Genomic DNA, 55,488 nt, shown 5'->3' with positions numbered 1-55,488 from the left:
GGAGCCGACGTGCATGATGGCGGTCGGCAGCCCCATGAGCATGTCGCGGAGGACGCTCCCGCCGACCGCGGCGCACACGCCGATGAAGACCGCGGGTACTTCGGGAATGCCGAAGGCGAGGGCCTTGCTCGTTCCGAAGGCGCCGAACATGCCGATCACCACGGCGTCGAGCACGACGATCGCGGTGTTGAGTCGCGTGAAGAGTCCGGCCAGGAGCATGCCGAGCAGCGCGGCACCCGCGGCCGTGACCAGGTACCACTGGTTCTGCAGCGTCGCGGGAGTCTGCCCGAGCAGGATGTCGCGGATGAGACCGCCACCCATGCCGATCATGATCCCGATGATCGCGACGCCCAGCCAGTCGAGCCGACGCTGTCCTTGGAACCCGGCGGCGAACATCGCGCCCTGCACTCCGCCGAGGCCGACGCCGAGGAGGTCCGCCCACAGCGGAATGGTGAAGAGCGGTTCGGTCACGCGTCCATTGTCGCGCACGGAGGATAATCGAAGGGTGCCCACCTACCGAGACGAAGCGGTGATCCTGCGCACCCACAAACTGGGGGAGGCGGATCGCATCGTCACGATGCTGTCCCGGCGGCACGGGAAGGTGCGCGCGGTCGCGAAGGGTGTGCGTCGCACCTCGTCGAAGTTCGGCTCCCGCCTCGAGCCGTTCATGGTCGCGGATGTGCAGCTCTACGAAGGCCGCTCGCTCGACATCGTGCAGCAGGCCGAGTCGCTCGGGGCTTATGGCACGGACATCGCCGCCCATTACGACCGGTTCACCGCCGCGAACGCCATGGTCGAGACGGCGGATCGGCTCAGCGACGCCGAGGCCACCCCGGAGCAGTACCTCCTGCTCGTCGGCGGGCTGCGGGCGCTGTCCCGCGGCGAGCACGCCCCGCGCAGCATCCTCGACTCGTACCTGCTGCGGGTCATGTCCCTCTCCGGGTGGGCGCCGTCCCTCGAGGACTGCGCGCGCTGTGGAGCCCCGGGGCCGCACTCCGTCTTCGTCGCGCAGCTCGGCGGCCTGGTCTGCCGTGCCGACGCGCCCGCCGGGAGCCCCCGGATCGCCGAGAAGACCCTGACGCTGCTGCGCGCGCTGATCCGCGGGGACTGGGACCTCATCGACGCCGCCCCGCACGCCGACACGGCGGCTGCATCCGGCCTCGTCGCGGCGTATGCCCAGTGGCACCTGGAGCGCGGCATCCGCTCGCTCGCGCACGTCTCGTCCACCCCCGGAGAAGGAGCACGGTGAGCCCGAAGCCCTACACGCACAAGGACGCGGTGCCCTACCGGCCGATCGACTGGACGGGCGTGTATCCGCCCGCGTTCCCCGCCGTCCCGGAGCACGTCGCCATCGTCATGGACGGCAACGGCCGCTGGGCGAACCGCCGGGGGCTCAACCGCATCGAGGGGCACAAGGCAGGGGAGGAGGTGCTGCTGGACGTCGTCGCCGGCGCGATCCAGGCCGGCGTGAAGCACCTCTCCGTCTATGCGTTCTCCACCGAGAACTGGGCTCGTTCGCCGGAGGAGGTCCGCTTCCTCATGGGCTACAACCGCGATGTGCTGCACCGCCGTCGCGATCAGCTCAACGAGTGGGGCGTGCAGGTCCGGTGGGCCGGGCGCAAGCCGCGCCTGTGGGGCAGCGTCATCAAGGAGCTGCAGTATGCCGAGCAGCTCACCCGCGACAACGACGTGCTCACCCTCACCATGTGCGTCAACTACGGCGGACGGATCGAGCTCGTCGACGCGATGCGGGCGATCGCGGCCGATGTCGCGGCCGGGCGGGTGAAGCCGAACGCGATCAGCGAGAAGATGATCCGCCGGCACCTGTACGTGCCGGACATGCCGGACGTGGACCTGTTCCTGCGCAGCTCGGGGGAGCAGCGCACCTCGAACTTCCTGCTGTGGCAGTCGGCCTACGCCGAGATGGTGTTCCTCGACACGCTGTGGCCGGACTTCTCCCGCGAGGAGCTCTGGCGTGCGATCGGGGTCTACCTCTCCCGCGACCGTCGCTTCGGCGGCGCGGTGGACACCCCGACGTCGGCCTGAGCCCGCAGCCAGCGCTCCGTCTCGCGCGGATGCGTCAGCCGCACGATCGTGAGATGCGGGAAGCGCTCCTGCACCTGGGGGAAGCGCTCGGTCCATTTGTGGAGCGTCGCGGTCTGCCACGCCAGGATGCTCTCCTCCGGCGTGCTCCCCAGCATCCGCCAGATCGGCTTCTCGACGTTCCCGTTCCACATCCGGGTGCGGAGGATGCTGCGGCTGAGGGTGCGTCGGAGCAGACGCGACCGCACCACGCGGTACGGGTAGTCGAGCCAGACCGCGAGCTGCGCCCTCGGAGTCAGGATCTCGTCGGTGCCCTTGCTCGTGTACTGCCACTCGGTCACCCAGCGCTCGTCCGCCGCGAAGGCGCGCACGTCGTCGAGGAACTCCGCCCGCGGGGTCCACTCCGGACCGTGGAACAGGCCGTCGATCTCCACGTGCCGCAGCTCCCAGAGCGCGGCGAGTCGCCGGGAGAGTGTCGTCTTCCCCGAGCCGGTGACACCGGCGACGAGCACGCGCTCGGGCCGGAAGGGAAGCGGATCATCGGCGGAGAGCATCCGAGGATTCTACTGACGGAATACGTCGGACGCGCGGGCGGTTGACCATCGTGTGACTGAACCCATTTCCATCGACATCTGGTCCGACATCGCCTGCCCCTGGTGCTACATCGGCAAGCGCAACCTCGAGAAGGGTCTCGAAGCCGTCGCGGCCGATGAGGATGCTCCGCAGGTCACCGTCACCTTCCACTCGTTCGAGCTCTCGCCCGACACCCCCGTCGACTTCGACGGCGACGAGATCGACTTCCTCTCCGGTCACAAGGGCATGCCGCGCACGCAGGTCGAGCAGATGCTGGCCAACGTCACGAACGTCGCCGCGAACGCGGGCCTGCAGTACCGGTTCGACCTGCTGCAGCACACGAACACCGTGAAGGCGCACGAGCTGCTGCACTTCGCGAAGGCCGAGGGGCGCCAGCACGAGATGGAGGAGCGGCTCATGTCCGCGTACTTCACCGAGGGCAAGCATGTGGGGCGCATCGACGACCTCGTGGCCCTCGCGGCCGAGGTCGGCCTCGATGCCGATCGCGCCCGCGCCGCGCTCGAGAGCGAGCAGTACCTCGCCGATGTCCGCCAGGACCAGGCGCAGGCTCGCGCGTACGGGATCCAGGGCGTGCCGTTCTTCGTGGTCGACGGTCAGTACGGCATCAGCGGCGCGCAGCCGCCTGCGGCGTTCGAGAACGTCATCCGCGACCTCTGGGCGCAGCGGAGCGCTGCCGTCGAGGCCTGACCCGCTCCGGCAGGCGACGGCGGGGACCCCGGGTCGGGGGTCCCCGCCGTTTCGCCGCCTGGCCTCAGATGCGCTGCTGGCGGGGGCCGAGGGGCAGCGGCTTCATCGGCTGATCGTTCGCGGTCAGGTCGATGCCCAGGTCCCTGGCGTAGACGACCCTTGTGGTGATCGCGACGTCCTCGCCGGTCTCCTTCAGCTCGAAGACCCGGCCCCCACGCATGCGGTTGCGCTCGGCGCCGGAGAGGCCGTACGCGCCGAAGCCGGTTCCCGGGGCGTATCCGAGCATCACGCCGTAGTAGTCGCCGACGTAGTCGTTGATGTGATCGTGTCCGACGAACACGCCCTTCACGTCGCCGCGCTCGAGGATCGCGTTGAACATCCCCGAGTTGAACGGACCGGGGCATTCGTCCTCGTTGCGCTCCCCGACGATGCCGTGACGGGCCTTGCCGCGCGCGGCGTCGGCCGCCGTGCGGGTGTCGACGCCACCCCACCACATGAAGCGGTGCTCCCACAGCGCGATGTGCAGGAACATGAGCCCGGGGACCTTGCGGCCGCGGCGCTGCTCCAGACGCTGTGACTGCTCGCGGTACCACGCCACCTGGTCCATGCGCAGCCAATCCCACGCGGGGTAGCCGGCGAAGTCCTGGCCGTCGATGGCATCCGGCGCGTATCGGCCCGAGTCCATCAGCCAGAGCGCGAACGCCTCCCGGTTCTTCTTCGCAGCGGAGCCGATCGTGACGATCGTGTTGCTCGTGCCCGTCACGCCGCGGGTGTTCTCGGCGTTCACGTTGTACTCGTACGAGCGGTAGATCTTCAGCATCCCCGCTTCATCGACACCGGACTGCGGCAGCGAGTCCTCGTCGTGGTTGCCATAGGTCACCGCCCATGGGATGCGGCGGGACTCCATCGGCATGACGACGTTGTTGATCGCCTGCTTCACGGCCAGCCGCGTCTCGCACCCGCCGGTGATCACGTCGCCGTTGATGACCACGAAGTCCGGCTTCTCCTGGTCGAGCACCTTCTCCATCAGCTCGACGGTGCGGCGGTCGGTGAGCTCGTCGTCCTGCGTGTCGTTGAACTGCACGACCTTGAAGGTGCCGTCGGCGCGGAACCGCAGGTTCCGCCGCTGTCCGGTGCCGGGCGAGGCGGGAACCGTCGCCGCTGCGGCGGGCGCGGTGCCGAGGGGGAGGGTGGTGCCGAGTGCACCGAGTGCTCCCGCGGTGAGGACGGTTCGCCGGCTGATCGGCAGTCGGTCGGGCATGCGTGGTCTCCTTCGTCTTCGGGCGGATATCGCCGCGGCGAGACTAGGGACATCAGATGTCGACGGGGAGGCCGGAAGGTGAACGCGGCCCGTCTCCGTGGCGCCGCGGGAGCGGTGCCCACGTGACGTGGAGGTGAACGACCGGACTCAGCGGGGGAGAGCGGCCTCGATCGCCTCGACGATCTCCGGCGCATCGGGCTTCTGCTTGGGACGGAAGCGCAGCACGTCGCCGTCCGGCAGCACGAGGAACTTCTCGAAGTTCCACTCGACGCGGCCGGCCTTGCCACCCGCGTCCGGCGTCTCCTTGAGTGCCTTGTAGAGCTCCGCGGCGTTCTTGCCGTTGACCTTGACCTTGTCGTTCACCGGGAAGGAGACGCCGTAGGTCGTGGAGCAGAACTCGAGGATCTCGTCGACCGAACCGGGCTCCTGACCGAAGAACTGGTTGCAGGGGAACCCCACCACCGTGAAGCCGCGGTCGCCGAATCGGCGCTGCAGCTCCTCCAGCTGCTCGTACTGCGGGGTGAGGCCGCACTTGGAGGCCACGTTCACCACGAGCACCACATCGGCACCCAGATCGTCCAGAGTCTTCTCCTGCCCCTGGGCGTCGGTGAAGGGGATGGAACGGAGCGCGGAATCGGTCATATGCACAGCTTAGGTCGCCGCATCCCCACCGGCTCCGGGTCTGGGAGAATGGACACGCCATGACTGTCGCCACCGCCCCCGCCCGCCCGCTCCGCATCGGCCCGATCGACCTCGACGTGCCGGTCGTCCTCGCGCCGATGGCCGGGATCACGAACACGGCGTTCCGGCGCCTGTGCCGGGAGTACGGGGCCGGCCTGTACGTCAGCGAGATGATCACGTCGCGCGCCCTCGTCGAGCGCAACGAGACCACCATGCGGCTGATCCGGCACCACGAGTCGGAGACGCCGCGCTCGATCCAGCTCTACGGCGTCGACCCGAAGACCATCGCCGAGGCCGTCCGCATCATCGTCGCGGAAGACCACGCCGACCACATCGACCTCAACTTCGGCTGCCCGGTCCCCAAGGTGACCAGGAAGGGCGGCGGGGCGGCCCTGCCGTGGAAGTCGAAGCTCTTCGCGGACATCGTCGATCAGGCGGTGAAGGCCGCCGGCGACATCCCGCTCACGGTGAAGATGCGCAAGGGCATCGACCGCGACCACCTCACCTTCCTCGACGCCGGCCGCGCCGCAGAGGATGCCGGGGCCGCAGCCGTCGCCCTGCACGCGCGCACCGCGAGCGAGTTCTACTCCGGACACGCCGACTGGAGTGCGATCGGCGAGCTCAAGCAGGCGGTGACCAGCATCCCCGTGCTCGGCAACGGCGACATCTGGTCGGCCGAGGACGCCGTGCGGATGATGGCGGAGACCGACTGCGACGGCGTGGTCGTCGGCCGCGGATGCCTCGGACGGCCGTGGCTGTTCGGGCAGCTCGCCCTCGCCTTCGGCGGAGAGGGCAAGACGGTCGATGCGACCCTCGGCTTCGTCGCCGACGCCTTCCGCCGGCACGCGGAGCTGCTCGTCGAGTTCTTCGAGGACGAGGACCGCGGCTGCCGCGACATCCGCAAGCACGTCTCCTGGTACTTCAAGGGCTACCCGGTCGGCGGCGACATCCGGACGGGGCTGGCGACTGCGTCGAGCCTGCAGGAGATCGACGACCTCCTCGGACGGCTCGACCGTGCGGCACCGTACCCTGGTGCGGACGCCGAAGGGCAGCGCGGACGCGCGGGGCACCCGAAGAGGACCGCTCTTCCGGAGAAGTGGCTGGAGTCGCGCGAGCTCGCCTCGTCGGCCTCGGAGATGATGCGTGGAGCGGAGATCGAGAACAGTGGCGGATGACCCCCGGGTCGGCGCACGCGCCGACGGCTATGACGCGCGCGACGCGGAGCGCTTCTTCGCGGAGACCCATCGCTCGGAGCGGGACGATTTCGCCCGCGACCGTGCCCGGGTGCTGCACTCGGCCGCGCTGCGACGGCTCGCCGCGAAGACCCAGGTGCTCAGCCCCGCCAGCACGGCCGACTTCGCCCGCAACCGCCTGACGCACTCGCTCGAGGTCGCCCAGGTCGGCCGGGAGCTCGCCGCCGCCCTCGGGGTCTCGGCGGATGTGGTCGACACCGCGTGCCTGAGCCACGACCTCGGTCACCCGCCGTTCGGTCACAACGGCGAGCGGGCGCTGAACGAATGGGCTGAGGCCATCGGCGGCTTCGAGGGCAACGCCCAATCGCTGCGCATCCTCACGCGTCTGGAGGCGAAGGTGCTCGACGGGGGCGGCTCCTCCGTCGGTCTGAACCTCACGCGGGCGACGCTCGACGCGACCTGCAAGTACCCGTGGACGGTCGACAGTCCCGTCCCCGACCCGGGGGGCCGGCTCAAGTTCGGCGTGTACCCGGAGGACGAGGCCGTGTTCCGCTGGATGCGCGACGGAGCGCCGGGGCGGCTGCGCTGCATCGAGGCCGAGATCATGGACCTCTCCGACGACATCGCCTATTCGGTGCACGACTTCGAGGACGCGATCGTCAACGGCTACGTCGACGTCGCGCAGCTCGCCGATCCCGCTGCCCACGAGGCCCTGCTCAGCCGGATCCAGCAGTGGGTCGGTTACGACTTCACGCGTGATGAGCTCGCCGATGCGCTCTACCGGCTCGCCTCGCAGCCGATGTGGCTGGCGTCCTTCGACCGCTCCCGACAGGATCTCGCGCGGCTCAAGAACCTCACCAGCGACCTCATCGGCCGGTTCGCGCGGGCGGCGGTCTCCGCCACGCGCGAGGCGTTCGGAGGCACGCGGCTGGTCCGCTACAACGCCCATGTCATCGTGCCGCGCGTCGTCGAGGTCGAGATCGCGGTGCTCAAGGGGATCATGGGTCAGGCGATCGTCACGATCGACGCCAGGAAGGGCGTCTACAAGGAGCAGCGGCGGGTCCTCAAGCGGCTGGCCGACGCCCTGTGGTCCACCGACACCCTGTGGTCTGCCGGCGCCGACGTGCTGGAGCCGGCGTTCGCTGCCGACTTCGTCGCGGCGGAGAGCGATGCGGAGCGGGCGCGGGTGGTCGTCGATCAGATCGCGAGCCTGACCGATCAGAGCGCGATCGATTGGCACAACCGGCTGGTCGGGGAGATCGACCCGGCGGAGGTCGGCATCTGGACGCCGCGTCATGCGCGCCCCGGCGCGCGCACGCCCGTCGAGAGGCGGCCCGTCGCAGAAGGCGCGCGCTGATGCCCCGCATCCGCCAGGCCGACGTCGACGAGGTCAAGGCCCGCACCAACATCGCCGACATCGTGGGGGAGCGGGTCGCGCTCAAGTCCGCGGGGGTCGGTTCCCTCAAGGGCCTGTGCCCGTTCCACGACGAGAAGAGTCCCAGCTTCCACGTCCGCCAGCAGGTCGGCTACTACCACTGCTTCGGATGCGGGGAGTCGGGCGACGTCTACTCCTTCCTCCGAGCGATGGATCACGTCAGCTTCACGGAGGCGGTCGAGCGGCTCGCGGGCCGCATCGGCTACACGCTCCACTATGAGGACGGGGGCGCGGCGCCGGAGACGAGCGGCCGCAGCCGGCTCTACGCGGCGAACACGGCCGCCGCGGAGTTCTTCCGCTCCCAGCTGCTGTCGCCCGATGCCGAGGCCGCCCGCCGATTCCTCGGGGAGCGCGGTTTCGACGCGGGCGCGGCGGCGCACTTCGGCGTCGGCTTCGCCCCGCGGGGCTGGGACGGCATGCTCAAGGCGCTGACCTCCCAGGGATTCACGCGGGAGGAGCTGAGCACCGCGGGCCTCGTCTCGACGGGACAGCGCGGCGTGTACGACCGGTTCCGGGGGCGCCTGGTCTGGCCGATCCGGGATGTGTCGGGGCAGACGATCGGCTTCGGCGCCCGCAAGCTCTTCGACGACGATCAGGGCCCCAAGTACCTCAACACCCCCGAGACACCGATCTACAAGAAGGCCCAGGTCCTCTACGGGCTCGACCTCGCCAAGCGCGACATCGCGCGCGGCGACCCCCGTCGGGTCGTCGTCGTCGAGGGGTACACCGACGTGATGGCCTGTCACCTCGCGGGCTTGACGACCGCGGTCGCGACCTGTGGGACGGCGTTCGGCGCCGAGCACATCAAGGTGCTCCGGCGGGTGATGGGCGATGACAACGCGTCCGGTGAGGTCGTGTTCACGTTCGACGGCGACGAGGCGGGACAGAAGGCCGCACTGCGGGCGTTCACGGAAGACGACAAGTTCAACGCCCAGACCTTCGTCGCGGTCGCGCCCGACGGCCTCGATCCGTGCGACCTCCGGCTGCAGCGCGGCGACGCGGCGGTGCGCGGCCTCATGGACGCGAAGCAGCCCATGTTCGAGTTCGCGATCGACCGCAAGCTCGCCGGCTTCGATCTCGCCACCGTCGAGGGCAGGGTCGGTGCTCTCCGTGCCGCGGCCCCCATCGTCGCGGAGATCCGCGACCGGCTGCTGCGCCCCGGGTACGAGCGGGTGCTGGCGCGCCGGCTCGGCATGGACCCGACCGAGGTGCACGGGGAGGTGGAGCGTGCCGCCCGTGGGGCGCAGTCCGCCGCGCCCCAGACGCGCCGAGAGAGCACGCCGCGGGTCGACCCGTCCACGGGCGCTCCCGTGGTCGCTGCGGTCACACTGGCCAGCCTGCCCCGCTCACCCGACGTCGCCGTGGAGCGCGACGCGCTCATGGGGGCTCTGCAGTACGGACACCAGGTCGATGCGGCGCTGCTGACCCGGGCTCTCGCCGAGCCGTTCCGCACACCCGGCCTCGACGCGGTGCGCGAGGCGGTCGCGGCCGCGCCCGACCGCAGCCGCCCCGGATGGGTGACGGACGCGGTGAACAGTGTGCGCGAGCCCTACCGCTCCCTCGCCGGCGAGCTGTTGATGACGCCGTTCCCGGCACGGGATGAGGCCGGAGCGGTGGCCTCCGCGACCGATCTCGCGCGACGCCTGGTGCTGCGGCAGCTCGAGCACGAGAAGCAGGAGCTGCTGGGCGCGGTCCAGCGCGTCCCTGCGGACTCCGACGGCGGGCGCGCGCTGCGGGTGCGGCTGCGGGACATCGACGTGGAGCGCCAACGCTTCTTCGCCGAGTCGTAACCGGAACGGTCCCGGACGAGACGGCAGGATGGACATATGCCCCGCACGCCCGAATCCTCGAACGCGATCGAGTGCTCCGATCTGGTCATCGACCGGATCGGTCACGGCGCGCCCAATCGCGCGGTCGACGGCGTGACGTTCTCGCTCGCTCCCGGGGGGCTGATCTGCGTCGCGGGACCGACCGGCTCGGGCAAGTCGACCCTCGTCGCCGCGCTCGCGGGCTCGACCGATCCCTCGGTGCGCGTCGTCGGCGGCCGGGCACAGGTCTGCGGCATCGACATCCGCCGCCCAGGCCGCAAGCACCGCATCCTCACCTACCGCACGGGCTTCGTGCCCCAGGGCGCCGGGGCGGACCTGCCGCCGCAGCTGACGGTCAACGAGGTCATCGCCGAGCCGATCCTCATCCGGGAGAAGCGCGTCAACACCCGCGCGCTCTCGATCCGCGTGGCGACGCTCCTCGATGAGCTCCACCTGCCGCTCGGGACCGCGGCGAAGTTCCCGTACGAGCTGAGCGCGGGGATGCGGCAGCGCGTCGCGATCGCCCGCTCGTTCGTGCTGGAGCCGCGCGTGCTCATCGCCGACGAGATCCTCGCGAACCTCGATCTGGAGGTGCGGCCGGTGGTCTTCGACGCCATCACCCGGCGTCGCAAGGAGGAGGGGATGGCCGCGCTCCTGGTCACCAACGACGCGGACTTCATCCGGGAACTCAACGCCGAGACGCTCATGCTGCGTGGGGGCCATGTCGTCGCGCGCGGCGTCGGGAAGGACCTGCTGTGGGTGCCCAATGCGGAGTCGGATTCACGCCGCTGAGCGCGACACGCCCGACGGCCGCGGAAGGTGCCCCGGTGTCACGAACCGCGTCCGGAGTTTGCTAAGCTTGACGAGTTGCCCGCACAGCGGCGCACATTCCTCGGTAGCTCAATTGGCAGAGCAGCCGGCTGTTAACCGGCAGGTTCTTGGTTCGAGTCCAAGCCGGGGAGCCAACGAGAGAAGCCCCCTCCACGGAGGGGGCTTCTCTCGTATCCGGACCGCACGATCGCGCCGGACGCAGAGGAAGAGCCCCTCCACGCGGAGGGGCTCTTCTCTGCGGGGAGCGTCGTTCAGCCGACGCCCTCCATGGCGCTCGTCTCGGTGTTGCCGATCCGGGCGATCACATCAGGCCGGCGACGGGCGAGGTAGGCGTACCGGGTCAGCGCAAGGGCGACCGTCACGAGGAATACGTACGGGATCACGTTGTACGGGAAGGCCGGGACGGGCCACACGTTCGCGAAGAACACGTACGCCATCGTCACGACGGCGACCGTCGCGCAGACCTTCACGAGACCGTTCCGCATCTTCGCCCGCTGGGTGTAGACCACGCACGCGATGGCGACGAGGGCGTAGGCGACCATGTAGCCGTAGGTGCCCCAGGTGTTGACCCAGACGAGGATGTCGCCCGTCGCGGCTCCCGCGGCCAGCAGCACGATGTCGACCGTGATCGCCGCAGCACCGGCGAGGATGAGTACCCGGTGCGGCGTGAGGTGCTGCTCGTGCGTGCGGCCGAAGCGCTCGGCGACGACGCCTTCCTTGCCCATCACGTAGACGATGCGGCCGATCACGTTGAGCGGGGCGACGACCACGGCGAAGAACGACGCGGACACGCCGAAGGTGAGCACGGCCGCGAACCAGCCCGGCATGCCGATGAGGGCGGACATGCTCTCCAGCGGGCTCGCGGCGGTGGCGAGGTCGTCGCCGAGCACCGCGATCTGCGTGTAGGCGGCGAAGACGTAGAGCACGCCGACACCGAGGGCGCTCCACATGATCGCGCGGGGGATCGCCTTGTACGGCTCCTTGGCCTCGCGCCCCAGGGCGTCCGCGGAGGAGAAGCCCACGAAGCCCAGGATGCCGAGCACCATGCCGGACGCGATGCCCTGGAACGAGGAGCCGGTCGCGAGCACCTGCGCGGGGTCCCAGGCGGAGGGCCCCGCCCACGCGAGCGCTGCGATGAGCAGCACGAGGATGATGCCGACGGAGAGCAGCTCGAGGACGAGCGAGACCCGGGCGGAGAGCCGGATGCCGCGGATCGTGAAGAGGGTCGCCAGGCCACCGAGCAGGATCGCCAGGCCGACATCCCACCCCAGGCCCTGCGCGGGCAGGCCCAGCATGCTCAGGAACTGGCCCATGTAGCTGACCGAGCCGCTGAGGGAGGCGGCCGCGATGCCGAAGCAGCCGATCAGCAGCGTCACGCCGGCGAGGAAGGCGCCGAACGGCCCGAGACCCTTGGAGACGTAGGTGTAGAGCGAGCCGGCGGAGGCGTGCTTGCGGGCGAACACCACCACGCAGTACCCGACGCACAGGATCACGATCGTGGCCAGGGCGAAGGCGTAGATGGTGCCGTTCCCGGCGCCGAGGAAGATGGCGGCGGCCGTGAAGGCGATGACGGCGCTGGGGGCGATGTTGGCGATGGCCTGGGCGGCGAGCTCGGGTCCGCTCATGACGCCGGTGCGGAGGCCGGCATCCTGCGGGGCGCCGGGCGGGGCGACGACGGTGTCAGACATGGTTCTCCTGGATTCGGGTTTCAGGGATGGGCCGCGCGCGGCGGTCAGGGGATGAGGAGGGTGCGGAGGGCCGAGCCGCCGTCGAGGTCGTCCAGCGCGGCGGCGGCCTCGGACAGCGGTCGGCGGCCCGAGATCAGGGGGTCGATCTTCAGCTGCCCGTCCATGTAGCGGTCCACGAGTGCGGGGACGTCGATCGACGGTCGCACCGAGCCGTAGTTCGAGCCGAGGATGCGCTGGTCGGCCTCGGCGAGGACGAGCGGCTCGAACGAGGCACGCGCCCCTGTGGGCGGCAGGCCGACGATCACGGCGGCGCCGCCGAGTCCGAGCATCTGGATGGACTGCTCGGTCGTGGATGTGCGTCCGATCGCGTCGAAGGCGTAGTCGACGCCGTCCGGGATGAGCTCGCGCAGCTGTGCCACGGCGTCGCCCTGAGAGGCGTCGATGCGGTCCGTGGCGCCGAACTGCAGCGCCATCTGCGTCTTCTCCGGGCGCACGTCGATCGCGACGATACGCTCGGCGCCGGCGAGACGGGCTCCCTGGACGACGTTGAGGCCGACGCCGCCGCAGCCTATGACGGCGACGGTCGACCCCGGCTCGACGGCGGCGGTGTTGAGAACGGCGCCGACACCGGTCGCGACGGCGCAGCCGACGACGGCGATGACGTCGAGGGGCGCGTCGTCGCGGACCTTCACGGCTCCGGACGCGGGGACGACGACCTCTTCCGCGAACGACGAGACACCGAGGTAGTGGTGCAGCTGCTCGCCGTCGAGGCTCAGCCGGGAGGTGCCGTCGAAGAGGACGCCCAGCGGCGCGACCACGGTCGCGACCTTCTGGCACCGCGCCTCGTGGCCGGCGCGGCAGTACCGGCACTCGCCGCACGGCGGCACCCAGCTCAGCACCACGTGGTCGCCGACAGCGAGGGTGGTGACGCCTTCGCCGAGCTCGGTGACGACCCCGGAGCCCTCATGGCCCATGACCAGGGGAGCGGCCGCATCCCACTCGCCGCGCTTGACGTGCAGGTCGGAGTGGCAGACGCCGGCAGCGGCGATGCGCACGCGCACCTCACCGGCGCGGGGCGGGGCGAGGTCGACGTCGACGAACTCGATGGGCGACTGGGGGTCGCGGAAGACAACAGCTTTCATGACATCCTTCGGGAAGTGGGGATGCGCACGATGCTAGGAGAGAGCGGAAGGCCTCGGCATCCGACAGAAGCGTGAAGAGAACGGCTGCTCTTCGACAATCTGTATGATCGGAGGGTGGCTCGTGACGTCGCCTCGGTGGCCCGATATCTCCGCGCGGAGCTGCTGCCCGGCGCCGTTCCCGGTGCGCGGCCCGTCAACGCGGTCGTACCCCTCGACGACTTCGGTCCACCGGTGGATCCGCTCCATGCGACGCTCGTCGTGGCCGAAGAGACCGCGCTCTTCGGCGTCGCCGGCGACCGGCGCGCCGCGCTGGGGGAGGCCGTGGCGGTCACGAGCGACGACAGCCCCCGTCTTCGCGAAGCGGTGCGGGACGCGGGGATCACGGCCATCGTCGGGGTGCCGATGCCGCCGTCGCTGCTGGTCCCGACGCTGACCTCGCTCCTCGCGGTCGATCAGGCGGCGGAGGCTCGCGCCATCACCTCGGCGATGCGGGTGCTCACACTGGCGGCGCGACGCAGCGGCATCACCGGCGTCATCGCCGAGCTCGCGCACCGCATCGACGGGTGGGCGGTGCTGCTGGACCGGCATGGTGAGGTCATCACGACGGCGGGTGCCGGAAGCCTGCACATCGACGACGCGATCGCGGTCGCCGTCGGCAGGCCGGTGCGGGTGCGGCATCGCGCCCTCCAGGTGCACCCGGTCGGTCCCGGTCAGGACATCAGCGCGCAGCTCGTGACCGCTCCGCGTAACGGCAGCTCCGGCCGCGCTCGGGAACTGAGCTCGCAGGCCGCGGCGCTGCTCGATCTGCTCATGCGCACGAGGGACAGCAGTCAGCTGGAGCGCCTCGGCCGCTCGATGATGTTCGAGACCGTGCGCGAGGGAGGGGAGGAGGCCACTCGTCTGCTCCGCCGCTGGGGCGTGCACGAGCGCGTGCTGGTGGGGTTCGCCCTCGCCTCCCGTACCAGCGGTGTCGACGTCGAGCATCTGCTCGGCCTCTGGCTCGACGAGCTGGGCGCGGAGCACGTCTTCACGTCGCAGCGGGGAATCGTCCAGGGCGTCGTGCGCGAGGACCATGCCGACCAGATCGCGCATCGCGCCAGGGCGTTCGCCTCGACCCTCTATCTCGGTCTCGGCCGATCGGCGGGCACCGATGCTCTCGCGCGCAGCATCGACGAGGCGCGGCACGCCTGCGAAGCCGCGCGCACCGGGGGCGAACGCGTGGTCCGCTACGAGGCCATCCCGACGGTGTCGTTCGTGCTCGGGGCGCTGGACAGCGATCAGACCGGCCGCCTCGCCCGACTGCTCGATCCGCTGCGCGCCGCCGAGAGGCCGGCCGAGCTGCTGGACACCCTCCGGGTGTTCCTCGCGACGAACGGAGCCTGGAGCGAGAGTGCGGCGCGACTCCGCATCCACCGGCAGACGCTGACGACCCGCATCAGACGGATCGAGGATCTGATCGGACTCTCCCTGAGCGATCCGGATGACCGCGTCGCGGCGTGGCTCGCGCTGCGCGCCTCCGACGACTGACCCACGACCCGGACGACGAAGGGCCCCGCCTGATGGCGGAGCCCTTCGTGGAGATGCCGTCGGATCAGCGTGCGGCGCCCTTGAGCGATCCCTCGACCTGGCCGGCCGGGTCGATGATGATGCACTGGATCACGCGGTCGTTGGCCTGCTCCCACGAGTCCTTGCTGGGGGTGAGCGTGGTCACGTCCAGGGCGGACTCCTGGTAGGAGACGCCGACGAAGGAGGTGTACGCGTCGCCGATGCAGCCCTCGGAGGCGGCGCTGATGGCGTCCTCCGAGTAGTCGCCGTCGTCCATCTTGATCTCGTAGAAGACCTCTTCGTCGTGGGGCTCGGAGCACGGCACGACGTTCGCGTCGGTGAGCATTCCGGAGCCGGTCTCGAGCATGCAGTCGCCGAGCTTCACCGAGAAGACGTCGATGTTCGCGCTCTCGGTGACCTGGCCGGTCTCCTCGTCGCGGTCGGCGTCGGCGCGACCGCCGCCGAGGATGCTGTTGATCGCGCTGCAACCGGTGAGGGCGAGCGAGACGGCGACGGCCGAACCGGTGAGCACGAGTGCGCGACGGGTGCGCGACTTCATCATGGATTTCCCCTTCAGAGCGTGACGCGGGGCATGCTGAATATCCCCGCCGCGAACACGCTATAGTGCCCGGAGTCTATGACGCAACTTGAAGGATGCTGTGCGTGGGCTGAATGCGATCAGCCCTCGAGGTCGTCGACGCCGGGGAGCCAGCTGGCACCCGGTCGCCCCCAGCCGCGCTTGCGGGCGATCTTCTGCGTGGTCTTCCAGTCGGAGTCCGAGAGGCGGTCGATGTAGAGCACGCCGTCGAGGTGGTCGAACTCGTGCTGCATGATGCGGGCGCGCCAGCCGTCCACCTCGAGCGTGACGGGGCCACCGTCCAGGTCCGTCGCCGTCACGCGCACGCGGTCGGACCGGCGCAACGGGAACCGCTCGCCGGGGAACGACAGGCAGCCCTCGGACTCGAGCTCGGGGTCGGGAGCGCCCGGTTCCGTCGGCGTCATCCACAGTTCCGGATTGATGAGCACACCGCGCCACGGCTGGTCGTCGTCGTCGACGTAGGAGTACGTGTAGATCCGCAGCGGCACCCCGACCTGCGGAGCGGCGAGGCCGACGCCGGGCGCGGCGTCCATGGTCTCGAACATGTCCGCGACGAGGGTGCGGATCTCGTCGGTGATGGCCTCGACGGGGGAGGCGGGGGAGTGCAGGACGGGATCGCCCATGATGCGAATCGGAAGGACAGCCACGTCACAACCCTAGTCGGCGGCACTCTCCGGGTAGGGTCGTACTGTGAGCGCAGGGGTGTGGATGGGGACGGTCGAGGACGTCGGCGACCAGCTGGTCGGAGCGTTCCAGAACCCCGGCCTGCTCCTGGGCATCCCGCTGGCCCTCGCCGGCGCGGTGTTCATGTCGCTCGGCGCGCAGTACCAGCACCGGGGCGTGGAGAAGGTCGAGCGGCTCAGCGGCTCCGACGGTGCCGCCGGCCTCAGCTTCGATCAGCTCAAGCGCCTGTTCACCCGCCCGTCCTGGGTGGTCGGCACGCTCATGCTGGGCCTCGCGATCGTCTGCCAGCTCGCCGCCCTCGTCAAGGCGCCCCTCATCGTGGTGCAGCCGCTCGGCGCCATCGCGCTGGTCATCACGACGCTGCTCAATGCCCGCATCTCAGGCCACGCCCCCACGCGGCAGTCCCTCACCGCGATCATCGCCTGTGTCGGCGGCATCTTCCTGTTCGTGTTCTTCGCCGCGATCTACGCCACGGAGAAGGAGGTCACGGACCGAGAGCTGTTCGTCATCCTCGCGATCCTGCTCGTCGTGATCATCGTGCTCGGGGCGTGCTGGCTCATCCTCCGGCACCGGATGCGGGCGCTGTTCTACATCATCGGCGCCGGCATCCTCTACGGTTTCGTCGCCACGCTCGCGAAGGTCATCATCAAGCGGATCGAGGCGGGCCAGTTCGAGTGGATCACCGCGGTCTGCCTGCTCGCGCTGCTCTCGGCGGGCGCGGTGGGTGCGTACTTCGTGCAGACCGCCTACAGCTCCGGTCCCCCTGACCTCGTCATCGCGGGCCTGACGGTCGTCGACCCCATGGTGGCCGTGCTCATCGGCATGCTCGTGCTCGGCGAGGCCGCGGCGGCGCCGTGGTGGGTCTTCATCATCTTCGGAGTCGCCGGCGGCATCGCCGTCTGGGGTGTCGTCGGGCTCGCCCGGTTCCATCCGCAGGTCCTCAGCGAGAGCCAGGACCTCGGCATCACCAGGGGGAGTGATCCCGTGGCCCCGCCTGCGGCGCCGTCATCGGGCGCGCCGGAGCAGCCGGACCCGCGCGAGACGCGCGACCCCGACGCTCAGTAGGCCTGGTCGATGAGGTCGGGCGAGACTTCGGATGCCGCCGCCTCGTCGACGAAGAACACCGTCCGCTTGCGCCCCTTCGCCCCGGCTGCCGGAACGCTCGTGTAACTGGCGCCGGCGAGAGCGAGGCCCAGCGCGGAGGCCTTGTCGGCACCGGTCAGGACCAGCCACACGCGCTTGGAGGCATTCAGCACAGGGCGGGTGAGGGTCACCCGCTCGGGCGGAGGCTTGGGGGAGTCCCGCACCGGGAGCGCAGCGGCGTCGGTCACGGTGACCTCCTCGCGGTCCGGGAAGAGCGAGGCGATGTGACCGTCGGGACCGACTCCGAGGAAGCACACCGCGAACGACGGCCACGGGTGCTCCTCGGTGCCGAAACGGGCGAGCTCGGCGGCATACGCGGCGGCGGCTTGATCGAGGTCGAGTCCGCTGTCGGAGCCGGCGACCTCGTGCACGTTCTCCGCCGGGACGTCGATGTGGTCGAGCAGCGCCTCTCGGGACTGGAGCGCGTTCCGGTCCGCGTCGTCCCGAGGGACGTACCGCTCGTCGCCCCACCAGAAGTGGACGAGGGACCAGTCGATCTCGGCGGCTCGCGGATTTTCCCGTACAGCGCGCAGCACGGCGCCGCCCATCGACCCGCCCGTCAGGGCGATGTGAGCCAGCCGGCCGTTCCGCGTGCGCGCGCGGACGCGGGTGAGGAAGCGATCGGCGACCCGGAGGGCGAGGGTGGTCGGGGTGGATTCGACCACGACCCGCTTCTCTGCGGACGATCCCGGCATCGAGGTCACTCTCCTGTCTCGGGCGGACCGAGTTTCTCCCAGCCCTCCGTGATCACTCGACCGTACAGGACGTCGGGGTCGAGCCGGCGCAGCTCCTCGGCAAGGCACTCGCGCAGCGTGCGCCGCGGCAGGTGGAGGTCGTGATCGGGCTGGTCGGGCTGGGTGAGCACGGCCACACCCGGCGACGGCCGCTCGAGCAGGATGTCGCCGGACTCGCGCGTGAGGCGCACCGACTTGATACCCTCCTGCCAGTGCTCCGGGTCCTCGTACGACCACCGGACCGGGACGTCGAGTGCCATCTGCAGCCAGGCGGCGAGCAGCGCCGTGGACGGCGAGGCGCTCGCCCCGCGGACCTCGACGGCGGTGATGGTCTCGTACGGCGGCTGGTCCAGCACCGCGGCCAGCTGCTCACGCCAGTGCGTCAGGCGCGTCCAGGCCAGGTCGGTGTCGCCCGGGGCATGCGTGCGCCCGAGGAGCGCGAGCCGGTCGCGGACGTCGGGGGACGTCGCGGCGTCGGTGATCCGGCGCTGGGCGATCCGGCCGAGAGGCGACGTCGCCGGAGCGGTGGGAGCCTCATCCGGCCACCATGCCACCACCGGCGCGTCGGGGAGGAGCAGACCGGTGAGGAGGCTCTCCTCGTTGCTCGCGGCGTCGCCGTGCGCATGCAGCACGACGACCTCGCTCGCACCGGCGTCGCCGCCCACACGGATCTGCGCGTCCAGTCGGGACTCGCCGTCGCCGGTGGTCAGCACGATCACGCGCATCGGGTGCTCGCGCGACGCATCGTTCGCGGCATCGATGGCGGCCTCAGCGACCCCCTTGCGGGCCGAGATGACGAGGGTGAGGACGCGGCCGAGGGCGACGGCGCCGCCCTCCTCGCGCACCTTGACGAGCTGCTTCGCGACCTGGCTGACGGTCGTGTCGGGAAGGTCGATGATCACGGGCGTCTCCAGACTCGTCCGTCGCGGGCCAGCAGGTCGTCGGCCGAGGCCGGTCCCCACGAGCCGGGCGCGTACTGCTCTACCGGGCCGCCCTGGGCGGCCCAGTACTTCTCCACCGGGTCGAGGATCTTCCAGGAGAGCTCGACCTCCTCGTGCCGCGGGAAGAGCGGCGGGTCGCCCAGGAGGACGTCGAGGATCAGACGCTCGTACGCCTCCGGGCTCGCCTCCGTGAACGCGTGGCCGTAGCCGAAGTCCATCGTCACGTCGCGGACGTTCGTCCCGTTGCCCGGCACCTTCGAGCCGAAGCGGATCGTGACGCCTTCGTCGGGCTGCACGCGGATCACGAGCGCATTCTGACCGAGCTCCGAGGCGTTGCCGCGGCCGAACAGGTGCTGCGGTGCGCGGTTGAACACCACCGCGATCTCGGTCACGCGTCGGCCCAGGCGCTTGCCCGTCCGCAGATAGAACGGCACGCCGGCCCAGCGCCGGGTGTCGATCTCCAGCTTGATCGCCGCGTAGGTCTCGGTCGTCGACTCGGGGTCCATCCCGTCCTCGTCGAGGAAGCCGGTGACCTTCTCACCGCCCTGCCAGCCGCCGGCGTACTGCCCGCGCGCGGTGGCGAGGGACAGATCCTCCGGCACGTGCACCGCCGCGAGGACCTTCTCCTTCTCTGCTCGCAGATGCTCGGCGGAGAGGCTGATGGGCTCCTCCATCGCCGTGAGCGCGAGGAGCTGGAGCAGGTGGTTCTGGATGACGTCGCGTGCGGCGCCGATCCCGTCGTAGTACCCCGCGCGACCGCCGACGCCGATGTCCTCGGCCATCGTGATCTGCACGTGGTCGACGTAGTTGCGGTTCCAGATCGGCTCGTACAGCTCGTTGGCGAAGCGCAGCGCGAGGATGTTCTGCACCGTCTCCTTGCCGAGGTAGTGGTCGATGCGGAAGATCGAGTCCGCAGGGAACGCGACCTCGAGGGCGGCGTTGAGAGCGCGGGCCGATTCGAGGTCGTGCCCGAACGGCTTCTCGATGACGACGCGCCGCCAGCGCTCGTCGTCGTCCGCGTCCTCGCCCACGAGGCCCGAGTCCTTGAGCTGCTTCGCGACGAGCGGGAAGTCCTTCGGCGGGATCGAGAGGTAGTAGGCATGGTTGCCCATGGTCCCGCGCTCCACGTCGAGCTTCTCGACGGTCTCCCGCAGCTTGCGGAAGGAGTCAGGGTTGTCGAACTCGCCGGAGACGAACCGGATGCCCTGGAGCAGCTGCGTCCAGGTCTCCTCGCGGAACGGCGTGCGGGCATGCTGCTTCACCGCGTCGTAGACGACCTGGGCGAAGTCCTGGTCCTCCCAGTCGCGGCGGGCGAAGCCCACGAGCGCGAAGCCGGGCGGCAGCAGCCCTCGGTTCGCGAGATCGTAGACCGCCGGCATGAGCTTCTTGCGGGACAGATCACCGGTCACGCCGAAGATCACGAGGGCGCTGGGCCCTGCGATCCTGTTGAGACGACGATCGTCGGGGTCGCGCAGCGGGTTGTGCCCGCGCGAGATGGGTACAGACATCGGTGGGGGCTCTCCTGCGATTACTTCTGTGCGGCTTCGAAGAGGGCGAGCACGTCGTCCGAGGACTCGGTGATCGTCAGCGAGACGACGGGCCGTCCGTGCTCCGCGAGCACACCCGCGTCGCCGGCCGCCTGCGCCTGGATGAGCTGCCCGAACGTGAACGGGCGGTCGGGGATCTCGAGATCCACGTCCGTGCGCTCCAGGATCTGCAGGAACACGCCCTGGGCGGGGCCGCCCTTGTGGTACTGGCCCGTGGAGTGCAGGAAGCGCGGTCCCCAGCCGAACGTGGTCGGGCGCCCCGAGTCGGCGGCGACGAGTTCGCGCAGACCCTGGAGCTGCGGCACCTCGAGGCGGTTGACGTACGCCTGGATGGACACGTAGCCGTCGGCGGGGAGCTGCGCCCAGAGAGCGTCCAGCACGCCTTCGACGGTTCCCGACGCGGCGAGGGCGGGGTCGGAGACCCGGACCTCGACACCGTTCTCGACGAACGCGGGAGCCGTCGGCTCCGGGCGCGCGTCGAGCAGACCTCGGGCGGCGACCTTGGCGGACTCGACGTCGGGCTGGTCGAACGGGTTGATCCCGAGGAGGTGCCCGGCGATCGCCGTGGCGTACTCCCAGACGATGAACTGCGCGCCGAGCGTGCCGCTGACGAGGATCTCGCCCTCGTGCCGTTCGTGCAGGTGGAACTCGTTGGCGTCGTCGACGAGACGCACGATCTGGAGGTCGGCGGGGACCGGGTCCAGCTCCGGCGAGACCGGGAGCAGGACGACCGGGAGGATGCCCGTGCCCTCCTTGCCCGTGGACTCGGCGATCAGCTGCTCGATCCAGTCCGGCAGCCCCTTGATGTGCGTGCCGTCGGTGATCAGACCCAGCTTGTCGCGGCGGGGGCTCGTGGCGGCGATCGCGGCTCCGAGACGGAGTGCGGGGTTGTCGGCGGAGTCCACGGCCACCTCGAGCAGCGAGGCCTCGGCCTCGTCCAGGAGCTCGTCGATGTCGACGCCGGCGAGTCCCGAGGGGACGAGACCGAAGGCGGTCAGCGCCGAGTAGCGGCCCCCCACGTTCGGGTCGGCGTTGAAGACCCGGTAGCCGGCCTCGCGTGCCGAGGTGTCGAGCGGGGAGCCGGGGTCCGTGACCACGACGATCCGCTCGGTGGGATCGATGCCGAGGTCGCGGAAGGCGGCCTCGAAGGTCCGGCGCTGCGAGTCGGTCTCGACCGTGGAGCCCGACTTCGACGACACGACGAGGACCGTCTCGGCGAGACCCTCGTCGAGGGCGGCGAGCACCTGACCCGGGGCGGTGGAGTCGAGGATGGTGAGCGGGACGCCGGAGGTCTGCGCGATGACCTCGGGGGCGAGCGAGGAGCCGCCCATCCCGGCGAGGACCACGCGGGTGACGCCCTTCGACGCGAGCTCCTCGCGCAGCGCGACGATCTCGGCGACGAGCGGGCGGGAGACCGAGACGGCCTCGACCCAGCCGAGGCGGACCGACGCCTCGGCCTCGGCGGCCGGGCCCCAGAGCGTGGCGTCGCCACCGGTGATGCGGGAGGCGACGAGGTCGTGGACCAGGGCCGGCACGGTCTCCTCGATGGCGACGCGCGCCGCGCCCGATGCGTGGATGGCGAAGGTCATCGCTGTGCCTCCAGAGCCTCGGTGACCTGCGCGAGCAGATCGTGCCAGGAGTCGATGAACTTCGCGACCCCCTCCTCCTCGAGCACCTCGGTGACGGCGTCGAAGTCGACGCCCACCTCGGCGAGCCCGGCGAAGACCTCGCGGGCCTCCTCGTAGCCGCCGGTGATGGTATCTCCCGTGACGACGGCGTGGTCGAACGTCGCCTCGAGGGTCTTCTCCGGCATCGTGTTGACGACGCCGTCTGCGACCAGTTCGGTCACGTACAGCGTGTCGGGGAGGTTCGGGTCCTTGACGCCGGTCGAGGCCCACAGTGGACGCTGGAGGTTCGCACCGAGCGCGAGGAGGTCCTGTGCGCGCTTCTCGGCGAACTTCTGCTCGAACAGCTCGTAGGCGAGGCGCGCGTTCGCGAGACCGGCCTTGCTCTTGAGCGCCTCCGCCTCGGGGGAGCCGATCGCCGACAGACGCTTGTCCGTCTCGGTGTCGACGCGCGAGACGAAGAACGAGGCGACCGAATGGATGCTGGACAGGTCGAAGTCACCGCTGTGCGCGCGCTCCAGTCCCGTCAGGTAGGCGTCGATGACCTCGGCGTAGCGCTCCAGGCTGAAGATGAGCGTGACATTGACGCTGATGCCGTTCGCGATCGCCTCGGTGATCGCGGGGAGCCCCGCCTTCGTGGCCGGGATCTTGACCAGGAGGTTGGGGCGGTCGACGGTCTTCCACAGCTCCTTGGCCTGCGCCACGGTGCCGTCGGTGTCGTGGGCGAGGTCGGGGGAGACCTCGATCGAGACGCGACCGTCGACGTGGCCGGACTCCTCCCACACCGGGCGGAAGACGTCGAGCGCGGCACGGACGTCCTGGGTCGTCGCGGCGAACACGGCGTCCTCGGCGGAGGCTCCGGACGCGGCGAGCTCGGTGACCTGCGCGTCGTAGGACGTGTCGTTCTTGTCCGTGATCGCGTTCGCGAAGATGGTCGGGTTCGTGGTGACGCCCACGACGTTGCGCGACGCGATCAGCTCGGCGAGGTTGCCGGAGGAGATGCGGGTGCGCGAGAGGTCGTCGAGCCAGATGCTGACGCCGGCGGCGGCGAGCTGGGCGGTGGGGGTGCTCATGCGTTCTCCTTGATGGTCTCGCGGGCGGCCGCGACGACGGCCTCGGTGGTGATGCCGAACTTCTCGAAGAGGGTCTTGTAGTCGGCGGAGGCGCCGAAGTGGTCGATGCCGACCGAGCGACCGCGGTCGCCGACGATGCCGCGCCAGGTGAGCACGGAACCGGCCTCGACCGACACGCGTGCGGTGACGGACGACGGCAGCACGCTCTCGCGGTAGGCGTCATCCTGCTCCGCGAACCACTCCAGCGACGGGGCGGAGACGACGCGGACGTTCACGCCTTCGCCGGCCAGCACCTCGCGGGCGTTCACCGCGAGCTGCACCTCGGAGCCGGTGGCCACGATGATGACGTCCGGCGTGCCGCCGGGCGCCTCGGCGAGCACATAGGCGCCCTTGACGGCCTGGGCGGCGGAGGCGAACGTGTCGCCAGAGGCCTCGCCCTCGCCGCGCGGGAACACCGGGATGTTCTGGCGGGTCAGCGCGATGCCGGCCGGTCCCTCGTGGCGCCGGAGGATCTCGAGCCACACGGCGGCGGTCTCGTTGGCGTCCGCCGGACGGACGACGGCCAGGTTCGGGATGGCGCGCAGCGTCGCGAGCTGCTCGATCGGCTGGTGCGTCGGACCGTCCTCGCCGAGGGCGACCGAGTCGTGCGTCCAGACGAAGATGCTCGGCACGTTCATCAGCGCGGCCAGGCGCACGGACGGGCGCATGTAGTCGCTGAAGATGAGGAAGGTGCCGCCGAAGGCGCGCGTCGGGCCGTGCAGCACGATGCCGTTGACGATCGCCCCCATCGCGTGCTCACGGATGCCGAAGTGCAGCACCCGGCCGTAGGGGGTGCCCGACCACTCGTGCGTCGACCACTCGGCGGGGATGAACGACGGCGCGTCCTTGATCGTGGTGAGGTTCGACTCGGCGAGGTCGGCGGAGCCGCCCCAGAGCTCGGGGAGCTGCGCGGCCAGCGCGTTGATGACCTGGCCGGACGCGGCGCGGGTGGAGACGTCCTTGCCGGCCTCGAAGACCGGGAGGGCCTCCGCGATGTCGGCGGGGAGCTCGTGCGCCTCGACGCGGTCCAGCAGGGCCTTGCGCTCGGGGTTGGCGGCGGCCCAGGCGTCGAACGACTCCTGCCAGGCGGCGCGGGCCTCGGCGGCGCGCTCCGCGAGGCCGCGGGTGCGCTCCAGCACGTCGTCCGCGACGACGAAGGTCTGCTCCGGGTCGAACCCGAGGACCTTCTTGGTGGCGGCGAGCTCGTCGGCGCCGAGCGCCGAGCCGTGGATCTTGCCGCTGTTCTGCTTGCCGGGTGCCGGCCAGCCGATGATGGTCTTGAGGATGATGAGCGACGGCTTGTCGGTCTCGCCCTTGGCGGCCTCGATCGCGGCGTGGAGCTCGGCGACGTCCTCGACGTATTCGCCGGTCTTCTTCCAGTCCACGGTCTGCACGTGCCAGCCGTAGGCCTCGTAGCGGGCGGCCACGTCCTCGGTGAAGGCGACGTTGGTGTCGTCCTCGATCGAGATCTGGTTGGAGTCGTAGATCGCGATGAGGTTGCCGAGCTGCTGGTGACCGGCGAGCGAGGAGGCCTCGCTGGTGACGCCCTCCTGCAGGTCGCCGTCGCCTGCGATCACGTAGACGAAGTGGTCGAACGGGCTCGCGCCCGCCGCGGCCTCCGGGTCGAAGAGGCCGCGCTCGTAGCGGGCGGCGTAGGCGAAGCCCACCGCGGAGGCGAGGCCCTGGCCCAGCGGACCCGTGGTGATCTCGACGCCCTTGGTGTGGCCGTACTCGGGATGGCCGGGCGTCTTCGAACCCCACGTGCGGAGCGCCTTGAGGTCGTCGAGCTCGAGGCCGAACCCACCGAGGTAGAGCTGCACATACTGCGTCAGCGACGAGTGGCCGACCGAGAGGATGAAGCGGTCGCGGCCGAGCCAGTCGGTGTCGGTCGGGTCATGCCGCAGCACACGCTGGTACAGCAGATAGGCGGCGGGGGCCAGACTCATCGCCGTGCCGGGATGACCGTTGCCGACCTTTTCGACCGCATCGGCCGCCAGGATCCGGGCGGTGTCCACCGCGCGTCGATCGATCTCGTCCCACTGCAATTCCGACACGTTCATGCCCTTTCCGACAGTTTCGAGGGCGCCGGTATTCCCTGGCGCATCCGCAACTTCCCTGGCGCATCCCGCATCGTCCGGGGACGGGCGGGTTTGTGCGCAGCACCGGGCGCGCGAGTGCTCTCAGCATAGCGGTGACGGTCCCGGCGGCCGGGGGCCGGAAGGCGCGGAAGGCGTCACGGCGTGTCATACACTGGAGAGGTTGTCCGGTAACGCGCGCGGAGGAGGCGATCGAGATCTCGACGATGTCTGATCAGACCGTACGGAAGTCGTCCATCGGTCGCACGGTGAGCGCCTACGTCACTCTGACGAAGCCCCGAGTCCTCGAACTCCTCCTCGTCTCGACCGTTCCGGTCATGTTCCTCGCGCAGGGTGGGCTGCCCGATCTCTGGCTGGTCCTCGCGACCGTCATCGGCGGGTCCATGAGCGCCGGTTCCGCCGGCGCGTTCAACATGTACCTCGATCGCGACATCGACGCGCACATGCACCGTACGGAGAACCGCCCGCTCGTGACCGGCGAGGTCAGCCCGCGCGGTGCCCTGATCTTCTCGTGGACGCTCGCGATCGTGTCGACCGTGTGGCTCTGGTTCACCACGAACTGGCTCACGGCGGTCCTGTCGGCCTCCGCGATCTTCTTCTACGTCGTGATCTACACGATGATCCTCAAGCGCCGTACCGAGCAGAACATCATCTGGGGCGGCATCGCGGGCTGCTTCCCGGTCCTTATCGGCTGGTCCGCCGTCACCGGATCGCTCGACTGGCCCGCCTTCATCCTGTTCCTGCTCGTCTTCCTCTGGACGCCGCCGCACTACTGGCCGCTGTCGATGAAGTACAAGGACGACTACGACGACGTCGACGTGCCCATGCTCGGCGTCACCCGTAACGCGTCGCAGGTCGGCCTGCAGGTCATCCTGTACGCGTGGGCCACGGTCGCCTGCTCGCTGCTGCTCGTGCCGATCGCCGGCATGGGCCTCGTCTACACCGTCTCCGCCCTGGTGTTCGGCGGCTGGTTCATCTACGAATCGCACCGCCTGTACAACCAGGCGGTGCGGGGGACCGAGGCGCGGCCGATGCGGGTCTTCCACGCCTCGATCACTTACCTGACGCTGCTGTTCGTCGCCGTGGCGATCGACCCGCTGCTGCCCTTCTGACCCTCGTCGGCCTGGGGCTCCGCGGACGCCGGCTCGACCTGCGGCTCTGCGAACTCTGCGGCGGCGGTCGGGAGAGCGGGCTCCTCGCGCGGGTCTGAGACCGTCTCGGCCGTCTCGTCCTGGATGATCGACGCCTCCTGCTCGACGATCGGCGCGGCGGTGACGGGGGTGGCGACCAGCGTGCGCGCGGCGACGAGGCCGAGCGACAGGAGCAGGCCCACCAGGCCCGCGCCGAGGACGACGGCGCCGACGACGACGAGCGACTGACCGACGTACACCTCGACACCGGTGGCGGTGCCGTCCATCAGGGTCGTGGTCATCGTGCCGACCTGTCCGGCGATCATCCAGCCGCCGACTCCGACCGCGGCGAGGGAGACGACGATGAGGAGCCAGAACCCGGCGCTGCGGGTGAGTGTCTTGTTCATGTCGACCACGATGGTCGATGCGGTGATGAGCGCCCGGTGCGCGCGCTATGGATCGTCTGTGCGGCAGGTCAGTCGGCAGGGGCGGGTACGACGGACGCGGTGCGCTTGAGGTGCAGCACGACGACGGTGTAAGTCGCGGCGGAGAGCGATGCCAGGACCATGTGGATGCCCACGAGCACGGGCGGAAGCCCTTCTCGCGCCTGCCAGACGCCGACGGCGACCTGCACGAGGATCGCGATGACGAGCACGAGCAGCCACCGGCGGGGCTCGAGACGAAGGACCCAGGCCGCCACCGTCAGGAAGAGCACGAGCGCGGCGAGGATGTAACCCGGCCAGGAGTGGACGTGGGCGAGGACCGTGGCGTCGAAGCCGCGGCGCAGCACGTCGGCGTCGCCGGAGTGCGGGCCCGATCCGGTCGTCAGCACGCCGAACAGGATGGTCACGGCCAGGGCGAGGCCGGTGATGTGCGTCACGATCGCGAACCAGGTGGGGACGGCCCGTTCGCGCGGTCCTTCCGGAGTCGCCAGCCGCACGAGGAACGCGGCGGTGATGCAGACGAGCAGGAGCGACGACGTGTAGTGGAACCCGACGATGAAGGGGTTCAGGCCCGTGAGCACGGTGATGCCGCCGACCAAGGCCTGCGCGACGACGCCGATCAGCACGAGCCAGGCGAGGAGGACGAGGTCCCGCCGGGCGGGCGTCGTGCGGACCGAGTGGACCGCGGCCGCGATCACCGCGATCAGGAGCACGGCGGAGGCGACGGGGAACGCCGGGAAGTCGGTGAGCGAGACCAGGGCGAAGGCGACCGCCGCCCCGACGAGACCGCCGACAGCGAACCACAGGGCGTTGATGAGCGCCCGGCGGCCGCTGATGGTGTGCAGGACGAGCAGGACGACGGCGATCGCGATGATCCCGACGACGCCGGTCATCAGCCGGTTGCCGAACTCGATCATCCCGTGGATGCCCTGCACCTCGACGATCGGGACGAGCGACTCGGGTGTGCACAGCGGCCACTCGGTGCAGCCGAGGCCGGAGCCCGTCAGACGCACCGCACCGCCGGTGCCGATGATGATCGTCTCGCTGAGGAACGACAGCCAGGCGAAGACGGTGAGCGCGCGACCCCATACGGCGGAGCGGGGGGAGGGGGTCGCCCGCGTCGTCGAAGCGGTGGGGATGGTCGTCTCGGGCATAAGTCCTCCGGCCCGTCGAAGACGTGGCGCACGGCCCGTCCGTCAGGCGGAACCTGTAGAATCGGATTGTTGCGATGAGCGCTGACAGCGCTGAAGCATCGTCAACAGTTTAGGCGCGATGGAAGCGCCCGTGATGAGGGCCCACCAACGGCACCCGCTCCCGCAGACTCGACGGGGATCAGGTGTGTCGGGGCGGATGACACCGTTTGGGACCTGTGAGGAGAGTGTTGCATGTCGGATGTGCTGATCGACCGCCCGGAGCTCGATGGTCTGGGGGTGTACGAATTCGGCTGGCACGATGAGGATGCCGCGGGTGCCGTCGCCAAACGCGGGATCTCCGAAGAGGTCGTCCGCGGGATCTCGGCCCTCAAGAACGAGCCGGAGTGGATGCTGAAGACCCGCCTCAAGGGCTATCAGCTCTTCGGCCGCAAGCCGATGCCGACGTGGGGCGCCGACCTCAGCGACATCGACTTCGACAACATCAAGTACTTCGTCCGCTCCACCGAGAAGCAGGCGCAGAGCTGGGAAGACCTCCCCGAGGAGATCCGCGAGACGTACGAGCGCCTGGGCATCCCCGAGGCCGAGCGTCAGCGTCTCGTCGCCGGCGTCGCCGCGCAGTACGAGTCCGAGGTCGTGTACCACCAGATCCGCGAGGACCTGGAGCAGCAGGGCGTCATCTTCATGGACACCGACACCGCCCTGCGCGAGCACCCCGAGTTCTTCGAGGAGTACTTCGGCACCGTCATCCCGGCGGGCGACAACAAGTTCGCCGCGCTGAACACCGCCGTCTGGTCGGGCGGATCGTTCGTCTACGTCCCCAAGGGCGTGCACGTCGAGATCCCGCTGCAGGCCTACTTCCGCATCAACACCGAGAACATGGGCCAGTTCGAGCGGACCCTGATCATCGCCGACGAGGACAGCTACGTCCACTACATCGAGGGCTGCACGGCCCCGATCTACAAGTCGGACTCCCTGCACTCGGCCGTCGTCGAGATCATCGTGAAGAAGAACGCCCGTGTGCGCTACACGACGATCCAGAACTGGTCGAACAACGTCTACAACCTGGTCACCAAGCGCGCCGTGGCGCACGAGGGCGCGACCATGGAGTGGGTCGACGGGAACATCGGCTCCAAGGTGACGATGAAGTACCCGTCGATCTACCTGATGGGCGAGCACGCCAAGGGCGAGACCCTCTCCGTCGCGTTCGCCGGTCCCGGCCAGCACCAGGACGCCGGCGCGAAGATGATCCACATGGCGCCGTACACGCAGTCGTCGATCGTCTCGAAGTCGATCGCGCGTGGCGGTGGCCGTGCCGGCTACCGCGGCGAGGTCCGTGTCGACGCCGCTGCGCACCACTCCGCCAACACCGTCCGCTGCGACGCGCTGCTCGTGGACACGAAGTCGCGCTCCGACACCTACCCGGCGATCGACATCCGTGTCGACGACGTGCAGCTCGGGCACGAGGCCACGGTCTCGAAGGTCAGCGAGGAGCAGCTCTTCTACCTGCAGTCCCGCGGCATGCCCGAGGACGAGGCGATGGCGATGATCGTGCGCGGCTTCATCGAGCCGATCGCGCGCGAGCTGCCCATGGAGTACGCGATGGAACTGAACAAGCTCATCGAGATGGGCATGGAAGGATCGGTCGGCTAAATGGCGGCCTCGACGACAGCGCCCAGCGAGGCGCAGCACACGAACGCGCACATCGACCCGGCCGCCCAGGTGGCGGACGCGGGATTCGTCCCGGTGCAGACCCGCTCCGAGCGCCCGCACTCGTTCGACCCGGACGACTTCGGCACGCCGACCGGTCGCGAGGTGAACTGGAAGCACACGCCGGTGGCCGCACTCACGCCGCTGTTCCGCACCGCGGAGGGCGAGGAGGGCGTGCAGTACTCCTTCACGTCCGGCGAGCAGTACGTCGCCGCACCGCTCACGGCGGGAACCGCTCCGCGTGGCGAGGTCTTCCTCGCCGAGGACATCACCGCCGCCGTCGCGTGGCAGGGCGCCTCCGAGGCGCTGCACATCCGCATCCCGCGCGAGGAGGAGGTCGCGGCGCCGATCTTCGTGTCGCTCACGGGCACCGGAGCCGACCGCCGGGCGGATGCCCACATCGTGATCGAGGCCCTCGAGCACAGCTCCGCCACGGTGGTGCTGCAGCACAAGGGCTCGGCGCAGTACGCCCAGAACGTCGAGATCATCGTCCGTGACGGGGCGAAGCTCACGGTCGTCTCCGTGCAGCAGTGGGACGATGACGCCGTGCACGCGGCCGCCCACCAGGCGCGAGTCGCGGCCGACGCCACCCTCAAGCACTTCGTCGTGAGCTTCGGCGGCGGCGTGGTGCGCGTGAACCCGAGCGTCGAGCTCGCCGGTGCCGGCTCCGAGGGCTACCTGTACGGGCTGTCCTACGCCGACTCCGGCCAGCACCTGGAGAGCCAGGTGTACCTGCACCACAAGGGCCCGCACACGACCGGCGACGTGCTCTACAAGGGCGCGCTGCAGGGCGAGAGCGCCCACAGCGTGTGGATCGGCGACGTGCTGATCGGTGCGGATGCCACCGGCACCGACTCGTACGAGGCCAACCGCAACCTGGTGCTCACGGAGGGCGCGCGCGCCGACTCCATCCCGAACCTCGAGATCGAGACGGGCGACATCGTCGGCGCCGGGCATGCGAGTGCCACCGGCCGCTTCGACGACGAGCAGCTCTTCTATCTCCAGGCTCGCGGCATCCCGGAGGACGAGGCCCGCCGCCTGGTGGTTCTCGGCTTCCTCACCGACATCGTGCTGCGCCTCGGCATCCCCGACCTGGAGTCGGAGCTGCTGGCCGCCATCGAGGCCGAGCTCGCCGAGGTGAACGCGTGACCGCGCAGCGCGTCTGCGGCGTCTCCGAGCTGGAGCAGGACACGCCGCTGCGCGTCGAGCCGGACGGTGTGCCGATCACGGTCATCAAGGACGGCGAGGGCGTCATCCACGCCATCGGCGACACCTGCACCCACGGCGACATCTCGCTGTCCGAGGGCTTCGTGGAAGGCGACACGGTGGAGTGCTGGGCTCATGGCTCGGCGTTCTCCCTGATCACCGGCAAGCCCCAGAATCTCCCCGCATATGAGCCCGTTCCGGTCTACGTCGTCGAGATCGACGGCGACGACGTGCTCATCGATCCCGCTGTGACGAAGGAAGTCTGAAGAATGTCTGTTCTCGAGATCCGCGACCTGCATGTGACGGTCGAGACCGAGGCGGGGACCACCCCGATCCTCAACGGAATCACCCTCACCATGAACACCGGTGAGACCCACGCCATCATGGGCCCCAACGGCTCCGGCAAGTCCACCCTGGCCTACACGATCGCCGGCCACCCGAAGTACACGGTCACCTCTGGCTCCATCACCTTCGACGGTGAGGACGTCCTGGCGATGAGCGTCGACGAGCGCGCCCGCGCCGGCCTGTTCCTCGCCATGCAGTACCCGGTCGAGATCCCCGGCGTGACCGTGACGAACTTCCTGCGCACCGCGAAGACCGCGCTCGACGGCGAGGCGCCCTCGATCCGGCAGTGGACCAAGGACGTCAAGGAGTCCATGGCCAACCTCCGCATGGACCCGAAGTTCGCGCAGCGCAACGTCAACGAGGGCTTCTCGGGTGGCGAGAAGAAGCGCCACGAGATCCTCCAGCTCGAGGTGCTCAAGCCGAAGTTCGCCGTGCTCGACGAGACCGACTCCGGCCTCGACGTGGACGCGCTGAAGATCGTCTCCGAGGGTGTCAACCGCGCGAAGGAGTCCACCGGTCTCGGTGTGCTGCTCATCACGCACTACACCCGGATCCTCCGCTACATCCGCCCGGACTACGTCCACGTGGTCGTCGCGGGCAAGATCGTCGAGGAGGGCGGACCCGAGCTCGCCGACCGTCTGGAGAACGAGGGCTACGACCGGTTCCTCGACCCCTCCGCTCCCATCGAGGCGTAGGCTGATCGCATGACAGCGACCCTGACGGACGAGAAGTACGACGCGGTCACCGAGGCCCTCAAGGACGTGATGGATCCTGAGCTCGGGATCAACGTCGTCGACCTCGGGCTCATCTACGACCTCGCCTGGGATGACGAGAACGACGCTCTCGTCATCCACATGACGCTGACCAGTGCGGGCTGCCCGCTCACGGATGTCCTCGAAGACCAGACGGCGCAGGCCCTGGACAACGTCGTGGACCGCTTCCGCATCAACTGGGTGTGGATGCCGCCGTGGGGACCCGAGCGGATCACGGACGACGGACGCGACATGATGCGTGCTCTCGGCTTCGCGATCTGAGCGTTCCGGTCACCTGACCACCAGACGAAGCGGGCGTGCCGGGCACGCCCGCTTCGACGTCTCCGCATCGGCGCGGAGAGAAATCGGAGGACGAATGCTGTCGGTCAAGGCCCTGCCGCTGTCGGAGCTGCGCGAGCGCACCAGCGAGAAGTGGCGGGAGTATCCCGAGGACGTGCTGCCCCTCTTCGTCGCGGAGATGGACTTCCCGCTCGCTCCGCCCATCACCGCCGCTCTGCAGCGGGCGCTGGACCTCGGGGACACCGGGTACATCGCCTCGCGGACACCGCTCGCGGAGGCCTACGCGGGTTTCGCGGAGCGCCGCTTCGGCTGGCGTCCCGACCCCGCACGGATGCGCAGCACGGCGGACGTGAGCATGGGCATCGTCGAGATCCTCCGCCGCGTCACGCAGCCGGGGGAGCGCGTCGTCGTGACGCCTCCGGTCTACCCGCCCTTCTACGACCTCGTCGCCGAGGCGGGAGCCGAGGTGCAGCGGGTGCCGCTGCGCGACACGGGGACGCGGTGGGAGCTCGACCTCGACGGGATCCGCGCCGCGTTCGAGGACGGCGCGACGGCCATCCTCCTCTGCAACCCGCACAACCCGACGGGCACCGTGCACGATCGGGAGACGCTGGCCGCGCTGGCTGACCTGGCCGAGGAGTTCGGCGCGACGGTCGTCTCGGACGAGATCCATGCACCGCTCGCGCAGCCCGGCGCGGGCTTCACGCCCTTCCTCGCCACGAGCGACGCGGCCGCCCGGGTCGGCTATGCCGTCGTCAGCGCGAGCAAGGCGTTCAATCTCGCGGGACTGAAGTGCGCGCTCATGGTGACCGCCGCGGAAGAGACGTCCGCGGTCGTTCGCGACCTGCCGGTCGAGGTGGAGTGGCGGACGGGACAGTTCGGTCTGCTCGCGGCCGTCGCCGCATTCTCGGAGGAGAGCGACGCCTGGCTCGACGGCCTCCTGCGCACTCTCGACGAGAACCGCGTGCTGCTGGAAGATCTCCTCGCCCGTCACCTGCCCGCCGCCCGCTACCGCATTCCGGACGCGGGGTACCTCGCGTGGATCGACCTCTCGGCACTCGGCTGGGGCGACAATCCCGCCCGGCAGATCCTCCGCGACGCGAAAGTCGCGCTGCACCTCGGCCCGGCCTTCGGGGAGGAAGGGGCCGGACACGTGCGGCTCAACTTCGGCACCAGCCCCGAGATCCTCACCGAGGCGATCGAGCGCATCGCCGCGCTCGTCGAGCGATGACGGCTGCGGAGCCGACCGCCACGATCTGGGACCGCAGCCGGGTCTGGGTGACTCTGGGCGCTGTCGCCCTGATCTTCCTCGCCGCGATCGAGGCCCTCGCGGTGACGACGGTCATGCCGATCGTCAGCGATGCCCTGGACGGCCAGTCGCTGTACGCCGTCGCCTTCGCGGGCACCCTCGCGACCAGCGTGATCGGGATGGTCGCGGCCGGTTCCTGGTCGGACGCGCGCGGTCCGCGCGGCGCGCTGTACGCCGCCGTCACCCTCTTCATCCTCGGCCTGCTGATCTCCGGGTTCGCGGCGACGATGCCCCAGTTCCTGATCGGACGACTGGTGCAGGGGCTCGGTGCCGGTGGCCAGACCGTCGCTCTGTACGTCGTCGTCGCGCGGCTGTATCCGCCGTACCTGCACGGGCGGGTGTTCGCGGCATTCGCGGCCGCCTGGGTGGTGCCGTCGATGATCGGGCCCTTCCTCGCGGGAGCGGTGGCGGAGTACCTCGATTGGCGATGGGCGTTCCTGGGCGTGGCGGTGCTGACCGCGATCGCGTTCTCCATGATCGCGATCCGCTTGCGCGGTGTCGACCTCGGCCGCGGGGAGCCGCAGGACCGGCGGGCGCTGCTCACGCGCCTCTCGCTCGCCGTCGTCGTCGCGGTGCTCGCGGTGGTGATCGGACTGTCCGCCGAGCTCGATCCGGCGATCGGCTGGCCGGTCGCGCTGGGAGCCGTGCTCGCGATCGGTGTCGCCGTGCTGCCCCTTCTGCCGCGACGCACGCTGCGCGCCGGCGCCGGCCTTCCCAGCGTCGTGCTCATGCGCGGCGTGGCGGCCGGCGCGTTCTTCGCCGCGGAGGCCTACATCCCGTACCTGCTCATGCGGAAGTTCGACTTCTCCGCCACCTGGGCCGGGGTCGCCCTCATGCTGGCCGCCTTCGCGTGGGCCGGTGCGTCCGCCGCGCAGGGTCGCTACGGTGAGCGGCTGGGCAACCACCGCATCACGGCTCTCAGCCTGGGAGCGTTGCTCGTGGCGATGCTCTGCGTGCTGGCCGCCGCGGCGTTCGACGCCTCCCCGATCTTCGTGATCGTCGGGTGGGCGTTCGCCGGGGGCGGCATGGGGCTGCTGTACCCGCGGCTCACCGTGCTGACCCTCGCCTACTCGGATGAGACGAACCAGGGATTCAACTCCTCGGCGCTCTCGATCTCGGACGCGACGGGTTCGGCGGTCGCGATCGCGCTGGCGGGGCTCGCCGTCGCCACTCTGGGTGGCCGGGCGGATGCGTTCGCGGTCGTGTTCGTCCTCGGCGTCGGGCTGGTGCTGCTCGCGGTGATCCCCGGGCTCAGGCTCGGGCACGCCGCGGAGTCTTCGGTGCGCTGAGCTCACCGGCGAGGGCGATCACACCGAGGTCGAACACCCGGTCCAGACCCGCCGTGACGTCGACCTCGCTGGAGGACGGGAGGGCGCCGTGACTGTCGGCGTGCATTCGCTGCTGGACGAGGGTCGCATGACCGAGCACGAAATGCAGGATCGCGGCGCCGCGGTCCTCGGCGTCCTGAGCTCCCTCCGCGCGGAGGGCCGCGACCAGAGCTTCGCGGGCGTGGGCCGAGCCCAGCTGGAGCGCGTACGTGCTGAGCACGAGCTCCGCGCCGTCGCGGTAGGCGAAGAGGGCGTCGCGGAGCGCGCGGGCAGTCGTGAGGACCCCGCCGTCTCCGGCGGGAACCCCGGCGGTGATCCGGTCGGCGAGGTCGGCGAGGAGCTCCTGCTTGTTCGCCACGTGCCAGTAGAGAGCGCTGGGCTGCACGTCGAGCCGAGCCGCGATGCGGCGCATGGAGAGGTCGGCCAGCCCCACCTCGTCGAGGAGGGAGAGGGCCGTCCGCGAGACGCTGTCCCGGTCGTGACGGGCGGGATTCGTGTCGGGACTCATGCCCCCACTATAGTGAACGGCGTTCAGGTGAACGGTGTTCAGGAGGATGAATGCGCAGGCGGCAGCCGGGGACGACCGCGACGCTCGCGGAGCCGGGAACGGTGCGTCTCGACGGCGTGGGCGTGACGGTCGACGGCCGCGTTCTGCTCGACGACGTGACGCTGGAACTCACCGCGCCGCGCATCGCCGTGATCGGTGCGAACGGCTCCGGGAAGTCGACGTTCGCCCGATTGCTGAACGGCCTCATGACGCCGACCACGGGAACGGTCACCGTCCACGGCCTCGACGCGCTCCGAGAGCGGACCGCCGTCCGCCGCCGGGTGGGCTTCGTCTTCACCGATCCGGATGCCCAGATCCTGATGCCGACCCCGGCCGAGGATCTCGCGCTGTCCCTCCGAGGGCGGCCCCGTGGGGACATCGCCGCCCGCGTGCAGGAGACGCTGGATCGGCACGGTCTCGGCGCCCACGCCGACATCCCGGCGTCGTCGCTCTCGGGAGGCCAGAAGCAGATGCTGGCCCTCGCCGCGGTGCTCCTCTCCGAGCCGGCACTGATCGTGGCGGACGAACCGACTACGCTCCTCGACCTGCGCAACGCCCGGCGGATCGGAGACCTCCTCCTGGCGCAGGACGCGCAGGTGCTCATCGTCACCCACGATCTCGAGCTCGCCGCGCGCTGCGACACGGCCGTCCTCTTCGACGGCGGGCGTGTCGTCGAGCAGGGAGATCCCGAGGCGGTCATCGCGCGCTATCGCCGGTTGTGCGCGTGATCCCGTCCCGGCCGCTCGTACCGGGGCTCCTGTCGAGGGTGCCGGCCGGACCGAAGCTGGCGGGCCTCGCCCTCGCGGCGCTCGCGATGACCCTGTTCCCGCACGGGCCGGTCAGCATCGCCGTCTGCCTCGCGGCCGTGCTCGCGCTCTACCCGATCGGAGGTGTGCCGCTCTCCGCCGCCCTGATCGAGCTGTGGCGGCTGCGTGCGGTCCTGCTCGTGCTCGCGATCGCCCTCGCCGTCTTCGTGTCTCCCGTGGCCGCCTGGATGAGCACCGGGCGGGTCGCCGCATTGCTGCTGCTCGCCGCGCTCCTCACCCTGACCACGCGCATGTCCGACCTCCTGGAGGTGCTGCAGCGCCTCCTGCGGCCGCTGCGCCGTGTCGGGGTGGACCCCGAGGCGGTGTCGATGGCGGTGTCGCTCACCCTGACGATGGTGCCCGTCGTCGCGGGCTTCGCACAGCGGGTGCGCGATGCGGAGCGCGCCCGCGGTGTGCGACTGGGTGTGCGTGGCGTGGTGCCCCTGCTCGTCATGACGCTCCGCCACGCGGACCAGGTCGGTGATGCCCTCGCCGCCCGCGGGGTCGGCTGACGGTCACGCCACGACGGCGGGGGCGGGGACGGCGCTCCCGGAGCGGCCGGCGAGCCGCAGCGCAGCCACGAGCAGCAGCACGGCGAGCGCCGCAGTGGAGACCGTCGTACCGAGGACGAGGAGCAGCACCACCGCCGTGAGCCCCACGGCGGTCCCCAGCACCAGGCGGCGGCGCGAGTCCGTCGCCGTCGGCGAGGGGTGGTTCTCGAAGCGATCGACGCGCACGGCGACCAGGGCGGTGAGGACGAGTGCCGTCACCAGCCACAGCGGGCGGGCTGCCCACCATTCCACGCTGTCGAGTGCGGGCAGGCTGAGCCCCCCGACGATCGCTGCCAGCGCTGTCGCTCCGGCCATCACCAACAGCACCGGCATGTGCCAGAGGTAGATGGTCATCGTGCGCCGGGTCACGAACGCGGTGAACGCGGCCACCGGGGTGTGCCGGCTGAAGCGTCCGATCCGGTCGCGGTACAGGGAGAACAGGGTCGTGTGGATGAGCCCGACCAGCAGGAGGGCGGCTGTCGGCGGGTTGATGTTGGCGATGAGGTCGGGGGAGTACACGCCCCCGAGGAAGAGTGCGACGAGGAGCCCGAGGGAGCCGGTGCCGATCGCCACGCGGACTCCGGGCCGCAGTGCATCCACGCGTCCGTCGGCGAGGAAGAACCCGAGCTGCTGCATCGTCAGCCAGACGAAGGCGAGGTTGAGGAAACCCAGGGCGTCGTTCCCGGTCGTGGCGCGCAGCACGTCGACCGCGACGGCCGCAGCGGCGAGGAGAGCGATGGTCCGCAGCGGCGCGCGGTCGTGCAGCGCGACGAAGGCGGGGAGGAGGGCCTGGCACAGCAGGAAGACCCCGAGGAACCACAGGGGCTGCCCGTACCGGAAACCCGCGACCGCGATGAGATCCGGGGAGACCCCGACGACGGTGAGCACGGCGAGAGCGATGCCGACCGCGGCGATGGTGAACAGGGCCGGACGCAGGAGCCGGTGCACCCGACCGGCCACGAAGGCGGTGGCGCTCCCGCCGCGGTCGCGGAGGCGGCGGTAGGCGAGGAGTCCGGAGAACCCTCCGATCACGAAGAAGAGCGGCATCACCTGCAGCAGCCAGCTCAGCGGCGCGATCCAGCCCGTGCCGTCGCTCGCGTTCTCGAACACCGGCCCGGACTCGGACACCGTGACCCCCACCATGACGGCGTGCAGCAGGACGACGCCGAGCACGCACAGTGCCCGGACGACGTCGATGCCGGTGTCGCGGTGGCCGGTGGGGGCGGATACGGCGGGGGCGGGGGTGCTGAGGCGTGGAGCCGCGGCGATGACCATGAGTCCTCCTGGGAACGGTGTCCTCGGAGGCTATGGACGCGGTGGTCGGCACGACATCACCCCGTGGTGCCGTCCTGACCCCTACGCAGGGGTGACTCAGGCGGAGGGTTCGACCAGACCGGTGTCGTAGGCGAGGATGACGGCGTGCACGCGGTCGCGGAGACCGAGTTTCGCGAGCACTTTGCCGACGTGGGTCTTCACGGTCTGCTCGGCGATGAACAGGTCGCCCGCGATCTCCGTGTTGGAGCGGCCCTTGCCGATGAGGACGAGCACCTCGCGCTCCCGGTCGGTGAGATCGGCGAGGGCGGTCGCTGACCTGCGTGATGCCGGCCGCCGTCCGGCGAACTGTTCGATCATCCGCCGCGTCACGCTCGGGGCGAGGAGCGCATCGCCCCCCGCCACCACGCGGACGGCATGCACGAGCTCCTCCGGGAGGGCGTCCTTGAGGAGGAAGCCGCTGGCGCCGGCGGCGAGGGCGTCGTAGACGTAGTCGTCGATGTCGAACGTGGTGAGCATGAGGATCCGCGGCACGTGCGCGGCCGGGTACGACGGGCCCAGGATGCGCCGGGTGGCCTCGATGCCGTCGAGCTCCGGCATGCGGACGTCCATGAGGATGACGTCGGGGTCGAGCCGCGCGGCGAGCGTGACGGCTTCTGCGCCGTCCGCGGCCTGACCCACCACGCGGATGCCCTCATGGGCGTCCAGCAGGGCGGCGAAGCCGGCGCGGACCATCGCCTGATCGTCGGCGATGAGCACGCTGATCGTCACGAGTTCTCCTTGTCTTCCGCCGGGGCGGTCGGGGCGGCCGCTGATGCCGCGGGGGACAGGGGCAGGGTGGCGTCGACCGTCCAGCCCCCGTCGTCGGACGGGCCGGCCGCGAGGCTCCCGCCCAGCAGCTCTGCGCGCTCGCGCATTCCCCGGAGGCCGTAGCCCCCGGTGGGGTTCTCGACCGGCTGCGGGGGTGCCGCGTTGCGCACCCGGATGTGCAGTCTGCCGGCATCGGCGTGAAGGCGGACGGTGACCCGTGCTCCGGGGGCATGGCGGACGGCGTTGCTCAGTGCCTCCTGCACGATGCGGAAGGCGGCGATCTGCACACCGGGTCCGGCGGCCGAGGCCGCCTCGATCCCCTCCAGCACGAGACCGACCTCCACGCCGGCGCGTCGGATGGTGTCGACGAGGGCCGGCACGTCGTCCAGTCCCTGCTGCGGTGCGAGCTCGGCATGCTGGTCCTCCGTGCGGAGCACCCCCAGCATGCGCCGCATCTCGGTGAGCGAGGAGCGAGCGGTGGCGGCGATGTCGTCGAACTCGGCCGCCGCGTCGGCATCGAGGTCCGCGATCCGGTAGCGTGCGGTCGACGCCTGCACCTGGATCACCGACATGCTGTGCGCCACGACGTCGTGCAGCTCCCTGGCGATACGGGTGCGCTCCTCCACGAGGGCGCGCCGCGACTCCTCCAGGGCGCTGTGCTCCTTCTCCCTGGTCAGCTCGGCCGCCACCCGCACGCGGCCGGCGACGAGGACGGCGATGAGGAACATCGCGGCGGCGACCGAGGTCGTCACGATCAGGTTGGCGGTGACGCTCCCGGAGCTCGCCGGTGTCGCGACCATGTCCGGCCGCAGCAGGGGCGCCGTCAGGGAGGTGAGTGCGCCGATCACGAGGGTGAGGGCGCCGAGTCGGGCTCCCTGCACGAAGGACATCACGCCCACGAAGAGGACGAACGCGAGCAGTGCCGGTACCGACCACGGCCACGGGGACTGGATCGCCCGCGCCGGCTCGACGAGGAGAGGGAGCAGGAAGGCGCCGGCGGCGAACACGACGATCGCGGTCCGCGGACGGGAGGGGACGAGCAGGGGAGGCCCGCACACGGCGGCACCGAGCAGGAAAGACAGCGGCAGCGGCGTGCCCGAGAGCACCGTCTGGAGCGGGACGAGGAGCGCGTACAGCACGACGACCGCCGTGGTCAGCGCCACGAGGGCGCCGGTGCGACGGCTGATCCGTGACGGGCGCGGGGTGCGCTCTCGGCGGCGTGCCATGCGTCTCATCCTGCCAGGTGCGGGACCGCCGTACGGCGGCGGCGGAGCGCGGCGATCCGGTCGATGACGATGCCGACGATCAGGGCGATGACGACGCCGATGGCGGCGCTGAGCACGGGCTGGTCGTGCAGCCAGGCACCGGCGAGCAACCCGATCGCGAGGCTGAACACGCTCCAGCTGACACCGGCGATGAGGCTCAGCGGGAGGAACCGCCGCCAGGGGAACCCGAGCGCTCCGGCGGACATGTTCACGGCCACGCGACCGATCGGGATGTATCGCGCGCCGAGGATCAGCGTCGCGCTGCGGCGGTCGAGAGCATGCTGCGCGTAGGCGAACGCGGCGGCGACGCGAGGGCGGCGCATCCACGCGAACCTCGTGGTGCCGAGCCGGCGACCGATGAGGAACGCGATGTTGTCGCCGATCGCGGCGCCCAGGGCGGCGACCGCCCCGAGCAGCAGGATGTTGCCGTCGCCGGTGGACGCGGCGACGGCCGCCGCGGCGACGAGGACCGTCTCGCTCGGGACCGGAGGGAAGAACCCGTCGATCACGGTCACCGCGAAGAGCACCGCGTACAGCCACGGGGAGGCGATCGCCTGCAGGATGAGGTCGTTGAGGATGTCCACTCCAGCACCGTAGGCAGCGGGTGCGGGGCGGGTCATCACTCCCCGGTATCGCCTCGGTCACCCTGCAGAGGGATCTTGTCGGCGATCAGCGCCGTCGCAGCGGCATATACTGGGAGGCTGGCCGCTCGGCCATCACCCTCCTCCCGAACGAACGGACGTCCGCTGTGCTTGCCGTGCACGACCTCGAGATCCGCGTTGGCGCGCGCCTGCTGATGGAGAACGTCTCGTTCCGTGTGTCCGACGGCGACAAGATCGGCCTCGTCGGACGCAACGGTGCGGGCAAGACGACACTCACCAAGGTGCTCGCCGGCGACGTGCTGCCCTCCGGTGGTACCGTCACCCGCTCCGGCGAACTCGGCTACCTGCCGCAGGACCCGCGTTCGGGCAACCCGGAGGATCTCGCCCGTACCCGCATCCTCGACGCCCGCGGCCTCGGCCAGCTCAACCTCGGCATGACCGAGGCCTCGCTCGCGATGGGCTCGGACGACCCCGCGGTCGCGGCGAAGGCGATGAAGCGCTACGGGGCGCTCACCGAGAAGTTCGAGGCGCAGGGCGGCTACGCGGCCGAGGCCGAGGCGGCGTCGATCGCGCACAACCTCTCGCTGCCGGACCGCATCCTCGACCAGCCGCTGTCGACCCTCTCCGGTGGACAGCGCCGTCGAATCGAGCTCGCGCGCATCCTCTTCTCCGACGCCCAGACGATGATCCTCGACGAGCCGACCAACCACCTCGACGCGGACAGCGTCGTGTGGCTGCGGGAGTTCCTCAAGAACTACAAGGGCGGGTTGATCGTCATCAGCCACGACGTCGAGCTCGTCGGCGAGACCGTCAACCGCGTCTTCTACCTCGACGCCAACCGCCAGGTCATCGACATCTACAACATGAACTGGAAGAACTACCTGCGTCAGCGCGCCGCGGATGAGGAGCGCCGCAAGAAGGAGCGGGCCAACGCGGAGAAGAAGGCGACCACTCTCCAGCAGCAGGCGGCGCGCTTCGGAGCCAAGGCGTCCAAGGCGGCGGCCGCGCACCAGATGCTCGCCCGCGCGGAGAAGCTCCTGTCGGGCCTGGAAGACGTGCGTCAGGAGGACCGCGTCGCGAAGCTGCGGTTCCCGAAGCCGGCGCCCTGTGGCAAGACCCCGCTCATGGCGTCCGGACTGTCGAAGTCGTACGGCTCGCTGGAGATCTTCACCGACGTCGACCTCGCGATCGACCGTGGCTCCAAGGTCGTCGTGCTCGGACTCAACGGTGCGGGAAAGACGACGTTGCTGCGCATGCTCGCGGGCGTCGACCAGCCGGACACCGGCCAGCTCGAGCCCGGCCACGGCCTCAAGGTCGGGTACTACGCGCAGGAGCACGAGAACCTCGACGTCGGCCGCTCGGTGCTGGAGAACATGGTGTCGGCGGCCCCGCACATCACCGAGACCGAGGCGCGCAAGGTCCTCGGCTCGTTCCTGTTCACCGGCGACGACGTCCTCAAGCCGGCCGGCGTGCTCTCCGGCGGTGAGAAGACGCGACTGTCGCTGGCGACCCTCGTCGTGTCGTCCGCGAACCTGTTGCTGCTCGACGAGCCCACGAACAATCTCGACCCGGCCTCGCGCGAGGAGATTCTCGGGGCTCTGGCCCACTACGAGGGTGCCGTGGTGCTCGTGTCGCACGACCCCGGCGCGGTGCAGTCGCTGAACCCGGAGCGCGTCCTCATCCTGCCCGACGGCGTCGAGGACATCTGGAGCCAGGAGTACCAGGACCTCATCGAGCTCGCGTAGCCGGTCGTGGCATAGTCGGAGGATGGCCGAGCAGTCGATCCTTCCTCCCTCGGAGCTCGCGGTATGGTTGCGCGCGCAGCCGGCCCTCACCGGCACGGCTCCACCGCTGCGCCTCGCTGACCTCCCCGACGATCCGGTGCCGCTCTTCCGCGACTGGCTCCGCACGGCGGCCGCAGACGGCGTTCCGGAACCGCACGCCGCGACCCTCGCGACCGTCGACGCGGACGGCCTGCCGGACGCGCGCACGCTGATCCTCAAGGACGTGGACGCGCGTGGCTGGGCGTTCGCCGGAGCACGGTCCTCACGGAAGGCCACGCAGCTCGAGGCGCGTCCGGCCGCGGCCCTGAATCTGTGGTGGCAGCCGCAGCGACGCGTGGTGCGGGTGCGGGGAACCGTGGAGGAGGCGTCCCCGGCGGAGAGCGACGCCGACCTCGCTGCCCGCTCCGAGGACGCACGCGCCGGTCTCCATCCGGGGGACTGGGTGCTGTGGCGTGTCGTGCCGACGCGAGTCGAGTTCTGGCAGGGCTCTCCGGATCGAAACCACACCCGGATCGTCTACCGCCGCGTCGAGGGCCGATGGCAGCACACCGCCACCGGCGCCGATCCCAGCTCCAGCGATCGATAACGCTCCGCCCCCTCACTCGGACGGCACGTTTTCGATCCCGCACCGTCGTCTCGCGCGGGATCGAAAACGCGCCCCCGGTTGCTTACGAACGCCCGTTTTCGATCCCGTAGCCGCGGGGGACACCCGTGCGGGATCGGAAAGGTGCCTGGAAGCGTGCGGGGAGGAGCGTTTTCGAGCTTCGCCGGGGTGAGAGGGCAGGGTGAGGGCGGGGGTGAGAGGGGCTGGAACCGGGGGGAACAGAGTGGCACACTGTAGCGATCTGCTCGTCGGAGGGGGACGACACATGCGCATGGCACGACGACGGGCTCTCGCGGCCACGCTGGCAGTCCTCCTCGGAGTCGGGGGCGCCGTCGTCACCGCGGCTCCGGCTCTCGCGGCCGCCCCGGTCGGCGGGCCGACGACCCCGGGCATCTGGGGGTATCACACCGTCACGTTCGAGTCCCTCGGCAGCACCGTGGCTGAGGTCGCCGTCGTCTCCGGAGGGCTGGCGCCTCGGCAGCCGGCGCCCACCTCCGCGGAGGGACCGTTCGACGGCTGGGTCACGGGACCTCCCGGCGCCGAGGAGCCGTTCCGGTTCGAGAGCACCGTCATCACGACGGACCTCGTCGTCCGGGCGACGTTCGCCGACACGCGGATCGTGCAGTTCCTCGCCGGTCCCGCGGGAGAGGACGCCGACCGCATCATCGATGCCGACGAGGTGCGAGACGGCGAGCCGTTGGGGGAGATCGCACCGGATGTCGCCGAGGTCCCGGACGGGCAGGTGTTCACGGGGGAGTGGTACCGGGAGGACGACCCGACCCGGACGCCCTACGATTTCGCTGCTCCTGTCACGGAGAACTTCCGGCTGGTGCCGATCCTCGTCTCCGGCTTCGCGGTGTCGTTCGTGACCGACGGCACTGCCGTGTCCCCCGAGTTCGTCGTCGAGCCCGACACCGCCTTCACGGCTGCGGATCTCGCGGCCATCACGCCGTCGACGAGGACGGGCTACACCTTCACCCAGTGGTGGGCGGATGCGGCGCGCACGCAACCCGTCGATCTCCCGCTGACGGATACCGCGACGCTCTATGCCGGCTGGCAGGGGCAGGACGTCGAATACCACGTCAGCTACTGGCTCGAGAAGCCGAACGTGGTCCCGGAGTCCTACCCGGCGCCGGTGTTCACGGCCGCGGGAGCGACGCCGCCCGCGTGGACCGACGCGGACGGGAGGCTCAGCGACGCGCAGTTGGCGGACCCGGCGAACTTCCTCTTCCTCGACGACATCGCGTCGACAGCGACCGCGGGTTCCACCGTCGGGGGCCCGACCGTGAAGGACGACCTCCCGACGCCCATCAAGGAGCTCGTGCGCGCGCAGCTCGACCCCGCCGTCGTGCAGTCGGATCCGCTGACATTCGCCGACCTAGCGGTGAGCCAACAGGATGTCACTGTGCAGGGAGACGGATCGACGGTGGTGAACGTCTACCTGACGCGGTCGCTGTGGCGGACGGACTTCCGACTCATCGCCCCGGGAAGCTCGGCGAACGTGCCCGCGGCGTGCGCCGCGGCAGGCACCTACGACATCACCATGGACGTCGGCGGCGCCACGTACTTCGCCTCGACGGTGTCCGGTGGCGCGCAGCTCCTCGGCACGCTCTCGGTCCGCGAGAAGATCGGTTTCGACATGCAGGCCGCGGGCGTGGCGCCGGTGCCGTTGTCGCAGACGGACGGCTCCGGCCTGATCACCGCCTACGACGCCGGGACCGAGAACCAGAGCTGCGTCCTCCGCGGCTGGGGGCCGCAGCAGTTCACCCCTCTGATCTTCACCGCGGTCTACACCGGTGCCGGGGCGGACACCGGTTCCGTCGATCTCGCGAACCGCACGACGACGATGACCGGGAAGATGGCTGCCGCGCGCACCCAGAACCTCACGCAACGATTCGAGTACGCGGAAGAGCTGGACCAGGGGCAGCCCGCTCCGGACGCCGTGCTCGGGCCGGACGGCGTACCGAACGATCCGTTGCGGGTGGAGACGCTGTACGCCAACAACAAGACCGCTGTCCGTGCCTCCGTGCCCTCCGGCCATCAGGTCTTCGGTCAGTACCGCAGCGCGTGGTACTGGGCATCGAACGGCGATCGGCAGGTCGCCAGCGTCATCGACGGCTTCACGTCGTACGTGGGCTATGGCGCGGGGACGAACACGCAGGGCAACTACTTCCAGCTCGACCAGGCGTCGGGTCATCTGTATCAGCTCAACAACAGCGGGAACGTCAACGACCGGTACCGCTACCAGTTCTACAGCCGCAACACCTACACGCTCAGCTTCGTGACCGGAGGGGGCACAGCCATCCCCGCCGTCACAGGCATCCCCTTCGAGACCGCGCTCGAGCCCTCGGCACCCGCCGACCCGACCCGTGGTCGCGATGTCTTCCTCGGCTGGTACACCGACTCCCAGTTCAACGTGCCGTTCACGTTCGACGGAGCGACGATGCCGGCCAGCAACCTCGTGCTCTACGCGCGGTGGCTGACGGATCCGCACACCGTCCGGTTCTACGACCACCCGTCCAGCCCGGAGCCCATCGACGATCTGACGCAGACGGTGGAGGACCAGGGGATGGCGACCACTCCGGATCCGTTGCCGCCGCAACCGGACGGCCAGACGTTCCTCGGCTGGTATCAGCGGACGACAGCAGGCTTCTTCGTACCGTATGACTTCGACACGCCGGTCGGCGCCGACCTCGATCTCTACGCCCGGTGGCAGCAGCCGGAGGCCGCTCCCTTCACACTCCGCTACGACGGGGACGGCAACACCGGCGGCACCGTACCGACGGATCCTCTCGGCTACGACGCCGGATCGAGTGCGATCGTCGTGGACGGAGCGGGGCTGACCCGGGACGACGATGTCTTCGTCGGCTGGCGCATCGCGACGATCGCGGTGGCGCGCATCATCACGAGCCCCGTAGCGGCCGACGGACTCTTCCAGGCCGGACGCACGGTGCGCTTCGCCGGACGGGACATCACGCTCACCGCCGTGTACGCCGATCCGTCTCCCTCGTTCGCCGTGACCTTCCGTGAGAACGGCGGGGCCGATGGCACCGTCGCCTGGGAAGGGCCTCCGGAGGCGTCGATCACCTATCCCGGAGCATTCGACCTGCTCTTCAGAGGGCCCGGGACCACGTTCCTCGGATGGTCGACGTCCGCGGACGCGACGGTCGCCGATCCGGCGTTCGACCGGCTCAGCATCTCGGCGCTCACCGGCGACCTCGTCCTCTACGCCGTCTGGGAGGACGCCCCCGCGCCGCCAGCGCCGACGCCGCCTCCGAACGGCTCCGGAACGGAGCCCGGTGGCGGTCATCTTCCCCGCACCGGAGGGGACCCATGGGGCACGTTGCTCCTCGGAGCCCTCCTGTTCGCCACGGGGATCGTGGCGATGACGGCCCGGCGCCGGAGGCATCGGGGCTGACAACGCAGGCGAGGTCAGCGGGCGTCGAGAAGTTCGTCCTCGACGTCCGCGTCGCGGTCGCGCCGCTTCGTGACCTTCACCGGTGCCGGTTTCCCCTCGACGTCTTCGCGGTGCTTCACGATCTCGGTCCGGATGATGTACCCGATGAAGATGAAGCCCATGATGGCGAACAGGATCCACTGGATCGCATAGGACAGGTGCGGCCCCGGGTCGTCGGTCGGGGACTCGAAACCGCCCAGCGCCGCATCCGCGGCGGGCTGCTCCTCGACCAGGCGCCCGTAGGCGCCGGTGATGACGTCGTCTCCGACGAGGTCCCCGATGGAGGGGAGGTGGATGGTGGGCACCTGGCCCTCCGGAGCCCCTCGCCCGGATGCGGGAAGCGGCTCGCCCGGGCGGAGCCGGACGGTCACCGTGACCTCACCAGAAGGCGGAGAGGGAACCGTGTCCGGGAGCTCGCCCTCGCCCGGGGGCACCCAGCCGCGGTCGACGATGAGCACACGGCCGTCCGCGTCCCGGAAGGGGACAAGAACCTCGAACGCACTCGTGCCTCCGTGCGGGCGGTTGCGAACCAGGAGCTGCTCGTCGGCGAGGTACTCGCCCTGCAGGGTGACCGGCCGCCATTCGTCTGCGGGGTCGAGGTCGTCCTCGGCGACGACGTCCGCGAGCGGGACGGCGGGCGCATCGTAGTTCTGCTCCACGAGCGCGATCTGCTCGGCCCGGGACTCGTTCCGCTCGAACTGCCAGTTCGACAGGAAGACGCACGCGATCGCGAAGCCGATGGCGATGAGGACGTACACACCCCAGCGGGTCAGGCGGTTGCTCATGAGGGCACCCCGTCTCGCACCGTCACCGGGAAGTCCCGCGCGGCCAGGTAGTCATGGAGGAAGTCGACGTGCTCATCGCACGCCAGCCAGATCTTCTCGCGGTCGGCGGTGTGGATGCGCGGATTGCGCCAGACGACCTGCCTCGTGGCCGCGCTCCGGCATCCGGCGCGCGAGCAGATGAGTTCGCTCATCGGTCCGTGCGGCCTTCGCGGATGGTGATGACGTCAGGGGCGATCTCCGGAGCGGGCGCCGGAGCGGGCGCCGGTGCGTCGATCTCGCGCATCGGCGACTCGGCTGCCGTCTCCGTGCTGTCGCTGCCGGCGTTGGCGAAGACCACGGCGATGTAAGGCAGGACCGCGGCGGCGAGCGCGAACACCCATGTCCACCAGCCGAACGGCTGCACGAAGAACATCAACCCGAAGCACACGATGCGGATCGTCATCGTCAGGGCGTATCGACGCACACGGTGGTCACCCTCATCCCGCGGGGACTGCGGCAGTGAGGTGACGGCCGGTACTCGACGTGCGTTCTTCACGATGGTTCCAGCCTACGCCGCCGCAGCGACATCGGCATGCCCGCGAGGAGCCTCAGTTCGCGAAGACGAAGGGCAGCGTGAAGGCGCCGAACACCACGAGGCTGATGAGCGTCGAGACGATCGTGAAGACGAGCACGCCGATCATCAGGTAGCCGAGGATGAGTCCGGCGATCGCCATGCCGCGTCCGCCGAGACCGGGAGTGCGCCGGATCTGCCCCAGTGCCATGTGGCCGGTGATCACGGCCGCGATTGAGGCGAGCATCGGCACGATCGCCCAGAACAGCACGACACCGGCGATGCCGCAGACGAGCGAGGTGATCGCGAGCCCGCTGGACGGCCGTGCGGGCGGCGCCCCGTACGGCTGCGGGGTGGTGAACTGCTGCGGGGCCGAGTACTGCTGCGGGGCCGAGTACTGCTGAGGTGGCGAGTACTGCTGAGGCGGCGAGTACTGCTGCGGTGCGACGTTGGTCGGCGGTGCCGGCGGGAATCCCGGATACGCAGGGGAGGAGCCGGGAGCCGGCGGGATGGCCGGCGGCTCACCCGACGGACCGGGGATACGGGGATCGCTCACGCTGCTGCCTTTCGTCGCCCTCAGGCTTCCAGGACGGTCTGCGTCTGTCAAACGGCCCTCGTGAACCCGGCACGGCAACGTCGCTAGGATCGATGACGGCTCGGAATCCCGAGCCTCGACCTCAGACCCAGGAGTGTCCCATGAGCGCGGAGCGCGTCGTCCTCGTCACCGGAGGCAACCGCGGCATCGGCCGCGCCATCGCCGAGCGCTTCGTGAGGGAGGGATACCGGGTGGCGGTCACCGCCCGGAGCGGAGAGGGGCCGGAGGGCACCCTCACGGTGCGCGCGGATGTCACGGACGCCGCCGCACTCGACGCGGCTTTCACCGAGGTGGAGCAGCAGCTCGGCCCGGTGGAGATCGTCGTCGCCAACGCCGGCATCACCAAGGACACCCTGCTCATGCGCATGAGCGAGGATGACTTCGACAGCGTCATCGCGACCAACCTCGGCGGCACGTTCCGGGTCGTCAAGCGTGCCTCGAAGGGCATGCTGCGCGCGCGGTTCGGACGGGTGATCCTCATCTCCAGCGTCGTGGGCCTCTATGGCTCCGCGGGGCAGACGAACTATGCCGCTTCGAAGAGCGCGCTCGTCGGCTTCGCCCGATCCCTCACGCGCGAGCTCGGCGGACGCGGAATCACGGCCAACGTCGTGGCGCCCGGGTTCATCGAGACCGACATGACCGCAGAGCTCCCCGAGGAGACGCAGAAGCAGTACAAGGCGAACATCCCTGCCGGCCGGTTCGCGACGCCGGACGAGGTCGCGGGCGTCGTGACCTGGCTGGCGAGCGACGACGCCGGCTACATCTCCGGCGCTGTCATCCCGGTCGACGGCGGTCTCGGCATGGGGCACTGACCCCGGGCCCTCGCGGTCAGCGGTCGATCGCGCGCACGAGGAGCTCGCCGAGACGTTCCGGCGCGGAGAACTGCGGCCAGTGTCCGGACCCGATCCGGACGACCTCGGCATCGTCGATCGCCCGGTACTCCGTCGCGTACGGGCCCCACTGGCTGATCACCTCGTCGAACGACGTCTGGTCCAGTCCTCCCATCAGCAGGGAGACCGGGATCCCATGCCGAGCGGGGTTGCGCAGCGCGAGTTCGTCAGTCGGGACCCGAGCGGGGATGCTGTGTGTGAGGAGGCTCGTCCGCGCCCTGGTCTCGTCGTCCAGGTCATGCACGTCCTCGTCGGGGAAGAAGCCCCAGCCGGGGAAGGCGACGACGCCGTCCTGCACCGGGAACTCGCTGATGCCGGAGCCCGGGGGCGGCGGGACGGTGTCGACGAAGACGACCCGTGCCACGCGGTCCGGGCGTGCGTCGGCGACGCCCCAGGCGACATTGCCTCCGCCACTGTGTCCGACGACCACGACGTCGCCCTCCGTGGCGTCCACGGCGGCGACCGCGAACGCCACCCAGTCATCGATCCCGATGCCTGCTGCCGCCTCCGCGGTGGCGTCGAGTCCGGGCAAGGTCAGTGGGTGCGCGCGGTGTCCCGCCTTCTCGAGAGCGGGCACGACGTCGTCCCAGCTCGATGCGTCGAGCCAGAGACCGGGGATGAGGATGATGTCCATGACCCGACGGTAGACCCGGCCACGGACATCGTCGAGGGTCAGGGGAGCAGAGGGATGACCGTTCCGAGGTCGACAGGGCCGATGACCAGGCTCGCCGATTCCCGGACGGCGGGCTTGGCGTTGAACGCGAGCCCCAGGCCGGCGACCGCCATCATCGGGAGGTCGTTGGCGCCATCGCCGATCGCGATGGTCGCGTGCCGTGCCACGCCGAGCTCCTCCGCCCAGGTGCGCAGCCAGAAGGCCTTGGCCGCCCCGTCGACGATGTCGCCGTCCACCTCGCCCGTCAGTGCACCGTCGGCCACGGACAGACGGTTGGCACGCCAGCGGTCGACACCGAGCCCCGGCGCGACGTCGTCGAGGATCTCGTGGAACCCGCCCGAGACCACGCCGACCACCCCGCCTCGGGCGTGGACGGCGGCGGTGAGCTCGCGGACACCGGGGGTGGGCTCGACGCGGGCGCGGACCCGGGCGAACGCCTCGACGGGTACGCCCGCGAGAGCCGCCACTCGGGAGCGGAGACTGGTCGCGAAGTCGATCTCACCGCGCATCGCGGCTTCGGTGGCCGCCTGCACCTCGGCGCGGCGACCCGCTTCCTCCGCGAGGAGCTCGATCACCTCGTTCCGGATGAGCGTGGAATCGGCATCGAGGACGACGAGGAATCGCGCGGTGGTCACGCCATCGAGCCTAGCGACCGGAGTCCGGGGCTCGGCACCGCTCGACGCCTCAGCGCTCGATGAACGCGCCCTTGCCGACGACCGTGATCCCCGATTCCGTGACCGTGAACCCGCGGGCGAGGTCCCGTTCGCGGTCGACCCCGACCGTCGCCCCGTCGGCGAGGACGACGTTCTTGTCGAGGATCGCCCGATGCACGCGTGCGCCCTGGCCGACGTGGACGTGATCGAACACCACGGAGTCCGTGATGGTCGACCCGCCGCCGGCGAGCGTCCACGGGCCCACGACGCTGCGCTCGAGGTGCGTGCCGGAGAGCACCGACCCCAGCGACACGATCGAGTCGATCGCGTTCCCGATCCGTCCCACGGAGTCGCGGACGAACTTCGCCGGCGGGGAGTTGACCGCCTGCGAGTGGATCGGCCACTCCATGTTGTAGAGGTTGAAGATCGGGAGGGTCGAGATCAGGTCCCGGTGCGCGTCGAAGAACGAGTCGATCGTTCCCACGTCGCGCCAGTAGGAGCGGTCGCGTGGCGACGAGCCAGGGACCTCGTTCTGCTTCATGTCGTAGTAGCCGGCCTCGCCGCGGTCGACGAAGTACGGGACGATGTCGCCACCCATGTCGTGGCTCGACGTCGGCAGCTCTCCATCCGCCTCGACCGCCGCGATGAGGGCGTCCGTGTCGAAGATGTAGTTGCCCATGGAGGCCAGGACTTCGTGCGGGGAGTCCGCAAGACCCGTGGCGTCGGTCGGCTTCTCCAGGAACTGCCGGATGCGCCCGGACTCCGGGTCGGCGTCGATGACCCCGAACTGCGACGCCAGGGCGAGGGGCTGGCGGATGCCCGCCACCGTCGCCTTCGCGCCGGACTCGATGTGCGCCTCGAGCATCTGACGGAAGTCCATCCGATAGACGTGGTCGGCGCCGATGACGACGACGATGTCCGGCTTCTCGTCGTTGATGAGGTTCATGCTCTGCAGGATCGCGTCGGCGGAGCCGGAGAACCACCGCTTGCCGAGGCGCTGCTGGGCGGGGACGGACGCGACGTAGGAGTCGAGGAGGGCCGACATCCGCCACGTCTGCGAGATGTGCCGGTCGAGACTGTGCGACTTGTACTGGGTCAGCACGACGATCTGTCTCAGCCCGGAGTTGATGAGGTTCGAGATGGCGAAGTCGATCAGGCGGTACTGCCCGCCGAACGGGACGGCAGGTTTCGCGCGGTCGGCCGTCAGCGGCATGAGTCGCTTGCCCTCGCCGCCGGCGAGGATGATCCCGAAGACCTTCTTTGGAGCGGACATGGCTCCACCATAGATGCGGTTCGGCGCGGGGAACTAGCATCTGGACAACCCGCTCGATAGCGTCTAGGCATGCGAGTCGAGATGATCACCAAGGAGTATCCGCCGGAGATCTACGGAGGCGCGGGTGTACACGTCGCCGAGCTCGTCTCCGCGCTGCGTCGTGACATCGACGTGACGGTGCGCGCCTTCGGCGCGCCGCGCGATGAGGACGGCACCTTCGCCTACCGCGCCCCGGAGAGCCTCGCCGCCGCCAACCCGGCTCTGCAGACCCTCGGCACGGACCTGGAGATCGTGTCGGCCATCGCGGGCGCCGACGTCGTGCACAGCCACACCTGGTACGCCAACTTCGCCGGCCATCTCGCCTCCCAGCTCCACGGCATCCCGCACGTGCTCACGGCGCACAGCCTCGAGCCGCTCCGGCCGTGGAAGGCCGAACAGCTCGGTGGCGGCTACGCCGTCTCGAGCGGGATCGAGAAGCTCGCCTACGAGAACGCCGCCGCGGTGATCGCGGTGAGCGCCGGCATGCGCGCCGACATCCTGCGCAGCTACCCGCAGGTCGACCCCGCACGGGTCCGCGTGATCCACAACGGCATCGACGTGGAGCGGTGGCGTCCTGTGCACGACCCCGCCTTCCTCTCCTCGATCGGCATGGACCCTGACCGTCCCTCGGTGGTCTTCGTCGGCCGCATCACGCGGCAGAAGGGGCTGCCGTACCTCCTGCAGGCAGCGCGGTTGCTGCCTCCGGAGGTCCAGCTGATCCTGTGCGCCGGAGCGCCGGACACCCCGGAGATCATGGCGGAGGTGCAGGAGGGGGTGCGGCTGCTGCAGCAGACCCGCGAGGGTGTGGTGTGGATCGAGCGGATGCTGCCGCGCGATGAGCTGTCGGCGATCCTGGCCGCGGCGACCACGTTCGTCTGCCCGTCCGTCTACGAGCCCCTCGGGATCGTGAACCTCGAGGCGATGGCCTGTGGAGCGGCCGTCGTGGGGACCGCGACCGGCGGAATCCCGGAGGTCGTCGACGACGGCGTGACGGGCCGGCTGGTCCCGATCGAGCAGGTACAGGACGGCACGGGCACACCCACCGATCCCGACCGCTTCGTCGCCGATCTCGCGGCGGTCCTGACCGAGGTCACCTCGGATCCGGCGCGGGCTCAGGAGTACGGGGAGGCCGGTCGGGAGCGTGCCCGCGCGCAGTTCAGCTGGGGTGCGATCGCCGACGAGACCCGCGCGCTCTACGCAGAGCTGTCCGCCTGAGCCGATAGGCTTTCGGTATGCCGATCGCTCTGGAGTTCACCGACGTCGTCGTGCGCCGAGAGGGGCGCAACATCATCGATCACGTGACCTGGCAGGTCTCGGACGATCAGCGATGGGTGATCCTCGGGCCGAACGGGGCGGGCAAGACGACCCTGCTGCAGCTCGCCGACACCTTGATGCATCCCACCTCTGGCACCGTCACCGTCCTCGGCGAGACGCTCGGACGCGCGGACGTCTTCGAGATCCGACCCCGGATCGGGTTCGCCTCGACGGCCATGGCCAAGCGCATCCCGCGCGACGAGACGGTTCTCAACACGGTCCTCACGGCGGCGTACTCCGTGCTCGGCCGCTGGAACGAGAGCTACGAGGACATCGATGAGCGGCGCGCACTGCGGGTGCTGGGGGACTGGCGTCTCGCGCACCTCGCCGACCGCACGTTCGGCACGCTGAGCGACGGCGAGCAGAAGCGCGTGCAGATCGCCCGCGCGGTCATGACCGACCCCGAGCTGCTGCTGCTCGACGAGCCGACGGCCTCGCTCGATCTCGGGTCGCGTGAGGAGCTGCTGGCGCTGCTGGGCGGCTACGCCTCCGCTCCGACGACGCCCGCGATGCTCATGGTGACCCATCACGTCGAGGAGATCCCGGTCGGGTTCACGCACGTGCTGCTGATCCGCGACGGGGCCGTGGTGGCGGCGGGCCCGATCGCCGAGACGCTCACCGCCGATGCCCTCGGCGAGACCTTCGGCATGCCGATCGCGCTCAGCAGCGAGGACGGGCGCTACTCCGCCCGCGCCGCCTCCTGAGCTCGGTTCCGATGGGTTACTGAGCTCGGCCCCGATGGGTTACTGAGCTCGGCCCCGATGGGTTACTGAGCTCGGTTCCGATGGGTTACTGAGCTCGGCCCCGATGGGTTACTGAGCTCGGCCCCGATGGGTTACTGAGCTCGTCGAAGTACTGGTAGAATCGATCCTTGGTGCGTTCGTACCACAGACTTCCCTCGTCCCTGGCACAATCCAGGGCAGCAACAAAGGAATCCCATGAAGACTGACATTCACCCCGAGTACAAGGCTGTCGTGTTCCGCGACCTGGGTTCGGGCGAGACCTTCCTCACCCGCTCCACCGTCACGAGCGACAAGACGATCGAGCTGGACGGCGTGGAGTACCCGGTGATCGACGTCGAGATCTCCTCGGCCTCGCACCCCTTCTACACGGGCAAGCAGCGCATCATGGACTCGGCCGGTCGCGTCGAGAAGTTCAACCAGCGCTTCAAGGGCTTCGGCGGCTCCAAGTAAGGACCGCTTCACGAAGGCCCCGCGCTCCTCGGAGCACGGGGCCTTCGTCATGCCCGGTGGGGGGGCTCACACGTCGATGACGATGCGTCCGTGCTGGATGCGGCCCGGCGGGTCGCCGGGGCTCGGCGCCGGGGCGGTGCGCCGGGTCTGCCGGTCGCGCTCCTGTCCCGCCTCGTGCGCCGTGGGGGACCACACGGCATCGAAGACGCCGACGAGCCCTCCGGATCCGGCCTGCTCGTACTTCTCCTCCACCGGGCGACGGGAGAGGGAGTGCCGGATGCCGACGAAGAAGAGCACCGGCCCCGCACCGAGTACGAGGGCGATCGTGGTCCATCCGAGCAGATGCTCCATGCGCCCAGGATAGATCGCCGACCATGTCGACGGTATCCGTCGCGCGGCGGATGTCAGCGGACGCGGCGTCCGTGGGCCAGGTCGATCAGGCGCGCCAGCACAGGACCGCTCCGCAGGCCGTTGTGCTCGTGCTCACTCGTCACCCACGGCGTCACACCTGGGAGCAGGCGGGCGGTGTCCAGCGAGAACTCCAGCGGCACGTACAGGTCGTTCACGTACACCGCGGCCGCTCCCGTGGCTCCGGAGTCGGCGAGAGCGACGGTGTCGTAGATCCGCGGCCAGGGGTGCTCCGCCAGGATCGACGTGACCTCGCGCCACGGCTGCAGCCCGGGGACGGTGTCCGCCCACTCGCGACGGATGTGCTCGCCCGTGAACAGCGTGGGGTCGTCGCGGAAGTCGTCAGGCTCGACGC

General features: G+C 70.0%; 56 protein-coding genes and 1 tRNA gene (2 of these 57 cut by a window edge). 27 read left to right on the top strand and 30 right to left on the bottom strand.

Going from position 1 to position 55,488, the window contains the following annotated elements; all coding sequences use genetic code 11:
* Positions 1-471: the 5' portion of a trimeric intracellular cation channel family protein gene (locus MICNX66_RS09390; RefSeq protein WP_187661654.1), read on the bottom strand. It extends 222 nt beyond the left edge of the window; 471 of the gene's 693 nt are visible here — the first part of the coding sequence; the start codon lies at positions 469-471; its stop codon lies beyond the left edge, outside the window.
* Positions 472-505: 34 nt separating this feature from the next.
* Between MICNX66_RS09390 and recO the strand changes: the two genes are divergently transcribed.
* Positions 506-1,249 (top strand): DNA repair protein RecO, encoded by a 744-nt coding sequence (recO, locus tag MICNX66_RS09385; protein WP_187661653.1) that lies wholly within the window; start codon positions 506-508, stop codon positions 1,247-1,249.
* Positions 1,246-2,046, top strand: coding sequence for an isoprenyl transferase (locus tag MICNX66_RS09380; RefSeq protein WP_187661652.1), 801 nt, complete (start codon positions 1,246-1,248; stop codon positions 2,044-2,046). Before recO ends, MICNX66_RS09380 begins: the two co-directional genes overlap by 4 nt.
* Here the strand turns inward: MICNX66_RS09380 and MICNX66_RS09375 are convergent.
* Complete coding sequence (locus MICNX66_RS09375; RefSeq protein ID WP_187661651.1) at positions 1,989-2,597, bottom strand: AAA family ATPase; 609 nt, start codon at positions 2,595-2,597, stop codon at positions 1,989-1,991. The genes MICNX66_RS09380 and MICNX66_RS09375 overlap by 58 nt on opposite strands.
* A 52-nt stretch (positions 2,598-2,649) precedes the next feature.
* Between MICNX66_RS09375 and MICNX66_RS09370 the strand changes: the two genes are divergently transcribed.
* Positions 2,650-3,324 (top strand): DsbA family oxidoreductase, encoded by a 675-nt coding sequence (locus tag MICNX66_RS09370; RefSeq protein ID WP_085607723.1) that lies wholly within the window; start codon positions 2,650-2,652, stop codon positions 3,322-3,324.
* A 64-nt stretch (positions 3,325-3,388) separates the two neighbouring features.
* Here the strand turns inward: MICNX66_RS09370 and MICNX66_RS09365 are convergent, their stop codons facing one another.
* Both MICNX66_RS09365 and MICNX66_RS09360 read right to left on the bottom strand, forming a co-directional pair.
* On the bottom strand, positions 3,389-4,585 hold the full coding sequence (locus tag MICNX66_RS09365) for a metallophosphoesterase family protein (protein ID WP_187661650.1): 1,197 nt from the start codon (positions 4,583-4,585) through the stop codon (positions 3,389-3,391).
* 147 nt (positions 4,586-4,732) lie between these two features.
* Positions 4,733-5,227 carry a glutathione peroxidase gene (locus tag MICNX66_RS09360; RefSeq protein ID WP_187661649.1) on the bottom strand — a complete coding sequence of 165 codons (495 nt, stop codon included), beginning with the start codon at positions 5,225-5,227 and terminating at the stop codon, positions 4,733-4,735.
* Positions 5,228-5,286: 59 nt separating this feature from the next.
* Here MICNX66_RS09360 and dusB point away from each other — a divergent pair, with 59 nt between their 5' ends.
* The 5 genes from dusB (at position 5,287) to MICNX66_RS09335 (ending at position 10,667) form a co-directional block, all read left to right on the top strand.
* Complete coding sequence (gene dusB / locus MICNX66_RS09355; protein ID WP_187661648.1) at positions 5,287-6,441, top strand: tRNA dihydrouridine synthase DusB; 1,155 nt, start codon at positions 5,287-5,289, stop codon at positions 6,439-6,441.
* On the top strand, positions 6,431-7,816 hold the full coding sequence (locus tag MICNX66_RS09350; protein ID WP_187661647.1) for a deoxyguanosinetriphosphate triphosphohydrolase: 1,386 nt from the start codon (positions 6,431-6,433) through the stop codon (positions 7,814-7,816). Before dusB ends, MICNX66_RS09350 begins: the two co-directional genes overlap by 11 nt.
* A complete protein-coding gene (gene dnaG, locus MICNX66_RS09345; RefSeq protein ID WP_187661646.1) occupies positions 7,816-9,684 on the top strand; it encodes a DNA primase in 1,869 nt (622 codons plus the stop codon). Before MICNX66_RS09350 ends, dnaG begins: the two co-directional genes overlap by 1 nt.
* 36 nt (positions 9,685-9,720) lie before the next feature.
* Positions 9,721-10,494 (top strand): ATP-binding cassette domain-containing protein, encoded by a 774-nt coding sequence (locus MICNX66_RS09340; RefSeq protein ID WP_187661645.1) that lies wholly within the window; start codon positions 9,721-9,723, stop codon positions 10,492-10,494.
* A gap of 97 nt (positions 10,495-10,591) precedes the next feature.
* Positions 10,592-10,667 (top strand) — tRNA-Asn (locus tag MICNX66_RS09335).
* Between the two features lie 117 nt (positions 10,668-10,784).
* On the opposite strand, the gene MICNX66_RS09330 is transcribed toward MICNX66_RS09335, so the two are convergent.
* Together MICNX66_RS09330 and MICNX66_RS09325 are read right to left on the bottom strand one after the other, a co-directional pair.
* Complete coding sequence (locus tag MICNX66_RS09330) at positions 10,785-12,221, bottom strand: APC family permease (protein WP_187661644.1); 1,437 nt, start codon at positions 12,219-12,221, stop codon at positions 10,785-10,787.
* 44 nt (positions 12,222-12,265) lie between these two features.
* Entirely contained in the window at positions 12,266-13,363 is a 1,098-nt protein-coding gene (locus MICNX66_RS09325; protein WP_187661643.1) for an alcohol dehydrogenase catalytic domain-containing protein, read from the bottom strand.
* Between the two features lie 114 nt (positions 13,364-13,477).
* On the opposite strand from MICNX66_RS09325, the gene MICNX66_RS09320 reads away from it, so the two are divergent.
* Positions 13,478-14,890, top strand: coding sequence for a PucR family transcriptional regulator (locus MICNX66_RS09320; protein ID WP_187661642.1), 1,413 nt, complete (start codon positions 13,478-13,480; stop codon positions 14,888-14,890).
* Positions 14,891-14,954: 64 nt separating this feature from the next.
* On the opposite strand, the gene MICNX66_RS09315 is transcribed toward MICNX66_RS09320, so the two are convergent.
* A complete protein-coding gene (locus tag MICNX66_RS09315) occupies positions 14,955-15,470 on the bottom strand; it encodes a hypothetical protein (RefSeq protein ID WP_071329492.1) in 516 nt (171 codons plus the stop codon).
* Between the two features lie 116 nt (positions 15,471-15,586).
* A complete protein-coding gene (gene def / locus MICNX66_RS09310; RefSeq protein ID WP_187661641.1) occupies positions 15,587-16,153 on the bottom strand; it encodes a peptide deformylase in 567 nt (188 codons plus the stop codon).
* 61 nt (positions 16,154-16,214) lie between these two features.
* Between def and MICNX66_RS09305 the strand changes: the two genes are divergently transcribed.
* Positions 16,215-17,255, top strand: a complete 1,041-nt coding sequence (locus tag MICNX66_RS09305) for a DMT family transporter (RefSeq protein WP_187664169.1) — start codon at positions 16,215-16,217, stop codon at positions 17,253-17,255.
* Here the strand turns inward: MICNX66_RS09305 and pgl are convergent.
* Genes pgl through tkt form a run of 6 tightly spaced genes read right to left on the bottom strand, consistent with a single transcriptional unit; the run spans position 17,249 to position 25,346 of the window.
* Positions 17,249-18,028 carry a 6-phosphogluconolactonase gene (gene pgl / locus MICNX66_RS09300; RefSeq protein ID WP_187661640.1) on the bottom strand — a complete coding sequence of 260 codons (780 nt, stop codon included), beginning with the start codon at positions 18,026-18,028 and terminating at the stop codon, positions 17,249-17,251. The two genes, MICNX66_RS09305 and pgl, sit on opposite strands and share 7 nt — an antisense overlap.
* Before the next feature lie 5 nt (positions 18,029-18,033).
* Positions 18,034-18,969 (bottom strand): glucose-6-phosphate dehydrogenase assembly protein OpcA, encoded by a 936-nt coding sequence (locus MICNX66_RS09295; protein WP_187661639.1) that lies wholly within the window; start codon positions 18,967-18,969, stop codon positions 18,034-18,036.
* Positions 18,966-20,516, bottom strand: a complete 1,551-nt coding sequence (gene zwf / locus MICNX66_RS09290; RefSeq protein WP_187661638.1) for a glucose-6-phosphate dehydrogenase — start codon at positions 20,514-20,516, stop codon at positions 18,966-18,968. Before zwf ends, MICNX66_RS09295 begins: the two co-directional genes overlap by 4 nt.
* 20 nt (positions 20,517-20,536) lie before the next feature.
* The gene (locus tag MICNX66_RS09285; protein WP_187661637.1) at positions 20,537-22,144 is read right to left on the bottom strand and encodes a glucose-6-phosphate isomerase; all 1,608 of its coding nucleotides are present in this window, start codon (positions 22,142-22,144) and stop codon (positions 20,537-20,539) included.
* The gene (tal, locus tag MICNX66_RS09280; protein WP_187661636.1) at positions 22,141-23,253 is read right to left on the bottom strand and encodes a transaldolase; all 1,113 of its coding nucleotides are present in this window, start codon (positions 23,251-23,253) and stop codon (positions 22,141-22,143) included. The genes MICNX66_RS09285 and tal overlap by 4 nt, the downstream gene beginning before the upstream one ends.
* Positions 23,250-25,346, bottom strand: coding sequence for a transketolase (tkt, locus tag MICNX66_RS09275; RefSeq protein ID WP_187661635.1), 2,097 nt, complete (start codon positions 25,344-25,346; stop codon positions 23,250-23,252). The genes tal and tkt overlap by 4 nt, the downstream gene beginning before the upstream one ends.
* A gap of 248 nt (positions 25,347-25,594) precedes the next feature.
* Between tkt and MICNX66_RS09270 the strand changes: the two genes are divergently transcribed.
* Entirely contained in the window at positions 25,595-26,500 is a 906-nt protein-coding gene (locus MICNX66_RS09270) for a heme o synthase (RefSeq protein ID WP_187661634.1), read from the top strand.
* Here the strand turns inward: MICNX66_RS09270 and MICNX66_RS09265 are convergent.
* Complete coding sequence (locus MICNX66_RS09265) at positions 26,446-26,925, bottom strand: hypothetical protein (protein ID WP_187661633.1); 480 nt, start codon at positions 26,923-26,925, stop codon at positions 26,446-26,448. The two genes, MICNX66_RS09270 and MICNX66_RS09265, sit on opposite strands and share 55 nt — an antisense overlap.
* Positions 26,926-26,993: 68 nt before the next feature.
* The gene (locus tag MICNX66_RS09260) at positions 26,994-28,115 is read right to left on the bottom strand and encodes a COX15/CtaA family protein (protein ID WP_187661632.1); all 1,122 of its coding nucleotides are present in this window, start codon (positions 28,113-28,115) and stop codon (positions 26,994-26,996) included.
* Between the two features lie 231 nt (positions 28,116-28,346).
* Between MICNX66_RS09260 and sufB the strand changes: the two genes are divergently transcribed.
* From sufB to MICNX66_RS09225, 7 genes are all read left to right on the top strand, one after another.
* Positions 28,347-29,765: a Fe-S cluster assembly protein SufB gene (gene sufB / locus MICNX66_RS09255; RefSeq protein WP_136052486.1), complete on the top strand. Its 1,419-nt coding sequence runs from the start codon at positions 28,347-28,349 to the stop codon at positions 29,763-29,765.
* Positions 29,766-30,971: a Fe-S cluster assembly protein SufD gene (sufD, locus tag MICNX66_RS09250; protein ID WP_187661631.1), complete on the top strand. Its 1,206-nt coding sequence runs from the start codon at positions 29,766-29,768 to the stop codon at positions 30,969-30,971.
* Positions 30,968-31,294, top strand: coding sequence for a non-heme iron oxygenase ferredoxin subunit (locus tag MICNX66_RS09245; RefSeq protein ID WP_025103649.1), 327 nt, complete (start codon positions 30,968-30,970; stop codon positions 31,292-31,294). Before sufD ends, MICNX66_RS09245 begins: the two co-directional genes overlap by 4 nt.
* 3 nt (positions 31,295-31,297) lie before the next feature.
* Positions 31,298-32,068 carry a Fe-S cluster assembly ATPase SufC gene (gene sufC, locus MICNX66_RS09240; RefSeq protein WP_025103648.1) on the top strand — a complete coding sequence of 257 codons (771 nt, stop codon included), beginning with the start codon at positions 31,298-31,300 and terminating at the stop codon, positions 32,066-32,068.
* A gap of 9 nt (positions 32,069-32,077) precedes the next feature.
* Positions 32,078-32,407 (top strand): metal-sulfur cluster assembly factor, encoded by a 330-nt coding sequence (locus MICNX66_RS09235; protein WP_017202280.1) that lies wholly within the window; start codon positions 32,078-32,080, stop codon positions 32,405-32,407.
* A gap of 94 nt (positions 32,408-32,501) precedes the next feature.
* Entirely contained in the window at positions 32,502-33,656 is a 1,155-nt protein-coding gene (locus MICNX66_RS09230; protein WP_187661630.1) for a MalY/PatB family protein, read from the top strand.
* On the top strand, positions 33,653-35,023 hold the full coding sequence (locus MICNX66_RS09225; RefSeq protein ID WP_187661629.1) for an MFS transporter: 1,371 nt from the start codon (positions 33,653-33,655) through the stop codon (positions 35,021-35,023). The genes MICNX66_RS09230 and MICNX66_RS09225 overlap by 4 nt, the downstream gene beginning before the upstream one ends.
* Here the strand turns inward: MICNX66_RS09225 and MICNX66_RS09220 are convergent.
* Positions 34,986-35,570 carry a TetR family transcriptional regulator gene (locus MICNX66_RS09220; RefSeq protein ID WP_187661628.1) on the bottom strand — a complete coding sequence of 195 codons (585 nt, stop codon included), beginning with the start codon at positions 35,568-35,570 and terminating at the stop codon, positions 34,986-34,988. The two genes, MICNX66_RS09225 and MICNX66_RS09220, sit on opposite strands and share 38 nt — an antisense overlap.
* 50 nt (positions 35,571-35,620) lie before the next feature.
* On the opposite strand from MICNX66_RS09220, the gene MICNX66_RS09215 reads away from it, so the two are divergent.
* Together MICNX66_RS09215 and MICNX66_RS09210 are read left to right on the top strand one after the other, a co-directional pair.
* Positions 35,621-36,337 (top strand): energy-coupling factor ABC transporter ATP-binding protein, encoded by a 717-nt coding sequence (locus MICNX66_RS09215; RefSeq protein WP_187661627.1) that lies wholly within the window; start codon positions 35,621-35,623, stop codon positions 36,335-36,337.
* Positions 36,334-36,927 carry an energy-coupling factor transporter transmembrane component T gene (locus MICNX66_RS09210; protein ID WP_187661626.1) on the top strand — a complete coding sequence of 198 codons (594 nt, stop codon included), beginning with the start codon at positions 36,334-36,336 and terminating at the stop codon, positions 36,925-36,927. The genes MICNX66_RS09215 and MICNX66_RS09210 overlap by 4 nt, the downstream gene beginning before the upstream one ends.
* Before the next feature lie 3 nt (positions 36,928-36,930).
* Here the strand turns inward: MICNX66_RS09210 and MICNX66_RS09205 are convergent, their stop codons facing one another.
* From MICNX66_RS09205 to MICNX66_RS09190, 4 genes are all read right to left on the bottom strand, one after another.
* Positions 36,931-38,241: an acyltransferase family protein gene (locus MICNX66_RS09205; protein ID WP_187661625.1), complete on the bottom strand. Its 1,311-nt coding sequence runs from the start codon at positions 38,239-38,241 to the stop codon at positions 36,931-36,933.
* A gap of 96 nt (positions 38,242-38,337) precedes the next feature.
* Complete coding sequence (locus MICNX66_RS09200) at positions 38,338-39,009, bottom strand: response regulator (protein WP_062634324.1); 672 nt, start codon at positions 39,007-39,009, stop codon at positions 38,338-38,340.
* Positions 39,006-40,274 carry a sensor histidine kinase gene (locus MICNX66_RS09195; RefSeq protein ID WP_187661624.1) on the bottom strand — a complete coding sequence of 423 codons (1,269 nt, stop codon included), beginning with the start codon at positions 40,272-40,274 and terminating at the stop codon, positions 39,006-39,008. The genes MICNX66_RS09200 and MICNX66_RS09195 overlap by 4 nt, the downstream gene beginning before the upstream one ends.
* Before the next feature lie 5 nt (positions 40,275-40,279).
* Positions 40,280-40,933 (bottom strand): DedA family protein, encoded by a 654-nt coding sequence (locus MICNX66_RS09190; RefSeq protein ID WP_232089031.1) that lies wholly within the window; start codon positions 40,931-40,933, stop codon positions 40,280-40,282.
* Between the two features lie 128 nt (positions 40,934-41,061).
* On the opposite strand from MICNX66_RS09190, the gene MICNX66_RS09185 reads away from it, so the two are divergent.
* The 3 genes from MICNX66_RS09185 (at position 41,062) to MICNX66_RS09175 (ending at position 46,721) form a co-directional block, all read left to right on the top strand.
* The gene (locus MICNX66_RS09185; protein ID WP_187661623.1) at positions 41,062-42,660 is read left to right on the top strand and encodes an ABC-F family ATP-binding cassette domain-containing protein; all 1,599 of its coding nucleotides are present in this window, start codon (positions 41,062-41,064) and stop codon (positions 42,658-42,660) included.
* A gap of 22 nt (positions 42,661-42,682) precedes the next feature.
* Entirely contained in the window at positions 42,683-43,285 is a 603-nt protein-coding gene (locus MICNX66_RS09180) for a pyridoxine/pyridoxamine 5'-phosphate oxidase (protein WP_187661622.1), read from the top strand.
* A 283-nt stretch (positions 43,286-43,568) separates the two neighbouring features.
* Positions 43,569-46,721, top strand: coding sequence for an InlB B-repeat-containing protein (locus MICNX66_RS09175; RefSeq protein ID WP_187661621.1), 3,153 nt, complete (start codon positions 43,569-43,571; stop codon positions 46,719-46,721).
* Positions 46,722-46,735: 14 nt separating this feature from the next.
* Here the strand turns inward: MICNX66_RS09175 and MICNX66_RS09170 are convergent, their stop codons facing one another.
* The 4 genes from MICNX66_RS09170 to MICNX66_RS16790 are packed head-to-tail and all read right to left on the bottom strand — an operon-like array spanning position 46,736 to position 48,651.
* Positions 46,736-47,545, bottom strand: coding sequence for an SURF1 family cytochrome oxidase biogenesis protein (locus MICNX66_RS09170; RefSeq protein WP_187661620.1), 810 nt, complete (start codon positions 47,543-47,545; stop codon positions 46,736-46,738).
* Positions 47,542-47,736, bottom strand: coding sequence for a hypothetical protein (locus MICNX66_RS09165; RefSeq protein WP_187661619.1), 195 nt, complete (start codon positions 47,734-47,736; stop codon positions 47,542-47,544). Before MICNX66_RS09165 ends, MICNX66_RS09170 begins: the two co-directional genes overlap by 4 nt.
* Complete coding sequence (locus MICNX66_RS09160) at positions 47,733-48,080, bottom strand: DUF3099 domain-containing protein (RefSeq protein ID WP_187661618.1); 348 nt, start codon at positions 48,078-48,080, stop codon at positions 47,733-47,735. Before MICNX66_RS09160 ends, MICNX66_RS09165 begins: the two co-directional genes overlap by 4 nt.
* A 52-nt stretch (positions 48,081-48,132) precedes the next feature.
* A complete protein-coding gene (locus tag MICNX66_RS16790; protein WP_232089030.1) occupies positions 48,133-48,651 on the bottom strand; it encodes a DUF4190 domain-containing protein in 519 nt (172 codons plus the stop codon).
* A gap of 140 nt (positions 48,652-48,791) precedes the next feature.
* Here MICNX66_RS16790 and MICNX66_RS09150 point away from each other — a divergent pair, with 140 nt between their 5' ends.
* A complete protein-coding gene (locus MICNX66_RS09150) occupies positions 48,792-49,502 on the top strand; it encodes a beta-ketoacyl-ACP reductase (RefSeq protein ID WP_187661617.1) in 711 nt (236 codons plus the stop codon).
* A gap of 16 nt (positions 49,503-49,518) precedes the next feature.
* Here the strand turns inward: MICNX66_RS09150 and MICNX66_RS09145 are convergent, their stop codons facing one another.
* The 3 genes from MICNX66_RS09145 to MICNX66_RS09135 are packed head-to-tail and all read right to left on the bottom strand — an operon-like array spanning position 49,519 to position 52,179.
* Positions 49,519-50,214, bottom strand: a complete 696-nt coding sequence (locus tag MICNX66_RS09145; protein ID WP_187661616.1) for an alpha/beta fold hydrolase — start codon at positions 50,212-50,214, stop codon at positions 49,519-49,521.
* Positions 50,215-50,252: 38 nt separating this feature from the next.
* On the bottom strand, positions 50,253-50,888 hold the full coding sequence (serB, locus tag MICNX66_RS09140) for a phosphoserine phosphatase SerB (protein ID WP_187661615.1): 636 nt from the start codon (positions 50,886-50,888) through the stop codon (positions 50,253-50,255).
* Between the two features lie 49 nt (positions 50,889-50,937).
* Positions 50,938-52,179, bottom strand: coding sequence for a glucose-1-phosphate adenylyltransferase (locus MICNX66_RS09135; protein ID WP_187661614.1), 1,242 nt, complete (start codon positions 52,177-52,179; stop codon positions 50,938-50,940).
* Positions 52,180-52,248: 69 nt separating this feature from the next.
* Here MICNX66_RS09135 and glgA point away from each other — a divergent pair, with 69 nt between their 5' ends.
* From glgA to MICNX66_RS09120, 3 genes are all read left to right on the top strand, one after another.
* Entirely contained in the window at positions 52,249-53,433 is a 1,185-nt protein-coding gene (glgA, locus tag MICNX66_RS09130) for a glycogen synthase (protein WP_187661613.1), read from the top strand.
* A gap of 17 nt (positions 53,434-53,450) precedes the next feature.
* On the top strand, positions 53,451-54,236 hold the full coding sequence (locus tag MICNX66_RS09125; protein WP_187661612.1) for an ABC transporter ATP-binding protein: 786 nt from the start codon (positions 53,451-53,453) through the stop codon (positions 54,234-54,236).
* 234 nt (positions 54,237-54,470) lie between these two features.
* Complete coding sequence (locus MICNX66_RS09120; RefSeq protein WP_187661611.1) at positions 54,471-54,725, top strand: type B 50S ribosomal protein L31; 255 nt, start codon at positions 54,471-54,473, stop codon at positions 54,723-54,725.
* Between the two features lie 66 nt (positions 54,726-54,791).
* Here the strand turns inward: MICNX66_RS09120 and MICNX66_RS09115 are convergent, their stop codons facing one another.
* Entirely contained in the window at positions 54,792-55,076 is a 285-nt protein-coding gene (locus MICNX66_RS09115; protein WP_187661610.1) for a hypothetical protein, read from the bottom strand.
* A 53-nt stretch (positions 55,077-55,129) separates the two neighbouring features.
* Positions 55,130-55,488: the 3' portion of an alpha/beta fold hydrolase gene (locus tag MICNX66_RS09110; RefSeq protein ID WP_197971838.1), read on the bottom strand. It continues 898 nt past the right edge of the window; 359 of the gene's 1,257 nt are visible here — the last part of the coding sequence; its start codon lies beyond the right edge, outside the window; the stop codon is at positions 55,130-55,132.

Origin of the sequence: Microbacterium sp. Nx66 (genome assembly GCF_904066215.1) — a bacterium.
Taxonomy (GTDB): domain Bacteria; phylum Actinomycetota; class Actinomycetes; order Actinomycetales; family Microbacteriaceae; genus Microbacterium; species Microbacterium meiriae.
This window is presented reverse-complemented; position numbering and strand designations above follow the sequence as displayed.

Bases quoted from the DNA above. Each gene is read 5' to 3' on its own strand.
- MICNX66_RS09125 (WP_187661612.1), top strand. From the start codon at position 53,451: ATGCCGATCGCTCTGGAGTTCACCGACGTCGTCGTGCGCCGAGAGGGG.
- MICNX66_RS09150 (WP_187661617.1), top strand. From the start codon at position 48,792: ATGAGCGCGGAGCGCGTCGTCCTCGTCACCGGAGGCAACCGCGGCATC.
- MICNX66_RS09120 (WP_187661611.1), top strand. From the start codon at position 54,471: ATGAAGACTGACATTCACCCCGAGTACAAGGCTGTCGTGTTCCGCGAC.
- MICNX66_RS09330 (WP_187661644.1), bottom strand. From the start codon at position 12,221: ATGTCTGACACCGTCGTCGCCCCGCCCGGCGCCCCGCAGGATGCCGGC.
- MICNX66_RS09135 (WP_187661614.1), bottom strand. From the start codon at position 52,179: ATGTCCGCTCCAAAGAAGGTCTTCGGGATCATCCTCGCCGGCGGCGAG.
- MICNX66_RS09165 (WP_187661619.1), bottom strand. From the start codon at position 47,736: ATGAGCGAACTCATCTGCTCGCGCGCCGGATGCCGGAGCGCGGCCACG.
- MICNX66_RS09145 (WP_187661616.1), bottom strand. From the start codon at position 50,214: ATGGACATCATCCTCATCCCCGGTCTCTGGCTCGACGCATCGAGCTGG.
- MICNX66_RS09175 (WP_187661621.1), top strand. From the start codon at position 43,569: ATGCGCATGGCACGACGACGGGCTCTCGCGGCCACGCTGGCAGTCCTC.
- MICNX66_RS09375 (WP_187661651.1), bottom strand. From the start codon at position 2,597: ATGCTCTCCGCCGATGATCCGCTTCCCTTCCGGCCCGAGCGCGTGCTC.
- MICNX66_RS09365 (WP_187661650.1), bottom strand. From the start codon at position 4,585: ATGCCCGACCGACTGCCGATCAGCCGGCGAACCGTCCTCACCGCGGGA.
- dusB (WP_187661648.1), top strand. From the start codon at position 5,287: ATGACTGTCGCCACCGCCCCCGCCCGCCCGCTCCGCATCGGCCCGATC.
- MICNX66_RS09325 (WP_187661643.1), bottom strand. From the start codon at position 13,363: ATGAAAGCTGTTGTCTTCCGCGACCCCCAGTCGCCCATCGAGTTCGTC.
- MICNX66_RS09270 (WP_187661634.1), top strand. From the start codon at position 25,595: ATGTCTGATCAGACCGTACGGAAGTCGTCCATCGGTCGCACGGTGAGC.
- MICNX66_RS09360 (WP_187661649.1), bottom strand. From the start codon at position 5,227: ATGACCGATTCCGCGCTCCGTTCCATCCCCTTCACCGACGCCCAGGGG.
- dnaG (WP_187661646.1), top strand. From the start codon at position 7,816: ATGCCCCGCATCCGCCAGGCCGACGTCGACGAGGTCAAGGCCCGCACC.
- MICNX66_RS09235 (WP_017202280.1), top strand. From the start codon at position 32,078: ATGACAGCGACCCTGACGGACGAGAAGTACGACGCGGTCACCGAGGCC.
- sufB (WP_136052486.1), top strand. From the start codon at position 28,347: ATGTCGGATGTGCTGATCGACCGCCCGGAGCTCGATGGTCTGGGGGTG.
- glgA (WP_187661613.1), top strand. From the start codon at position 52,249: ATGCGAGTCGAGATGATCACCAAGGAGTATCCGCCGGAGATCTACGGA.
- MICNX66_RS09340 (WP_187661645.1), top strand. From the start codon at position 9,721: ATGCCCCGCACGCCCGAATCCTCGAACGCGATCGAGTGCTCCGATCTG.
- tal (WP_187661636.1), bottom strand. From the start codon at position 23,253: ATGAGCACCCCCACCGCCCAGCTCGCCGCCGCCGGCGTCAGCATCTGG.
- sufD (WP_187661631.1), top strand. From the start codon at position 29,766: ATGGCGGCCTCGACGACAGCGCCCAGCGAGGCGCAGCACACGAACGCG.
- sufC (WP_025103648.1), top strand. From the start codon at position 31,298: ATGTCTGTTCTCGAGATCCGCGACCTGCATGTGACGGTCGAGACCGAG.
- MICNX66_RS09115 (WP_187661610.1), bottom strand. From the start codon at position 55,076: ATGGAGCATCTGCTCGGATGGACCACGATCGCCCTCGTACTCGGTGCG.
- MICNX66_RS09265 (WP_187661633.1), bottom strand. From the start codon at position 26,925: ATGAACAAGACACTCACCCGCAGCGCCGGGTTCTGGCTCCTCATCGTC.
- MICNX66_RS09220 (WP_187661628.1), bottom strand. From the start codon at position 35,570: ATGAGTCCCGACACGAATCCCGCCCGTCACGACCGGGACAGCGTCTCG.
- zwf (WP_187661638.1), bottom strand. From the start codon at position 20,516: ATGTCTGTACCCATCTCGCGCGGGCACAACCCGCTGCGCGACCCCGAC.
- MICNX66_RS09190 (WP_232089031.1), bottom strand. From the start codon at position 40,933: ATGACCCGCCCCGCACCCGCTGCCTACGGTGCTGGAGTGGACATCCTC.
- pgl (WP_187661640.1), bottom strand. From the start codon at position 18,028: ATGCCGGGATCGTCCGCAGAGAAGCGGGTCGTGGTCGAATCCACCCCG.
- MICNX66_RS09315 (WP_071329492.1), bottom strand. From the start codon at position 15,470: ATGATGAAGTCGCGCACCCGTCGCGCACTCGTGCTCACCGGTTCGGCC.
- MICNX66_RS09180 (WP_187661622.1), top strand. From the start codon at position 42,683: ATGGCCGAGCAGTCGATCCTTCCTCCCTCGGAGCTCGCGGTATGGTTG.
- MICNX66_RS09260 (WP_187661632.1), bottom strand. From the start codon at position 28,115: ATGCCCGAGACGACCATCCCCACCGCTTCGACGACGCGGGCGACCCCC.
- MICNX66_RS09230 (WP_187661630.1), top strand. From the start codon at position 32,502: ATGCTGTCGGTCAAGGCCCTGCCGCTGTCGGAGCTGCGCGAGCGCACC.
- MICNX66_RS09195 (WP_187661624.1), bottom strand. From the start codon at position 40,274: ATGGCACGCCGCCGAGAGCGCACCCCGCGCCCGTCACGGATCAGCCGT.
- MICNX66_RS09225 (WP_187661629.1), top strand. From the start codon at position 33,653: ATGACGGCTGCGGAGCCGACCGCCACGATCTGGGACCGCAGCCGGGTC.
- MICNX66_RS09305 (WP_187664169.1), top strand. From the start codon at position 16,215: ATGGGGACGGTCGAGGACGTCGGCGACCAGCTGGTCGGAGCGTTCCAG.
- MICNX66_RS09215 (WP_187661627.1), top strand. From the start codon at position 35,621: ATGCGCAGGCGGCAGCCGGGGACGACCGCGACGCTCGCGGAGCCGGGA.
- MICNX66_RS09205 (WP_187661625.1), bottom strand. From the start codon at position 38,241: ATGGTCATCGCCGCGGCTCCACGCCTCAGCACCCCCGCCCCCGCCGTA.
- MICNX66_RS09285 (WP_187661637.1), bottom strand. From the start codon at position 22,144: ATGACCTTCGCCATCCACGCATCGGGCGCGGCGCGCGTCGCCATCGAG.
- MICNX66_RS09170 (WP_187661620.1), bottom strand. From the start codon at position 47,545: ATGAGCAACCGCCTGACCCGCTGGGGTGTGTACGTCCTCATCGCCATC.